This window comes from Betaproteobacteria bacterium (assembly GCA_016194905.1).
GTDB lineage: Bacteria > Pseudomonadota > Gammaproteobacteria > Burkholderiales > JACQAP01 > JACQAP01.
Window position 1 is genome coordinate 1 of record JACQAP010000020.1, and the last position, 57,671, is coordinate 57,671.

The 57,671-nt window shown below is 60.7% G+C and carries 51 protein-coding genes and 1 pseudogene (1 of these 52 running past the window's edge); 31 read left to right on the forward strand and 21 right to left on the reverse strand.

Annotated elements, in window-relative coordinates:
- The 6 genes and pseudogenes from HY067_13460 to HY067_13485 form a co-directional block, all read right to left on the reverse strand.
- The coding region (locus HY067_13460; protein ID MBI3528962.1) for a PAS domain S-box protein at window positions 1-1,254 on the reverse strand (1,254 nt) is incomplete at its 3' end.
- 81 nt (window positions 1,255-1,335) lie between these two features.
- A pseudogene (locus HY067_13465) lies at window positions 1,336-1,716 on the reverse strand (response regulator).
- 40 nt (window positions 1,717-1,756) lie between these two features.
- Window positions 1,757-1,930, reverse strand: a complete 174-nt coding sequence (locus HY067_13470) for a hypothetical protein (GenBank protein MBI3528963.1) — start codon at window positions 1,928-1,930, stop codon at window positions 1,757-1,759.
- A 271-nt stretch (window positions 1,931-2,201) separates the two neighbouring features.
- Complete coding sequence (locus HY067_13475; protein MBI3528964.1) at window positions 2,202-2,525, reverse strand: hypothetical protein; 324 nt, start codon at window positions 2,523-2,525, stop codon at window positions 2,202-2,204.
- Window positions 2,526-2,692: 167 nt separating this feature from the next.
- Window positions 2,693-2,923, reverse strand: coding sequence for an alpha-hydroxy-acid oxidizing protein (locus HY067_13480; protein MBI3528965.1), 231 nt, complete (start codon window positions 2,921-2,923; stop codon window positions 2,693-2,695).
- A gap of 26 nt (window positions 2,924-2,949) precedes the next feature.
- Window positions 2,950-4,245, reverse strand: coding sequence for an NAD(P)-binding domain-containing protein (locus tag HY067_13485; protein MBI3528966.1), 1,296 nt, complete (start codon window positions 4,243-4,245; stop codon window positions 2,950-2,952).
- 333 nt (window positions 4,246-4,578) lie between these two features.
- Between HY067_13485 and HY067_13490 the strand changes: the two genes are divergently transcribed.
- The 5 genes from HY067_13490 to ccmI all read left to right on the forward strand — a co-directional run bounded on the left by HY067_13490 (window position 4,579) and on the right by ccmI (window position 13,093).
- Window positions 4,579-5,358, forward strand: coding sequence for a hypothetical protein (locus HY067_13490; protein ID MBI3528967.1), 780 nt, complete (start codon window positions 4,579-4,581; stop codon window positions 5,356-5,358).
- Window positions 5,359-7,311 (forward strand): cytochrome C, encoded by a 1,953-nt coding sequence (locus tag HY067_13495; protein MBI3528968.1) that lies wholly within the window; start codon window positions 5,359-5,361, stop codon window positions 7,309-7,311.
- Window positions 7,312-7,617: 306 nt separating this feature from the next.
- Window positions 7,618-9,009 (forward strand): hypothetical protein, encoded by a 1,392-nt coding sequence (locus tag HY067_13500; GenBank protein ID MBI3528969.1) that lies wholly within the window; start codon window positions 7,618-7,620, stop codon window positions 9,007-9,009.
- A 138-nt stretch (window positions 9,010-9,147) separates the two neighbouring features.
- Window positions 9,148-11,748 (forward strand): hypothetical protein, encoded by a 2,601-nt coding sequence (locus HY067_13505; protein MBI3528970.1) that lies wholly within the window; start codon window positions 9,148-9,150, stop codon window positions 11,746-11,748.
- Between the two features lie 94 nt (window positions 11,749-11,842).
- Window positions 11,843-13,093 carry a c-type cytochrome biogenesis protein CcmI gene (gene ccmI, locus HY067_13510; protein MBI3528971.1) on the forward strand — a complete coding sequence of 417 codons (1,251 nt, stop codon included), beginning with the start codon at window positions 11,843-11,845 and terminating at the stop codon, window positions 13,091-13,093.
- A gap of 32 nt (window positions 13,094-13,125) precedes the next feature.
- On the opposite strand, the gene HY067_13515 is transcribed toward ccmI, so the two are convergent.
- Together HY067_13515 and HY067_13520 are read right to left on the reverse strand one after the other, a co-directional pair.
- Window positions 13,126-14,265, reverse strand: coding sequence for an alpha-hydroxy-acid oxidizing protein (locus HY067_13515; GenBank protein ID MBI3528972.1), 1,140 nt, complete (start codon window positions 14,263-14,265; stop codon window positions 13,126-13,128).
- Between the two features lie 123 nt (window positions 14,266-14,388).
- The gene (locus HY067_13520) at window positions 14,389-15,855 is read right to left on the reverse strand and encodes an arylsulfatase (GenBank protein MBI3528973.1); all 1,467 of its coding nucleotides are present in this window, start codon (window positions 15,853-15,855) and stop codon (window positions 14,389-14,391) included.
- Window positions 15,856-15,965: 110 nt separating this feature from the next.
- Between HY067_13520 and HY067_13525 the strand changes: the two genes are divergently transcribed.
- Genes HY067_13525 through HY067_13545 form a run of 5 tightly spaced genes read left to right on the forward strand, consistent with a single transcriptional unit; the run spans window position 15,966 to window position 23,855 of the window.
- Window positions 15,966-17,531 carry a hypothetical protein gene (locus tag HY067_13525; protein ID MBI3528974.1) on the forward strand — a complete coding sequence of 522 codons (1,566 nt, stop codon included), beginning with the start codon at window positions 15,966-15,968 and terminating at the stop codon, window positions 17,529-17,531.
- Window positions 17,531-18,529: a MoxR family ATPase gene (locus HY067_13530; protein ID MBI3528975.1), complete on the forward strand. Its 999-nt coding sequence runs from the start codon at window positions 17,531-17,533 to the stop codon at window positions 18,527-18,529. Before HY067_13525 ends, HY067_13530 begins: the two co-directional genes overlap by 1 nt.
- 54 nt (window positions 18,530-18,583) lie before the next feature.
- On the forward strand, window positions 18,584-19,471 hold the full coding sequence (locus HY067_13535; GenBank protein MBI3528976.1) for a DUF58 domain-containing protein: 888 nt from the start codon (window positions 18,584-18,586) through the stop codon (window positions 19,469-19,471).
- Window positions 19,468-21,261 carry a BatA domain-containing protein gene (locus HY067_13540; GenBank protein MBI3528977.1) on the forward strand — a complete coding sequence of 598 codons (1,794 nt, stop codon included), beginning with the start codon at window positions 19,468-19,470 and terminating at the stop codon, window positions 21,259-21,261. The genes HY067_13535 and HY067_13540 overlap by 4 nt, the downstream gene beginning before the upstream one ends.
- Window positions 21,258-23,855 carry a VWA domain-containing protein gene (locus HY067_13545; protein MBI3528978.1) on the forward strand — a complete coding sequence of 866 codons (2,598 nt, stop codon included), beginning with the start codon at window positions 21,258-21,260 and terminating at the stop codon, window positions 23,853-23,855. The genes HY067_13540 and HY067_13545 overlap by 4 nt, the downstream gene beginning before the upstream one ends.
- An 8-nt stretch (window positions 23,856-23,863) precedes the next feature.
- On the opposite strand, the gene HY067_13550 is transcribed toward HY067_13545, so the two are convergent.
- Window positions 23,864-24,286 (reverse strand): ATP-binding protein, encoded by a 423-nt coding sequence (locus HY067_13550; GenBank protein MBI3528979.1) that lies wholly within the window; start codon window positions 24,284-24,286, stop codon window positions 23,864-23,866.
- Window positions 24,287-24,505: 219 nt separating this feature from the next.
- On the opposite strand from HY067_13550, the gene HY067_13555 reads away from it, so the two are divergent.
- Window positions 24,506-24,913, forward strand: a complete 408-nt coding sequence (locus HY067_13555) for a FecR domain-containing protein (GenBank protein ID MBI3528980.1) — start codon at window positions 24,506-24,508, stop codon at window positions 24,911-24,913.
- A gap of 2 nt (window positions 24,914-24,915) precedes the next feature.
- Window positions 24,916-25,608 (forward strand): OmpA family protein, encoded by a 693-nt coding sequence (locus HY067_13560; protein ID MBI3528981.1) that lies wholly within the window; start codon window positions 24,916-24,918, stop codon window positions 25,606-25,608.
- 41 nt (window positions 25,609-25,649) lie between these two features.
- Here HY067_13560 and HY067_13565 read toward each other — a convergent pair whose 3' ends face one another.
- The 5 genes from HY067_13565 to HY067_13585 form a co-directional block, all read right to left on the reverse strand.
- The gene (locus HY067_13565; protein MBI3528982.1) at window positions 25,650-27,806 is read right to left on the reverse strand and encodes a CHASE2 domain-containing protein; all 2,157 of its coding nucleotides are present in this window, start codon (window positions 27,804-27,806) and stop codon (window positions 25,650-25,652) included.
- A complete protein-coding gene (locus HY067_13570) occupies window positions 27,803-28,759 on the reverse strand; it encodes an MBL fold metallo-hydrolase (protein ID MBI3528983.1) in 957 nt (318 codons plus the stop codon). The genes HY067_13565 and HY067_13570 overlap by 4 nt, the downstream gene beginning before the upstream one ends.
- A 9-nt stretch (window positions 28,760-28,768) precedes the next feature.
- Entirely contained in the window at window positions 28,769-29,140 is a 372-nt protein-coding gene (locus HY067_13575; GenBank protein MBI3528984.1) for an STAS domain-containing protein, read from the reverse strand.
- A gap of 202 nt (window positions 29,141-29,342) precedes the next feature.
- The gene (locus tag HY067_13580; GenBank protein MBI3528985.1) at window positions 29,343-30,566 is read right to left on the reverse strand and encodes a DUF1501 domain-containing protein; all 1,224 of its coding nucleotides are present in this window, start codon (window positions 30,564-30,566) and stop codon (window positions 29,343-29,345) included.
- A gap of 162 nt (window positions 30,567-30,728) precedes the next feature.
- Window positions 30,729-32,531, reverse strand: a complete 1,803-nt coding sequence (locus HY067_13585; protein MBI3528986.1) for a DUF1800 domain-containing protein — start codon at window positions 32,529-32,531, stop codon at window positions 30,729-30,731.
- A 236-nt stretch (window positions 32,532-32,767) separates the two neighbouring features.
- Between HY067_13585 and HY067_13590 the strand changes: the two genes are divergently transcribed.
- The 5 genes from HY067_13590 to HY067_13610 all read left to right on the forward strand — a co-directional run bounded on the left by HY067_13590 (window position 32,768) and on the right by HY067_13610 (window position 37,573).
- Window positions 32,768-33,520, forward strand: coding sequence for a high-affinity nickel-transport family protein (locus HY067_13590; GenBank protein MBI3528987.1), 753 nt, complete (start codon window positions 32,768-32,770; stop codon window positions 33,518-33,520).
- 115 nt (window positions 33,521-33,635) lie between these two features.
- Window positions 33,636-34,220 carry a hypothetical protein gene (locus HY067_13595; GenBank protein MBI3528988.1) on the forward strand — a complete coding sequence of 195 codons (585 nt, stop codon included), beginning with the start codon at window positions 33,636-33,638 and terminating at the stop codon, window positions 34,218-34,220.
- 98 nt (window positions 34,221-34,318) lie between these two features.
- Window positions 34,319-35,302: an MBL fold metallo-hydrolase gene (locus HY067_13600; GenBank protein MBI3528989.1), complete on the forward strand. Its 984-nt coding sequence runs from the start codon at window positions 34,319-34,321 to the stop codon at window positions 35,300-35,302.
- Window positions 35,303-35,389: 87 nt separating this feature from the next.
- Window positions 35,390-36,565, forward strand: coding sequence for a hypothetical protein (locus HY067_13605; GenBank protein MBI3528990.1), 1,176 nt, complete (start codon window positions 35,390-35,392; stop codon window positions 36,563-36,565).
- A gap of 15 nt (window positions 36,566-36,580) precedes the next feature.
- Window positions 36,581-37,573 carry a hypothetical protein gene (locus tag HY067_13610; protein ID MBI3528991.1) on the forward strand — a complete coding sequence of 331 codons (993 nt, stop codon included), beginning with the start codon at window positions 36,581-36,583 and terminating at the stop codon, window positions 37,571-37,573.
- A 97-nt stretch (window positions 37,574-37,670) separates the two neighbouring features.
- Here HY067_13610 and HY067_13615 read toward each other — a convergent pair whose 3' ends face one another.
- Entirely contained in the window at window positions 37,671-38,624 is a 954-nt protein-coding gene (locus HY067_13615; protein ID MBI3528992.1) for a hypothetical protein, read from the reverse strand.
- A 127-nt stretch (window positions 38,625-38,751) separates the two neighbouring features.
- Here HY067_13615 and HY067_13620 point away from each other — a divergent pair, with 127 nt between their 5' ends.
- Window positions 38,752-38,925 carry a hypothetical protein gene (locus tag HY067_13620; protein MBI3528993.1) on the forward strand — a complete coding sequence of 58 codons (174 nt, stop codon included), beginning with the start codon at window positions 38,752-38,754 and terminating at the stop codon, window positions 38,923-38,925.
- Between the two features lie 60 nt (window positions 38,926-38,985).
- On the opposite strand, the gene HY067_13625 is transcribed toward HY067_13620, so the two are convergent.
- Entirely contained in the window at window positions 38,986-40,164 is a 1,179-nt protein-coding gene (locus tag HY067_13625; protein ID MBI3528994.1) for a mandelate racemase/muconate lactonizing enzyme family protein, read from the reverse strand.
- Between the two features lie 214 nt (window positions 40,165-40,378).
- Window positions 40,379-40,780, reverse strand: a complete 402-nt coding sequence (locus HY067_13630; protein ID MBI3528995.1) for a hypothetical protein — start codon at window positions 40,778-40,780, stop codon at window positions 40,379-40,381.
- Between the two features lie 154 nt (window positions 40,781-40,934).
- Here HY067_13630 and HY067_13635 point away from each other — a divergent pair, with 154 nt between their 5' ends.
- On the forward strand, window positions 40,935-41,780 hold the full coding sequence (locus HY067_13635; protein ID MBI3528996.1) for a TIM barrel protein: 846 nt from the start codon (window positions 40,935-40,937) through the stop codon (window positions 41,778-41,780).
- Between the two features lie 171 nt (window positions 41,781-41,951).
- On the opposite strand, the gene HY067_13640 is transcribed toward HY067_13635, so the two are convergent.
- Entirely contained in the window at window positions 41,952-42,101 is a 150-nt protein-coding gene (locus HY067_13640) for a hypothetical protein (protein MBI3528997.1), read from the reverse strand.
- A 118-nt stretch (window positions 42,102-42,219) separates the two neighbouring features.
- Between HY067_13640 and HY067_13645 the strand changes: the two genes are divergently transcribed.
- The 4 genes from HY067_13645 to parC all read left to right on the forward strand — a co-directional run bounded on the left by HY067_13645 (window position 42,220) and on the right by parC (window position 49,160).
- A complete protein-coding gene (locus HY067_13645) occupies window positions 42,220-43,170 on the forward strand; it encodes a LysR family transcriptional regulator (protein MBI3528998.1) in 951 nt (316 codons plus the stop codon).
- A 187-nt stretch (window positions 43,171-43,357) separates the two neighbouring features.
- Window positions 43,358-45,346, forward strand: coding sequence for a type IIA DNA topoisomerase subunit B (locus tag HY067_13650; protein MBI3528999.1), 1,989 nt, complete (start codon window positions 43,358-43,360; stop codon window positions 45,344-45,346).
- Between the two features lie 223 nt (window positions 45,347-45,569).
- Window positions 45,570-46,673: a GGDEF domain-containing protein gene (locus HY067_13655; protein MBI3529000.1), complete on the forward strand. Its 1,104-nt coding sequence runs from the start codon at window positions 45,570-45,572 to the stop codon at window positions 46,671-46,673.
- Window positions 46,674-46,745: 72 nt separating this feature from the next.
- Window positions 46,746-49,160 carry a DNA topoisomerase IV subunit A gene (gene parC, locus HY067_13660; protein ID MBI3529001.1) on the forward strand — a complete coding sequence of 805 codons (2,415 nt, stop codon included), beginning with the start codon at window positions 46,746-46,748 and terminating at the stop codon, window positions 49,158-49,160.
- A gap of 1 nt (window position 49,161) precedes the next feature.
- On the opposite strand, the gene HY067_13665 is transcribed toward parC, so the two are convergent.
- Window positions 49,162-50,136 carry an MOSC domain-containing protein gene (locus HY067_13665; GenBank protein MBI3529002.1) on the reverse strand — a complete coding sequence of 325 codons (975 nt, stop codon included), beginning with the start codon at window positions 50,134-50,136 and terminating at the stop codon, window positions 49,162-49,164.
- Window positions 50,137-50,314: 178 nt separating this feature from the next.
- Between HY067_13665 and cysK the strand changes: the two genes are divergently transcribed.
- The gene (gene cysK / locus HY067_13670; GenBank protein ID MBI3529003.1) at window positions 50,315-51,235 is read left to right on the forward strand and encodes a cysteine synthase A; all 921 of its coding nucleotides are present in this window, start codon (window positions 50,315-50,317) and stop codon (window positions 51,233-51,235) included.
- Window positions 51,236-51,465: 230 nt separating this feature from the next.
- Here the strand turns inward: cysK and HY067_13675 are convergent, their stop codons facing one another.
- Together HY067_13675 and HY067_13680 are read right to left on the reverse strand one after the other, a co-directional pair.
- Window positions 51,466-52,965 (reverse strand): ABC transporter permease subunit, encoded by a 1,500-nt coding sequence (locus HY067_13675; protein MBI3529004.1) that lies wholly within the window; start codon window positions 52,963-52,965, stop codon window positions 51,466-51,468.
- 5 nt (window positions 52,966-52,970) lie between these two features.
- Complete coding sequence (locus tag HY067_13680) at window positions 52,971-53,720, reverse strand: ATP-binding cassette domain-containing protein (protein ID MBI3529005.1); 750 nt, start codon at window positions 53,718-53,720, stop codon at window positions 52,971-52,973.
- A gap of 221 nt (window positions 53,721-53,941) precedes the next feature.
- Between HY067_13680 and HY067_13685 the strand changes: the two genes are divergently transcribed.
- The 7 genes from HY067_13685 to HY067_13715 form a co-directional block, all read left to right on the forward strand.
- Window positions 53,942-54,373: an NfeD family protein gene (locus HY067_13685; GenBank protein MBI3529006.1), complete on the forward strand. Its 432-nt coding sequence runs from the start codon at window positions 53,942-53,944 to the stop codon at window positions 54,371-54,373.
- A gap of 80 nt (window positions 54,374-54,453) precedes the next feature.
- The gene (locus HY067_13690) at window positions 54,454-55,413 is read left to right on the forward strand and encodes a paraslipin (GenBank protein MBI3529007.1); all 960 of its coding nucleotides are present in this window, start codon (window positions 54,454-54,456) and stop codon (window positions 55,411-55,413) included.
- A gap of 152 nt (window positions 55,414-55,565) precedes the next feature.
- Window positions 55,566-55,793: a DUF1902 domain-containing protein gene (locus HY067_13695; GenBank protein ID MBI3529008.1), complete on the forward strand. Its 228-nt coding sequence runs from the start codon at window positions 55,566-55,568 to the stop codon at window positions 55,791-55,793.
- Window positions 55,794-55,878: 85 nt separating this feature from the next.
- The gene (locus HY067_13700; GenBank protein MBI3529009.1) at window positions 55,879-56,148 is read left to right on the forward strand and encodes a DUF2442 domain-containing protein; all 270 of its coding nucleotides are present in this window, start codon (window positions 55,879-55,881) and stop codon (window positions 56,146-56,148) included.
- 139 nt (window positions 56,149-56,287) lie between these two features.
- Window positions 56,288-56,986, forward strand: a complete 699-nt coding sequence (locus HY067_13705; GenBank protein MBI3529010.1) for an OmpA family protein — start codon at window positions 56,288-56,290, stop codon at window positions 56,984-56,986.
- 152 nt (window positions 56,987-57,138) lie between these two features.
- On the forward strand, window positions 57,139-57,312 hold the full coding sequence (locus tag HY067_13710; GenBank protein ID MBI3529011.1) for a hypothetical protein: 174 nt from the start codon (window positions 57,139-57,141) through the stop codon (window positions 57,310-57,312).
- Window positions 57,313-57,357: 45 nt separating this feature from the next.
- On the forward strand, window positions 57,358-57,671 hold the 5' portion of the coding sequence (locus HY067_13715; protein MBI3529012.1) for a hypothetical protein. 904 nt of this gene lie beyond the right edge of the window; 314 of the gene's 1,218 nt are visible here — the first part of the coding sequence; its start codon is at window positions 57,358-57,360; the stop codon falls past the right edge of the window.

Consider the following 57,671-nt stretch of genomic DNA (forward strand, 5'->3'; position numbering starts at 1 on the left):
CAGTGGCAGACCCGCTTTCGCGACCGGTACGAGCTTTCCGCTCGCATGGTCCAGCACGCTGATCCAGCCGACGGTGAATCCGCCCTGGTCGACGGCGATGCGACAGGCTTCCTGAAACAACTCCTCGCGGTCGCGAATGCGCACGATCGCCGAGTTGATATCGCTCAATACGGCATGGATCCGGCCCAGCCGCGCGATCTTCTGCTCCTGGCTGCGGCGCGTCGTAATGTCGTGGAAAATCACCTGGACCAAACCCGTATCAAGCATCTTGAGGCTGACCTCGGCAGGAAAGGCGCTCTCGTCCTTGCGCTTGATCATGCGTTCGAACCGCAGGACCTGCCCCGAACGGACCTGTTCCATGCGCTTGGTATGGATTTCCCGATCCTCTTCCAGATAGGTCACTTTGCCGTTCATGCCGATCAACTCGTTCTCGGTGTAGCCGAGAAGCTCGCAGCCCCGGGAATTCACCAGAATGAAGTTTCCTCCCGCGTCGCTGATGAATATGCCGTCCGCCGCCTGCTCGATGAGTTGGCGGTACTTGGCTTCGCTTTCCCGCAACGCCTGTCCTGCGTGCTTGCGTTCGGTGATGTCACGGGTGATGCCTAACAGCTCTTGAACTCTGCCCGCGGCAGTACGTAACGGGACAGCGCGAGTTTCCAACCAGCGACGCGCTCCTTTGAGACCGATCACCTCGAATTCGAGCGCGCCGCTCTCGCCCTGCATTACCCGTTTGTGCAGGTCGCCAAAAGCGGCCCGGTGTTCGGGCACAATGAACTCCAGCAGGGATTGTTGCTGTGCCTCCGCCAGCGAACTCGCTTGCAGCATGGCCAGTCCTGCCTGGTTCATTTCCAGTAGCTTCCCGTCGCCGGCGACGACCTTCACGCATTCCGGCTCGGTCTCGATGATCGCCCGCAAGCGTGTTTCGCTTTTCCGCAGCGCCTCCTCGTCCCGCTTGCGTTCGGTGATGTTGTAGGCCACCACGATCCTGGCGGGCCTGCCTTCCAACACAAGATCGTGAGACGCGATTTCTACGTCGATCAGCTCGCCGCTCTTTGCTTGGTGTTTCCAGAATTCCGGCTTGTTGACCATTGGGAGCGGTTTTGCAACGTGATCGACGAGCCGGGGGAGGTCTTTCTCGGGGCGAATGTCCTTGATGGTCATTGCGAGAAACTCTTCGCGGTTGAATCCGTAGCGTGCTATCGCAGTGTCGTTCACCGCCAGGAAACGCAGCGTCTCGATGTCGTACACCCACATCGGATGCGGATTGCTTTGGAACAGCGCGCGGTATCGCTTCTCGCTCTCACGCAACTGGTTTGCGAGCGCCTGGCGCGCATGTCGCTCCTCGGCCTCTTTTATCGCCCTTTCCACCGCGGCAGGAAGACGGAGCAAGTTGTTCTTGAGGACGTAATCCGTCGCGCCGTTTTTCAGCGCGCGAACGGCATACTCCTCACCGATGGTGCCGGACACGAAGACGAACGGGATGTGGGGGTAGGACTGGCTGGCAATCCTGAGCGCTTCCATGCCGTCAAATCTCGGCATGGAAAAATCGGACAAGATCACGTTCGGCTGGAATTCCTCGAGCTCTCGCCGATATTCGACGGCAGTTTCTACCCGGCGTGCGTCACAGCGGATGCCGGCGCGCTTGAGTTCTCTCAACATGAGCTCGGCGTCGGTTGCGACGTCCTCGACCATCAGTATCCTGAACTGCTGGCTCATAAGTATTCTTCCCTACAACGCGCCGAATCTGTCAAACAGCCTACACCTGATCAGTCAATGCCGGGGCGACATTCCTGACAACGCTCACGCGGTCGCCGACCGCGTAATGCGCAATTTCGGTAATCGCATGCACCCGCGCGAAGGTGACGCCTTCCTTGACATCAATGAGGGAAGGATCCAGCCATATACCGTGCGTTTCCCCGAGCAGCGTCATGGTCGGAGAATGCCCGCGGGAGGAGCTAGAGAAGTTACCGTTGGTGAAGGAAAAACAGGGACGGGAAGATCGCATCCTGTACGCGCAGGGCGGACTGCAGAAGCAGAAAGGGGTGAGCAATGCGTACGTGTTGGATCGGGGAACTATTCGTGACGTCGTCGCCTGGTGGCGGGAAAGCTCTTCGACTCAGGATTATCCTAAACCGAGCATTGGCGCGGCTTCCCAAGGGTTATTCGACTACCGCCGGCCACCAATTTCTGACCCGAGGCAATCAGTAGTCGTCTTTTTCTTCTATGTCGCCGAGGTCCTCTTCGTCGTCGTAGAAGTCGTCTTCCTCTTCCTGCCAGTCTCCCGAATCGATCACCTCTTTCACGATATCGACGACTCGACTGCGCACATCCAGTTCAGCCTGGCCGCTGATGCCTTTCGTTTCGAAATAAACATCCTCGTCATCGTCGATGGTCACCGTCGCGTCCGGCCATTCTTCCTGCAATGCCTGAAGCAGCTGGCTCTTGAACTGTTCATATTCTTCCTCGGAGACGACTCCGAGCAGATCGTGGTTCGCGAAATAGGCGATCGAAAGTAAGGAGGCCATGTCGTTGTGCGCCGACCAAATTGCAGATGGCGGAAGAATACCCAAATCCTGACTTATTTTCCGCATTTCCGCGGCTGTCGTAAACCACTCGAGGGCTTGAAATTAGTTGACAGCACTTCGCGTGCCAGTTATTGCGAACTGGACGCAAGAGAGTAACTGCAAAGGCATCAACCTTGCAGAATCCTGCGGTCGATCTCCGCGAGCGTCGGCCGTCCAAGCAGGGTCAGCGTAATGTCGATCTCGTCTCGCAGAATTTCGAGGGTACGTTCCACCCCCGGCTGGCCTCCCGATGCAAGGCCGTAAAGCCAGGCCCGGCCGATCATGCAGGCTTTCGCACCGAGCGCGCGGGCGCGCACGACGTCGGTACCACGGCGGATGCCGCCTTGGTACCGATGCATGCGGTGGGTCGCCGCGCAAACCACTTTCAGGCTTCGCCGTGGCGCGTCTCCACCATCACGCCGATGTCGCGGAGAAATTGCGTCGGCATCAAACCGCCTGCACAAACGATAACGGCCTCGTTGCGCAAGGTGAACGAATTCTTTCCGTGCTTGAGTACGACCTGGTCGGGCTTGATTTCGACAACCTCGGATTCCAACAGAACGCGCACCCGACCATTCGATTCTGCCTCCTGCAGGCGGTCGCGACTACCCGGCTTGATGCGGTTGAATGCCCGGCCCCGATACGACAGGGATACGGTCGCGCCCGATTGTTGGGCAACTGATACCGCGGCTTCGATGGCGCTGTCTCCGCCGCCGACCACCAGCACATGCTGGCCGCGGTACTGCGCAGCGTCAATCAGGCGATAGACCACTTTCGGCTGTTCCTCACCCGGAACATCGAGCCGTCGCGGCGTGCCGCGCCGCCCGATGGCAAGCAGGATATTACGGGCGAGATAAGACCGCGAACTGGTCCTGACGAAGAAACCTCGATCCGCGCGTTCGACGGCTAGGACGCGTTCTCGGAAACTCACCTTCAAGCCGGCTTTTACTGTAATGCCTTTCCACAGGTCCAACAGCGACTCCTTGCTGACCTCTCCAAGTTTGATGCGACCGGCAGTCGGAACCTGCATTGGAGCAGTCATCGCGATTTTGTTGCGTGGATAATGATATACGGTGCCGCCGAGTGAAGATTCTTGCTCGAGTGTGACGAAACGCAGCTGCTTCTCTTTCGCGGCCAGCGATGCGGACAGGCCTGCGGGGCCTGCGCCTACGATCACCACATGGAGCATGTCCGGATCCGCCTGTCGCTCCGAAATTCTGCGAATCGCCTGTTTGCCTTGTTCGACCGCCTTGTGGATCAAACCCATTCCACCCAGTTCACCGGCGATGAATATGCCCGGAACATTAGTTTCGAAGTAAGGGTCCACCTGCGGGATGTCGACGCCCCTGCGTTCGGTGCCGAATACAAGATTGATCGCGCCTGTCGGACAGGCCTTCAGACATGCCCCGTGTCCGATGCACGCGGAACCATTCACCAGTTGCGGAGAGCCATCGATCATCCCGATTGCTTTCTCCGGACAGGCAGATGCGCAAGCTCCGGAACCAATGCAGCGACCCGGATCGAAGACCGGATGCAGAGATGTCGGCTCGTCGAGTCCCGCCGTGACGGACACCACGTGGCGATGCAAGTCCTGCGTCTCTCTGCGCCTTCTTCGTTTGACGTAGATTGCGAAGACAGCGATCAGCGGAAGCACATAGACGATTGCCGTTTCGAGATTCATTGCGATTCGTTTGAAGTCGATCCCTGTTGATGTTGTTCGAAATCGTCTGCTGCTGACGACAGTCCCCTCGAAGCGAGTTCGATAGTAGTTCCCTAGGATTTCTCCATCTAACAATTTGCGCCAACGATGTCGTGCGACAACGACAAGGGTGAGCGCGAATTCAATTCGTGTGACTGCAAGTCCATGCGAGGCCAACAGTAATGCCGCCGGTGGCATGCATATTGCAAAACTATGCAGGCAAGTCCCCGATCAAGTTCCTTCACTTTCGACAACTCCATGACCCAGGTCGTTTCAGTTCGCTCTGCAGTTCAATCAAAACCCGTGCCACGACGCATGCCGTTCCTGCTCGCGCTGCTCGTAATTGCGGCCGTTGCACTGTTCGGATGGCATGCCATGAGCCAGCCCGGTTACTCAAGTGGATCACGTACCGGATACAACATCGGCCTTGCCGGGGCCGTCTTGATGCTGATCCTGTTCCTCTACCCCCTGCGCAAGCACGTCCGCTGGTTGAATGCTGCGGGACCGCTGCGCGAGTGGTTGAACCTGCACATGCTACTCGGCATTTGCGGCCCGCTTCTCATCCTGTTTCATTCCCGCTTTCACATCGATTCGACGAATGCCGCGGTCGCGATGACAAGCATGCTGGTCGTGGCCGGGAGCGGCATCGCGGGCCGGTTCATTTACACGCGCATTCATCACGAACTGCGCGGCCGGAAGCTTGCGGCGATCGAACTGCGCGCGGCACTGGCGGAATCGCTGGCTCGCATAGAAGGGGGCAAGACGTTGCCGGCGTCGGCCAGGCGCATATTGGAATCTTACGAGGCTTATGCCGAACGCGTTCCCGGCAGCCTAATCGCCCGGGCGCTCAAGTTTCTGTTTATTGGCTGGCGAAGGCTGTGGACCACCAGGCGGATTCGCCATCAGTTAAGCGGATACCCAGGAGGGCGACGCATCACAATTCAACTAGAGAATTATCTTCAGGGCTTGCAACGCGTCGCGCAGTTCTCGATCTACGAACGACTGTTCTCGCTCTGGCATCTGCTTCACATTCCGCTGGTAGCCTTGCTCGTACTGAGCGCTGTCTTTCACGTGCTCGCTGTTCACATGTACTGAATGACGCGCAGCCTGCTGCGGGGTCTCGGAGCCCTGCTACTGGTCGCCATCGCCCTGAATCCGCGATCGGCCCGCCCGGATACGGTCGAGACGCTGGTGATGCCCGGAAAGGTGATAGAGGGGCACGCCGACATCGAGGGGCAGTGCCGTAAATGCCACCAGCCATTCAAGAAGGAAGGGCAGAACGCGCTGTGTCTGGACTGCCACAAGGCGGTGGCGCAGGACGTCGCGTCGAAATCCGGCTATCACGGCAGAATTTCCGAAAAACCTTGCAGGGAATGTCATGCCGAGCACCTGGGCAGACCGGCGAAGATCGTGAAGCTGGACGAAGGGCGATTTGATCATCGGCAGACCGACTTCCTGTTGCTGGGCAAACATACTGCGGTGAAGTGCGTTTCCTGTCACCCCTCGGCACGCAAGTTCCGGGAAGCCGAACACGAGTGCGTATCCTGTCATCGCAAGGATGACGTTCACCACGGCACGGTTGGCGCGGGCTGCGAGCGTTGTCACACCGAAACGGATTGGAAGAAGGCGAAGTTCGACCATGACAAGACGCATTTCCCACTGAGGGGCAGGCACGCCCAGCCCAAGTGCACGGCGTGCCACCGAACCCAGAACTTCAGGGAGACGCCGAACGAATGCGTCGGCTGCCATCGCCGGGACGACGTCCACAAGGGAAAGCTGGGCGCCAATTGTGCCGAATGCCACAACGATCGCGGATGGAAAAAGACCGCCTTCGACCACGAAAAGACGCACTTCCCGCTGTCAGGCAAACACGGTGCGGTCAAGTGTGCGGACTGCCATCGCGATCAGAGTTTCAAAGAGACGCCCCGCGAATGCGTGGCGTGCCACAGGAAGGACGATATCCACAAGGGCTCATTGGGAGCGGATTGCGACAGGTGCCATAACGATCGGGACTGGAAGAATACTGCGTTCGATCACGGGAAAACGAAGTTCCCGTTGCTAGGCGCGCACGGCACGACCCGCTGCCTGGCCTGCCATAGGAGCCAGGCCTTCCAAGACGGTCCGCCGTCGCAGTGCGTAGCCTGCCATCGCAAGAATGATGTCCACAAAGGCCGGTTCGGGGAGAGGTGCGAAACCTGCCATGGCGAAACGGCCTGGAAGACGCTGAAATTCGATCATGATCGAGACACGAATTTCCGCCTGCGTGAGTCGCATTCAAGAGTCAAGTGTGATAGCTGTCATTCTGGAATGCTGTACGCCGACAAGGCTCCCAAGGACTGCAACGGCTGCCATGCAAAAAGTGATGTGCATCGCGGAAGCCTCGGTACGCAATGCGAGTCCTGTCACAACGAATCGAAATGGAAGACCTCGTCGTTCGCTCATGATCGCGACACGCGATATCCCCTCCGCGGCCGTCACGCTTCGATTACATGCAAAGCCTGTCACCTGGACGGTACATTTCGGCAGAAGCTTGCCATGCAGTGCATCGCCTGCCACCGCAAGGATGACCGCCATGCCGGCCAGGAAGGAAGCGAATGCGAGCGTTGCCATGCCGAGACGTCGTGGAAGACGACGAACTTCGACCATGGCCGTGCGAATTTTCCGCTGACCGGCAGGCATTTGTCGGTTAAATGCGAGGCCTGCCACGCCAGTCCGAAGTTCAAGGATGCGCGCAGGGAATGCTTGGCATGCCATGCCAGGCAGGATGTACACAAGCGCAGGCTGGGTGCGGATTGTGCCTCTTGCCACAATGCGCGCGATTGGCGCATCTGGGATTTCGATCACGACAAGCGGACTCACTTCGTTCTCGATGGCGCTCATCGCAAACTGGATTGCGTGACATGCCATGTACACCCCGGCGACACGATACCTGCCGTGGGCGTGCGTTGTGTGGATTGCCACGAGCGTGACGACGTTCACCGTGAGGCCTTCGGCAACCGCTGCGAGCGCTGCCATGCGACCTCGAGCTTCAAAGAGATCCGGCATTAAGTGGCCGGAGAACGGTCGCTCCTCCAGATTGTGTTCGGGACGATGATCGGGGTGAACGAAGCTGTTCGACGAGAACCGGACCCTGAATATTTTCATTTCTGCTTGTCTCCCTCCGGCGACGCATATCAAAGCATTTCGTGCGGATCACGACGGTGTACGAAGCAAGAAAAAGAAAAATATTAGATATGACAGCGGGTTGAGAGAAGAGTTGGGTGTTTGGCACAACCATTGCGGTGTTGATCCACACGGACATCCCACCTTTCGCAGGTGCGCTGAAAAAATTTGAATATTGAGAATCAACCTCATGTGAATCGGACTGCCGTCGAACTCTGTGCGCACTCCGTTGCCGGACCGCTGGCCGCCAGAATGCGGGCCGTCAGCATCGCGTTTCTGTGTGTCTTGGGGATGATGCTGTTCATTACCATCACTGGGGCGATTGCGGCGCAGAAGACACCTAAGAAGGAAGTGCGCTTCGACCATATCAAGACCGGCTTCAATCTGACCGGCGCCCACTTGCGGGCTCGCTGCGACTCCTGCCACGTCAACGGAGTCTTCCGAGGTACACCGACCCAGTGTGCCGTCTGCCATGCGGCCGGGAACCGGTTTTCGGCGAAAGCCAAACCGCAGAATCACATTCCCACCAACGCGGGTTGCGACACGTGCCACAACACGACGGCATGGATTCCCTCGCAGTTCCGACACCAGGGTGTAGCGGCCGGCACCTGTCGCACGTGCCACAACGGGACAATGGCAAACGGACAGACACCAAGCCACATCCAGACGACTGCGTCATGCGACACCTGCCACACCACAATTTCATGGCGAGCGACGGCATTCAACCATCAGGGAGTGGCGCCCGGCACTTGTTCGACTTGTCACAACGGCGGCAGGGCGACCGGCAAGCCGGGCAACCATCTTGCGACTACCGCGTCCTGCGATACGTGCCACCGCACTACGGGATGGGTGCCCGCGAATTTCAGTCACGCAAGTGTGGCGGCAGGAACCTGTGCGACCTGCCACAACGGTTCGACCGCAACGGGTAAACCGGCGAAACATATTCCGACCACTGCATCGTGCGATACCTGCCATCGAACCACGGCGTGGACACCGGCGACGTTCAGTCACGCCGGCATTTCGCCCGGCACCTGCGCGACGTGCCACAACGGCACCTCGGCAACCGGCAAACCGGCTACCCATATCGTGACCACCGCATCCTGCGACACGTGTCACCGGACGACGGCCTGGACACCCGCCACTTTCAGCCACAGCGGCGTTGCAGCCGGGACCTGCGCAACCTGTCACAACGGGACGTCAGCCACGGGCAAACCGGCAAATCATGTTCTCACCACGCAATCCTGCGATGCGTGTCACAAGACGACGGCCTGGACACCCGCGACATTCAGCCATACCGGCATCGCCGCCGGCACTTGCAGCACTTGCCACAACGGTACCACCGCAAAAGGAATATCCGCCAATCACATACCGGTGGCACAAACCTTCGCCGGCGGAGTGTCTTGCGATCTTTGCCACCGGTCGACGACGACGTTTGCGTCGGCCACGATGAGCCACACAGGCGTCGTTCCCGGTTCGTGCGCGACCTGCCACAACGGCGTCCTCGCCAAGGGAAAGCCCAGGGATCATCCATCCACCACCAAGGCCTGCGACGCCTGCCACAGCACGAGGACCTTCAGCAAGTAGCCGTATTGAGCCGGGCCGCATTGCGACGGCGATTCCGGAGATTGCAGACCAGACTTGGCCGCCGGAAAACGCGGACGGGTTTCCTGCGATCCGGAATATGTGCGCAGGCCAGCAGAAGAACAACACCAATTGCGAACTATGAATTCTCCCGTTCACAGCGTTTCTGCTTTTCGAACGGCACTGTTTCGGATTCCAGCCGTTTTTCTGGCAGTACTGCTTGCGCTTTATTCTCTGGCGACGCGAGCCGAATACCTCGACGACGTGGATGTCGACGCCAGTGGAAAGAATGTACTCATCCGGGTCCGCTTCAACACCAGTTTCCAGTACCTGCGTCACGTTCCGGAGACGCAGGGCGATGTCCTGCAGATCTTCCTGCGACAGCAATCCGGCGACGTGCCTCCGCCGGTGGCCGAGGAAACGAAATCGGTTGCCGCCACCGACCTGACGCCGAAAGTCATTGTGACCTACCCGCTGCAAAATGGCGCGCCCACCAAACGGCTTCTGGTGAAGTTCGACAAAACCGTCCAGTTCCGGGTGCGGCAGGGTGTCGATCCCCACAGTATCGAAATTGTGATGCAGCCGGTCGTTGTCACCAAACCCAGGAAGTCCACCGCGCCGCCGAAATATGCGATCTTTCTCGATACCCATGCGTCAGCCGACGAGGCGAAGGGCGCTCCGTTGCCGCCCGAACTCTCCCGCTATGAAACGATTCTCTCGAAATCCGAGATTGCAGACGTGGAGCTCTACGACCGCAATGTCGGTTACTTCGACACCGCGGAAGCCGCCGACGTGATCCGGGAGCGGATACTCCCGAAATTCCCCAACGCCAGGGTCGTGGATACGTCCACCGGGACGAAGGTCGTCGGGGCCGAGCCGCGACCTGCAGCAGCGCCGGTGCCGCGAGCGAAGCAACAACCTCCCGTGGCGACGGCACCGGCGCTGCCGATACCGAAAACCCCGAACGTGGAACCGACCCCGGCTCCCGTTTCCGGCGCTCCGGAGGCGGCAGCGGTGCCGGCGCTCGCAGTCCCGAAGTCTCCCGAGCCGGCGTCCGTGGCGGAAAAGGGGGCACAGGCTGTCGCGTCGGCGGCAGCGCCCGACGTTGAGCGCCGGGCTCGTGAAGCGATGGAAACGGCGCGCAACGCTTTCGCGGGGAACAAATGGGACGAAGCGATCAATGCGCTGAATCAGTTGCTGATCCTGCCGCCCAACAGTCTGTCGCAACAAGCTCAGGAAATGGTGGGTCTGGCCCGGGAACGCAGCGGCCAGTTAGGCAAGGCAAAGGCGGAGTACGAACTTTACCTCAAGCTCTATCCGGACGCCGAAGGCGCGAAACGGGTAAGGGAGAGGCTCGCATTGCTGGAACAGCGGTTCGCCAGCATGCCTGCCGGTGCGCGACTCGCGTCGGAACCGGTCGAATCGCGTGCGCCGGTCAAGACGGTTTTCGGCAGCTTCGCGCAGTACTACTACGACGGATCGACAAAATCCGAAACCGCATTCAATACTCCCACGACTGTCGACCAGGCGACGCTTTCCAGTCGCGATCTGTCGGCGATTGTGACGACGGCCGACGCAAACGCCCGATACCGGTCGGAGCGGTCCGATATCCGGCTCGTGTTCCGCGATACCGATACCAAGAGCCTGATCGACAAGAATCCCAGCAGGAACCGGCTGGATGCGGCCTATGTCGACTACCGCGGGCTGCAGGACCCGTATTCGTTGCGCCTTGGCAGACAGATTGGAACGAGCGGCGGAATTCTTGGGCGCTTCGACGGAGCAATTGCCGGATACAAATTTACGAAAAACTGGCGCATCAATATGGAAGTTGGCGCACCCGTCGATTACGGCCTGGATTCGAAACGCTATTTCTACGGATTGAGCCTGGACGCGGAAAACATCCTCGAAAACTGGAGCGGGAATGTTTACGGAATCAGGCAAATGGTCGATGGCATTCCCGATCGCGAAGCGGCAGGCGGCGAGATCCGCTATTTCAAGAATGGCAATTCCCTGTATTCGATGGTGGACTACGATACGTTGTTCAAGAAGGTGAACATCGCCACGATCCAGGGAAGCGTGCAGACCAGGGGGCAGACGACTTTTACGGTCCTGCTCGACCAACGCAAGGCGCCGCCGCTTTCGACGACGAACGCGGTGTTCGGCCAGCCTGTGTCTTCGGTCGAGGCGTTGCTCCGCACCAACACGGAGGACCAGTTGCACCAGAAGGCGCTTGCGATCACCGCAGATGTGAAGCAGGTCCTCGCGAGCGTTACCACGCCGGTGAGCGCCGCCTGGCAACTGGGCGCCGACTACCGTCTGACGAACGTGGGCCCGCTCCCGGCCTACAACGACATTCCGGCGACGCCAGGTACCGGCAACATCAATAGCTATACGTTGCAGGCGATCGGAAGCAACCTGTACTCCAGCCGGGACATCAACGTGTTCAGCGGCAGTTGGCTCAAGAGCCCGCTGTTCCATGGCGAGTACTTGTCCTACAGCAACCTCACCGGATTCGGCCCGAAGTGGGCGCTGGAGCCTTCGTTGCGCTGGTACACGCAGCGCGACAGTACCGAGACGAAAACCGACAGATATACCGCCGTTCTGCGGCTCACTTACGCCTGGAAGGAGAACATCTCCTTCGATGGCGAGTACGACGTGGAACGAAGCATCACGGAGAGTCCGATCCAACGGGAGAATGCGGTGCATCAGTTCTTTTATCTCGGCTATCGTTACTCGTTCTGAGGCTGCGCATGCAAATTCGACAATTCGGGACCCGACCTCCAAGCGTGGAAACGACAATCCCCGTTGCGGCCCGGCTTCGACAACAGGGGCGCCGATGACTGGTTTCCTGATCGCGGCATGCGCCATGCTGTGCGCGGCGCTTGGATTCCTGCTACCGCCATTGCTGAGGCGCCCGTGGCATGAACATGCCTCGGTGGAAAATGCAACCCATGATCTGGTCGAGCTCTATAGGCAGCAGGTGACAGAAGTCGAAGGCGATTTGTCTTCGGGATTGTTGGCCGCGGGGCACCATCAGGAAGCCAGACGGGAACTCGAACGCAGAATGCTGGAGGACTTGTCGCAAGGAGCGCCGATGCAGGCGACACAGTGGCGGATGGCGCTAAAAACGGCCCTGGGAATGCTGGTGCTATTGCCTCTTGCGGCGGCACTGCTTTACGGTCAACTCGGAAATCCCGGTGCGATGTCGGCGCCACCGGCCGGGTCGTCGGCCATGCAAGCCGGGCCGCATGCCACCTCTCCTGCGCAGATTGCGATGATGGTCGACCAACTGGCGCAGAAACTGGCCGACGATCCGGATAACCCGGACGGTTGGGCCATGTTGGCGCGGTCCTACGACGTACTGGGCCGATACCGAGACGCAGTTGCCGCGTTCAAGAGAGCAGAGGCGCTGCTGCCTGACGATGCTGCGTTGCTGGCCGACTACGCTGATACGGTGGCGATGACACAGCGGGGTCGTCTGAGGGGGAAACCGATGCAGCTGGTGCATCGCGCGCTCAAGGTAGATCCGGACAATCCCAAGGCATTGGCGCTTGCTGGAACCGATGCTTTCGACCGTCGCGACTACCGGGGCGCGGCAACATTCTGGGAAAAGGCGCTGAAGGCCGCGCCCGAGGGTACGGAGTTCACGGCGGGATTGCGCGCCAACCTCGAGGAAGCGAGATCTCTTGCCGGTGATCGGTCGCGTCCGGCAATGGCAACGCCTGAATCGACTCAAGCGGTCGCTGCGCAAATATCGGGGCGCGTCACTCTGTCGACTTGGCTGAGAGAGAAGGCTCCGCCTGACGGCACGTTGTTCGTATTCGCCCGCGCGGAAAGCGGACCGCGCATGCCCCTGGCGATACTGCAGGCGAACGTGAAGGCCTTGCCGATGGAATTCATCCTGGACGACAAGTCCTCGATGTCGCCCACGCTGAAACTTTCCAACTTCGACCGGGTCATCGTCTCGGCGCGCATCTCCAGGTCGGGTGACGCGTTGCCGAGGTCAGGCGACCTGATCGGAAGCAGCGGTCCGGTTCCAGTGGGAACGCGAAACCTGCAAATAGAAATCGGCGAAACCGTCAAATAAGTGGGTCCGTAGACGATACGGCGCCGGCATCGTTACGGTTTTTCGATGAGGACGCGCTGGTCGATCTCCGCGAGCGTCGGCCGTCCAAGCAGGGTCAGCGTAATGTCGATCTCGTCTCGCAGAATTTCGAGGGCACGTTCCACCCCCGGCTGACCTCCCGATGCAAGGCCGTAAAGCCAGGCCCGGCCGATCATGCAGGCTTTCGCACCGAGCGCACGTGCGCGCACGACGTCGGCACCACGGCGGATGCCGCCGTCGAGGACCACTTCCAGTTTGTCGCCCACGGCCTCCGCGATTTCGGGCAGGGCTTGAACGGCGGACATCGCGCCTTCGAGCTGTCGTCCACCATGGTTCGAAACGATTACGCCGTCGGCACCGTGGCCCGCCGCAAGCTTTGCATCCTCAGCGGTCAGGATGCCCTTCAACAGTACCGGCCCGCCCCAGACCGATTTGAACCACTCGACGTCGCGCCAGCTCACACTCAGATCGTACTGTCCGGCGATGAATTGGGTGATGGTGATCGCATCGGCGGATGCCACCTTGGTACCGACGAAGTTCTTGAAAGTGATGCGTGGCCCGAGCGCTACGTCGAACAGCCAGGAATAGTGACGGGCGAAATCCAGAATTGTGGCGGCGGAGAAGCGGGGCGGCACGGTGAAGCCGTTACGCATGTCACGTTCGCGTGGACCTTGCACTTTCGTATCCACAGTGAGCACCAGCGCCGTGCAGCGTGAAGCCCGTGCCCTCTCAATGAAATCCTTGGTCAACTCCCGGTCGCGCAATACATAGAGCTGGAACCATTTTGGCGGCGCCGTCTCGCTGGTGATTTCCTCGATGGTGCAGGTGGACATCGTGGAAAGGCAATACGGCACGCCGTACTTTTCCGCAGCGCGGGCAGCCGCCAGTTCTCCGCGGCGAGACAGCAAGCCCGCCAAACCGGTCGGAGCGAGGATGAGCGGCGACGCGCATCGCTGCCCGAACAGCGTAATCGACTGGTCGCGCGTGGAGACATCGGTCAATGTGCGGGTGCGAAATCGCCATTTCTGGAAATCCTCTCGATTGGCCCGGAGCGTGGTTTCGTCCTGGGCACCGCCGTCGATGAATTCGAAAATGGCGCGTGGCAGCCGGCGCTTGGCCGCCGCGCGAAGGTCGTCGATATTGATGGCTTGCATGGATACGGTTATTTTTATTGAAGAGGGCGTGAAATAGTTCCAGTTGTTTATTTTACGGGATGTCAACAGCCGTGATTTCAGTGGCGGACCGGAATGCTGCGCCGGCATGAATCTCGTTCTGCCTCAGGGACGAACGGGATTGTCTCCCCAGTAGATCGGCGTCGGATATTTTCGCGGCTTGTGCAGGTCTTCGAGGTAAAGCGACGGCGCCATTTCCCAGGCATATTCGTTGAAGCGAATCAGCATCTCCTGCACGCGCTGGGGTTCGCGTTCGGCATGATTGTCTTCTTCCGAAGGATCGTCCTGGACATTGTAAAGCTCGTAGCGTACCGGCAAACGCGAATAGACGATCAGCTTCCAGTCGTCCATCATCAGGGCGCCGCGAAAATCCTCCATGCTTAACAACAAATCCTTGCGCGGACTGAGCTTGGCGCCCGTCATCGTCGCCCATTGGTCGATTCCATCGAGGGGTTTGGGTTGCTCGAGCCTGGCGCCGGCAATGCCAAGCAGTGTCGGGTACATGTCGGTGACGTGAATGCGCTCCGTAACGACGCCGGCTGGGATTTTCCCCGGCCATGAAGCGATCGCGACAACGCGAAGCGACCCTTCATACAGGCTTCCCTTGCCATCGCGATAAGGGCCGTTATCGGAAACTTCCCGTTGCACGTCACCGTCGCCGGTGGGATATTTGTTCGGCACCGCCCCGCCGTTGTCGCTGTGAAAGACGATCAGCGTGTCGGCCGTCATGGCCTTTTTCTCGAGTGCGGCCATGACCATGCCGATTGCATCGTCCAGCGCCGTCACCATGGCCGCGTAGATCCGGCGCTGCTCGTCGCGCACTTCCCTATACAGATCCAGATATTCCTTCGTTGCCTGCAAGGGCGCTTGAGGCGCATGGAAGGACAGATACAGGAACAGTGGCTTGGCGGTATCGTGCTTCTCGATGATCTGCGCGGCTTCTTTGCCGATCAGCGCGGTGCAGTAACCCTCTTCCCTGACGGACCGCTCGTTTCGATGCCAGTCGGGTTCGTAGGCCTGGTTGGTCTTGCGGAAACAGTCGATGTCGCCATTGAAGCTGCCGTAAAAGCTGTCAAAGCCGCGTTGCGTCGGCCAGTAGTCTTTCTTGTAGTGACCCAGTTGCCACTTGCCAAGCAAGGCAGTGCGATAGCCTGCCTCTTTCAACGCTTCCGGCAGCAGGCGCTCGCCGGTTGGCAGTCCGTACTGGCTCCATGGAAGAATCGACAGGGTTTGTAAACCATAGCGCATCGGGTAACGCCCGGTGAGCAATGCCGCGCGCGCCGACGTGGAATACGGCTGTGTGTAGAACCTCTCCAGGCGCACGCCCCTTTGCGCGAGTCGGTCCAGATTGGGCGTCCTGATCGCGCCGCCGTGAAATCCCACATCCTTCCAGCCAAGGTCGTCGGCCAGGATGTAAACGATATTGGGATGCTCCGCGGCGCCAGCGCATGCCACGGAGCATCCCAGGGCTACCGTGCAGACTAGGGCCACGGTGCAGACCAAGGCCACGGTGCAGACCAAGGCCACGGTGCAGTCCAGTAACCACGCCGCGAGTCGCAAGGCGACTCCCATAAAAATCCTCCGTCGGATCAGCCGGATGTTACATGAGAATGCAACGCCGACGACCTGCCGGTGTGCCTTTTCGCATGGGCATTCGGTGCTGCGATACAATCGGCCGAGTCATGAAAGAGCGTCATATCATTATCGGCGTGCTCCGCGAACTGGGCCGCCGTCTGTGGATAAACAGGGCGATTCGGGACGCCGCATTTGTTACCTGCGTCATTCTGTTTTGCCTCGTCTGCTTCCAGTTGATCGAGCCGGCCCTCATCGCGGGCGTACCGTCCACCGGAACCGCAACTCGCATCGCCCTGCTTGCGGCATTCGCCGCCGTTACCGTCGAGGTTGTAAGGCACAGCGCGCGCGGGGTTTCCACGCGACAGGCTGCTGCGGAAGCCGATGCGCGCGCGCAACTGAAGGACGAACTGAAATCGGCGCACTGGTTCCTGTCAGAACTGGAGTCCTCGCCTTTCGCGGAATTGCAGGTGCAGCGCGCGGCGGCTACCGCTGCGCGGCTTGATCTGGCCATACTCGCGCCACGCACGCTGCCCATCAATGCCTTCGCGGCCGGCGGGCTGGGGCTGCTCCTGGCTGCGCTGATGTGGATGACACCGCAATTGTCGCGCTCATGGGATTCCAGTCACGAAGCCAGCGTCGCGGAGCATAGCGAGTCCGCCGATCTGCGGTCGTTGCTGAAAGACGCCCCGCATGACGCGGAGATCGAAAAACTCGATCTCGCTCTGCGTAAGCTGCAGCAGACCGATGCTTCTGCCGAGCAAAAGAGGCGGGCCCTCGCCGACGCGCGCGATGCGATCGATCAAGCGAATATGGAGGCGTCGGCCGTGCGCGAAGGATTGGCGAGGCTGGCCGAGTCGCTGAAAGCCAATCCGAAGTTCGAAGCGGCGGCACACGCGCTGAACCAGGGGTCCGTCGACGAAGCGATGGAGCTTTTACGCAAGCTCAAAGCCGGCTCCGCAGCCGCCAGCGCGCGTGAAAACCGGGCGATCGAGCCGGCAGACAAAGGCAGCGCGCCGGAAAGCAACATCGGTCAGGCGCTGGAAAGTGCCGGACGGGATTTGGCCAGTAGGAACGCCGCGGTCAATCAGGACGCGATCAACCGCGTGATCAATGCTCTTGAGCAGGCGAATGAACGCATGGAAGTGCAGAACCGGGTAAACAGCGTCAAGCGGCGCATGGAAAACAACCTGATTGCCACGACCCAGCGCGGCACGCTGACCGCGAGTCAGTTCGATAACTACTCCAATGCTGCGAATCCGACTCCCTCGCCCGAGACCGGCAATTCCAACATGCGGGGCGGCACGCTGTTCCGCCAGGCCGCCGTTGCGCGCGAAGAGAACGATAACGCGCGCGAAGGCAGCCAGACCGGCGATGCTTCGGGTGATTCCGCTGCGCTCCCGCTGGAAGGGGCGGCCATCAAGCGGCTCGATGCGCAGTTGAAACTCGAGACCTTTCTGCAGCAAGACGAAGTGGGCGAAGAACCGAATGGCAAAGGCGACCAAGGGTGGTTCTATTCCGCCAGCCGGGAACAGAAATCGACCTTGCAGATCGAGAATGTGCGTTCGCGTGCCAGCTATGACCGTGAAGATGCGATAACCCATGATCGGGTGCCGGTGCGGCAGAAAAACATCGTCAAAAACTATTTCCTGAACCTGCACGAAAGCGAGAAGTAATGAACACCGTGGCCGTAGACCGGCAGATCCAGGCCTTCCGCGAACAATTCCAACTGGTCCGCGATGAAATATCACGTGTGATCGTCGGCAACGAAGAGATCATTTCCGGGGTGATGACCTGCCTGCTCGCGCGAGGCCACGTGTTGCTGGAAGGCATTCCCGGGGTAGGCAAGACCAAGCTCGTACAGACCATGGCGGACGTTCTGCACCTGAAGTTCTCGCGCATCCAGTTCACCCCCGATTTGATGCCCGGCGACATCATCGGCACGAACATCGTCCGGGAGGATGAGGCCGGGCGAAAATCGTTCGAATTCCAGCGCGGACCGATCTTCGCCAACATCGTGCTGGCCGACGAAATCAACCGGGCCACGCCCAAGACGCAGTCGGCACTGCTGGAAGCGATGCAGGAAAACAGCGTTTCCGCGGCAGGGCGCACGCACGCACTCGATCAGCCTTTTTTCGTCCTCGCCACGCAGAACCCGATCGAGATGGAAGGCACCTATCCTCTGCCCGAAGCGCAGATGGATCGTTTCTTTTTCAAGTTGAAGCTCGATTTTCCGGATGTCGAGCAATTGCACCTGATCATCGACCGGACCACGCGCCAGAAGGAGCCTTCGGTGCAACGGGTCCTGCAGCAAGGCCAGATTCTGGACATGCGCGAAACCGCGCGCGCGATACCGGTCGCGCGACCGGTGCAGGAATATGCAATCAAGGTCACGCTGGCAACCCATCCGGAGTCGAACCAGGCGCACGAGATGACGAAAAAGTACGTGCGTTTCGGTTCCAGTCCGCGTGGCACGCAGGCACTGATCCTGGGAGCCAAGGTGCACGCGCTGATGAACGATCGGGTTTACGTCTCCTGCGAAGACGTTCGTGCCGTGGCCTTGCCGGCGTTACGGCATCGGGTGCTGCTCAACTTCGAAGCGGAGGCGCAACGCATGGATTCCGACGCCATTCTTGCGCGGATCCTGGATTGGGTTCCGGAGCCCACGGAATAACGAACCCCGCGCCACGCGACGGCAGGCGGTGCGCGGCCCATCGAGGTTACTCTCTTGGTTCAGGAAAGCGTGCTGTTCAGCGAAGAATTTCTTCGCCAGCTTGAGCATCTGACGATGCTGACGCGGCGTCCTGTCGCCGGCCATCTGCGCGGCCATCATCGTTCGCGCCGTACCGGGTCGGGCATGATCTTCACCGACTACCGGCCCTATTCCCCGGGCGACGACACCCGCAATCTCGACTGGGGTACCTATCTCAGACTCGATCGCCTGATCCTGCGGCTGTTCGAGGAAGAAGCCGATCTTCCAGTCTATGTTTTCGTCGACGCCAGTCGCTCGATGGATTTCGGCGATCCATCTAAGTTCGATTTCGCGCGCAGGTTTGCCGCTGCGATCGCCTATATCGGCCTCATCAATCACGATCGTGTCAGCCTGGTGGCGTTTTCCGACGGTGTGATCGAGGAAATGCCGGCGCGCCGCGGCAAGAACCAAATCTGGAGATCGCTGCATTTCCTCGAACGCCTCGAAGCCTCCGGGGGCACCAGCCTGCAAACCGCATTTCGTCGTTTTTTTGGCGCGCGCCGCACTCGCGGCCTGGCTGTCGTGATCTCCGACTTTCTGGATCGCGACGGTTTCGAGCGCAGCTTCCAGGTAATTCGCGAATACCGTCATGATGTTTTCGCCATTCATGTCACCAGTCCCGAAGAGGTCGAGCCGGCGCTCGCCGATGAAGTGCTTCTGGTCGACTCCGAACTGGGCCATTCCGCGCGGACGCGAGTTACCGCCGATCTGATCAAAGCCTATCGCGAAACTTTCGTGCGCTATTGCGCGGAAATCGAAGGCTTCTGCCGTGGCCATGGCTGGGGATATCTGCGCACCTCGACGCAGGCGCCACTCGAGGAATTGATGCTCAAGGCGCTGCGCGACGAAGGTCTGTTGCGATGAATGCGTTGGCCTTGCCGCTTTATCAGTCCATGCTCGCTCTTATCGCCGCGATCGGCATCGTCGCAGCGCTGTACTGGCTCAAACCGCCGCCGCGCAGGGTGGTGGTCCCGTCCAGCCTGGTCTGGGACAGGGTACTGCGCGAAAGTCATCCGGGTTCGGACCGGTTGCGCTGGTGGTTATCCCTGCTGCTTGCGGCGCTGATTGCAGCCGTCGTGGTCAGCGCAATCGTGCCGCTGTCTCCAGCCGGCGCGAGTGGCGCCGCCACCAAACTCATACTGGTGCTGGACGATTCGCCGACCATGGCAACGCGAACCACCGACGGCACCACGCGTTGGGATCATGCCTTGGCCAAAGCACGCGCCTTGATGGAAGCGCGTGCCGCCGGAACCCAGATCTGGCTGGCCGATACGATGCGCCGCGTCGCTACGCCTGCATTCGAAAATCGCGATGATGCGCTGGCGCAACTGGCGCGATTGCGGGTTTCTTATGGCCCTGTGCCGACGGTGCCGCTGCCGGAACTACCAGCCGGCATCGAGACAGTCGTGATCACCGATGGGGTATCGATTGGCGCTGCGCCGGCGCAGGCGAGACTGGAGTCCGTTTTCGAATCGGTGGAAAACGCCGGCATCACGGCCTTCGAAGTGCGCGCGCTACCCGCCGATCCTCGCCGATACCTGGCCTACGTCGAATTGGTCAACGCCAGTGGCGTCGAAAAGCGGATCGAACTGGCGATCGTCGGTGTCGGTGACAAGCGCATCTCCAGGGTAGTCCAGGTTGCGTCCGGCAGCGCGCGCAACGAGATGATCGACATCTCGGATTTCGACAGCGGACCGGTGCGGGCATCGATTGTAATGCCCGGCGACGGGCTGGCTATCGACGACGTCGCGTATTCGATCTTGCCGGTTCGTCGCGTGGTGCGCGTGGCGCTGGTGACCAGCGGCAATCCTTATCTCGAAAAATCCCTGCAGGCCCAGCCGCGGGTGGATCTGACCGTCGTCACGCCCGGGCGTTACGTGGACGATCGTGGTTTCGATGCCGTGGTGTTCGACCGCCATGCGCCAAAGGTCCGTCCCCATGTGCCCGCGCTGCTGTTTCGTCCGTCTCGCGCCGACTGGTTGCCGTCGCCGCAGAAAGAGATCGCCAATGTATCCGCCACCGCATGGAATGCAGCGCACCCGCTGCTGGAAAACATTTCGCTGCTCGATCTGAACGTTGACCGTGCGACTGTCGTCGGATTGAAAGGTCCGCCTCAGGAATCCGCATCCGTACTGGCGAGCGCGCCTGGCAACGTGCCGCTGATCATTGCTCATGAGGATGGGGTGCGCTGGACATTGTTTTCCTTTGCACTGGAGGAGTCGAATTTCGCGCTGCACGCCGGCTTTCCGATATTTCTGAACAACGCGCTTGACTGGATGCTTGGCGAGCGGGCGGTCATCGCCCGCGGGCTCGGCTCGATCGAAGTTCCCGTGTCCGGCGCGCGCGCGCTTGCCGCAGACGGGAAAGAGCTGCCGATGCAGCCCATTCCCGGAGGCAGCCTGTTCGAAGTCGACACGCCTGGATTGTTCACCGTCGTATCCGCGCATCAACGCCTGCGCGTCGCGGCGAATCTATTCGACCGCCGCATTACTGACGTAAACAAGTCCCGGCTCGCCCAGATCAAGCCGGACGCGGATACACCAATCCGCACGAACCCATCGTTTGCATTCGATTCATGGTTTGCCCTTTTGCTCATCGCGGCACTGCTGCTGATGTTCGAGTGGTGGAGCTGGAATCGGCGGATGACGGTATGACGCTGCCGCTTGCCATGCAAACTGCCTGGCCAGTTGTACTTCTGGCAGCGGTACCGTTGCTGTTCTGGTTGGCCGGCCGGAGTCGAACCCGGCTCGGGCGAAGACACCTGCTGATCGCGACGAGTCTGCGCAGCCTGGCGATCATATCGCTCGCCCTGGCCTTGATGAGGCCTCAATGGAACGCGGGACCGGGCGACGTATCGGTTGTCTATGCGCTGGATGTTTCCCGTAGCGTGTCTTCGTCCTTTGTCGATGCGGCAATCGAATGGATCGAACAGGCCGACCGGGAAGGGGTGCCGGCGCACGCGCGCTATCTGGCGTTCGCCGATCACGCCGTCTCGGTGCGGAAGCCCGGCGATATACGCGGGCTCGCGGTCACCGAAGGCCGTCCGCGCGACGCGTCAGCCGACCCGGCCGTTATCGATCGGACGGCGACCAATCTCGAACAGGCACTGGATGCCGCGCTGTTGGGCCTGGATCGCGATCGCGCGAAACGCATCGTGTTGCTGACCGATGGCAACCAGACCGCCGGTGATGTCTGGCGCGTGCTGCCGCGGCTGGCGCAGGCCAAGGTTCGCGTCTATCCGATTCCGGCGAAAGCGCGTGACGACAACGATGCCTGGGTCGCAGGCGTCGAAGTGCCGGCGGATGTCCATGCGGGCGAGCCAGTCACCGTGACCGTGCGCGTCTTTTCCGCCGTCGAAACGTCTGCCCAGGTGTTGCTAAAGGACGCAGCAAGCGTGCTGGGCACGCGCAAGTTGCGGCTGAGTGCCGGTTTGAATCGCGTCGCCTTCGAAGTGAAGCTGGCGCGTGCCGGAGCGGTGACGTTGTCGGCTGAAGTGGTTGCCAAAGGCGATCGCGTTTTCGAAAACAACCGCATGCAGCAATCGGTCTGGGTGAAAGGGCGGCCGCGCATCCTCTACGTCGAGGGCGGGCAGGCCGACAGCGCACGCTATCTTGCCGACGCATTGGCCGGCCAGGGAATCGAAACGCGCGTGACCGCGCCCGCCGCGCTACCCGGATCCGTCTCGGAATTGGCTGCCTACGACGCGTTGATCCTCAGCGACACGCCGGCGAAGGCACTGACGGCCGACAGGATGCAGGCCATCGAATCCTATGTACGCGACCTCGGTGGCGGCCTGCTGTTTGCAAGCGGCGAGAATGTCCATGGCGAGCAGGGTTACAGCGATACGGCCGTGGAGAAAGTGCTGCCGGTGCAGTTCCGCGCGCAGGAAAAGCGCAAGGATCTCGCGCTGGTGATCGCACTCGATCGCTCGTATTCCATGAAGGGACGCAAGATGGAGATGGCGAAGGAAGCCACCCGCGCCGCGCTCGACTTGCTCGAGGAGCAGCACCGTTTCGGGGTGGTGGCTTTCGACTCGCAAACCTACATCGCGGTGCCGATGCAGTACGTGCGTTCCCGGCGCAAGGCGGAAGACCAGATCAGCCGGATCCAGGCCAGCGGCCAGACCAACATCTATCCGGCGCTCGGGATCGTTTATCGCCTGTTGCAGAAAACCGATTCCAACGCCAAGCATGTGATCCTGCTCTCCGACGGCGATACGCACCCGGCGGATTTCGAAACCCTGGTCAAACGCATGGCCGGCGAAAAGATAGTCGTGTCGACGGTGGCGGTCGGCGCGGATGCGAACCGGGTTCTGATGAGTGACATCGCCAAATGGGGCAAGGGCAGGGCTTACGTAGCAGAGAACGCAGAGTCGATTCCGCAGATATTCATCGAAGAGACCGAGCGCGCGGTGCGATCCAATCTGCTGGAAGAATCTTTCCGGCCCGTGGTCAAACATCGCAGTGCCGCGTTCCGCGGTCTGGAGGTGGACAGGCTGCCGGAACTCAGGGGATTCGTCAGCAGCAAGGCGCGTGATCATGCGGAGGTTTTGCTCGCCTCGCCATCCGGCGCACCGCTGCTGGTGCGCTGGCAATATGGCTTGGGCAAGACCGTCGCGTTCACCTCGGACGTAAAGAATCGCTGGGCGACGAATTGGCTGGCCTGGCCGGGTTACGGCAAATTCTGGGCGCAGCAGGTGCGCGACGTCATGCGGCGTGATTCCGGCGAAGCATTGGATTTTCAGGTTGCACGCGAAGGCGGCGAGGCGGTGATCAGGCTATCGGTGCTCACGCCGGATGGAAACTATCGCAACGGATTGGTTCCGCAGGTGAAGGTAACGCGGCCGGACGGAAGCACAGCCATCATCGGGCTCGAGCAGACCGGGGCCGGCACCTACCGGGTGCGCATGCCCTTCAAAGGGACGATGCAGGCTGAGCGCTTCGAGCTCGTCGATTCGCCGGGCCTGCCGAAGCAGGCGTCGCTGCGAGCCGGAGCGCGCATGCTGAATCTGGATTATGCGGACGAATATCGGGCCTTCCCGCCCGATATCGAATTGCTGAGCGCGCTCGCACGTGCAACCGGGGGCAAGGTCGCTCCGTCGATAGCCGAAGTTTTTGCGCAGCAGGGCGATGAAAGCAGGACCACGAAGACACTGTGGCCGTGGTTTGCGGCACTGGCGCTGATTTTCTACCTGCTCGACATCGCTGTGAGGCGGTCGCCGCTGGCGTGGCGCTGGCTGGAATCCTGACGCGTGGCCTAGTCGCGGGTTGCGGTAAGCCTGAGGCAGATGCGATTGCGGCCTTCGACGTAACTGTAATCGGCCTTGTCGGTCAGGCCGATGGTGATGAATATGCCCAAGCCGCCGATCCGGCGTTCCTTGATCGTCGAGTCGATGTCGGTGCGACGCCCTGCGGCGAGCGGATCGAATTGCGGCGCGGAGTCTTCGTAGATCAGTCGCAAGTTCCCTTGCGCTTCTTCGAAGGTGATGAAAACCGGTGCGTCGCTGTCGCCGCGATGGCCGTGATTCACCGTATTGGTGAACAATTCCTCGACAATTAACGTCAGTTTGTGGCGATCCTCGCGGCCGAGTTCGGCCACGGCACCGAATTCGTCAATCAGCGCCTTGACTTGATCGAAGGCCCGCAGACGCGCGGGGAATACGCGATTCAGGCGATGCATGGTTTTCTCAAATTGCACAGGCATTTGTCCCTTGGTGCAAGGGGTGGGCCCACTGCTATCATATCGACGTGCATGGTTCTTGCAGCATGAATCCGTGACCGGCGAAGTTTGCCGACAATACGATTGAGAACCGAAGGGGGCAAAATGACCAAAGTCAAAGTATCGACATTCCAAAGAGATATCCTTGTTTTTGGCTTGTTGCTGATAGCGGGTGCATGGATGTGCACCCACGCGTTTGCCGGCGAGGCCGGACGCATCAAGGTATCCAAGGGCGACGTACAGATCGAGCGTAACGGCAAAGTGATGGCTGCACCGGTCGGAGCCGTCATCGAGGCGGAGGATACGGTAAAGACCGGAGCCGACGGCTCGGTCGGCATTACCTTCCAAGACAACAGCCTGTTGTCGGCGGGTCCGAACAGCGAACTGGTGATCGAGCGCTTCGTATTCGATAGCACGACCCACCAGGGCGAGTTCGATACCAGGCTGAAAAAGGGAACGCTGGCCGTCGTCTCCGGCAAGATCGTCAAGCAATCCCCGGAAGCCATGCGAATCAAGACTCCCGCTGCAATCATGGGTGTGCGCGGTACTGAATTCATCGTGAAAGTGGACGAGCCCGCCGCCAACTGATAATGCGCGTTGCTCTCGCGTCGGCCATCATCATGATGATGATGGCCGGTTGTGCGCAGTTCGGTTCCCAGCCTCACGCTGATTCCCAACCGGTTCGCTGGACGAATTCCCAGCAGCCGATCGAACCTGAAGCATTGCGCCCGTCGGACAGGCCGGCACGCAATGATCTGATCGTCCTGCTGCCCAAGCCGAACGGTACCATCGGCGGTGTCATCGTCAGAACCGAGGGCGGCGGGGAACTGCTTCTGAACAAGGCTTATGCCGGTGCGCATATCGAGGGTCCCGGCATGATGCAGCCTGTGACATATGATGCCGATCGGGCAAAGCGCGAATTTTCTTCTGTCATTGCAGCCCTTCCCGGACGCCCTGCGACGTTCCTGCTTTACTTCCTCGAAGGCAAGGACGAATTGACGCCCGATTCCGAACGCGAGGTCGAGCGTGTCTTTGCCGAAATCGCCGCGAGACCATATCCGGAAGTTTCGGTCATCGGACATACCGACGCGGTGGGCAACACGCAATTCAACGACCAGCTTTCGCAACAGCGGGCGCAACGCGTGCATGACGATCTCGCCAAGCGCGGGATTTCCGCCGATCGCATCGAAGTCTCCGGTCGTGGCAAGCGCGAACCGCTGGTTCCGACTTCCGAAGGCGTTTCCGAGCCCAAGAACCGGCGTGTCGAAATCAACGTGCGCTGATCTTTGCGCACGGGGGGTAGTCCGGCTCCACAATCGGTTTTTCACCCGTCACCACCGTTCCAGCGCAGGACAAGGATCGTAAGGTCGTCCGAGCGCTCGGTGGCCAGCACGAATGCGCGAACATCGTCCCTGATCGCATTGACCAGTTGCAGCGCATCGGTTGCGCCGGCGGACGATTTCAGAACCGAAAACAAACGCCGTCGTCCGTAGAGCTCGTCGTCGGCGTTCATTGCTTCCGTAACGCCATCCGTGAAAAGGCACAGTGCTTCGCCCAGCAGTAAACGGTAGCGCTCCGGACGATATGCGTATCCTTCGATGACACACAGGGGCGGGCCCGCATCGCCTTCGAGCCTGGTCGGTATTTTCTGGCCCGGACGCAAACAGAAAGGGGAATCGTGCCCGGCGTTACACCAGTTCAACTCGCCGTTTTTCAAGTCCAGGATACCCGCGAACACGGTCACGAACAGCATTTCGGGATTATCGCGGGCGATCTCTGCGTTGGCCGCGCGCATCACTTCGCCGATGTCGGCAGCTTGTTCCATCCGTAATGCCGCGCTTTTGTATAAAGCCTTGCTTACCGCCATGAAGATGCTGGCAGGCAGGCCCTTGCCCGCCACGTCGCCGACCATGAAGAACAACCGGTCGCCGTCAAGTTTGAAGAAATCATAGAGATCCCCGCCGACCGATTTCGCGGGCTCGATCAGGGCCTGCAGGGTAAAGCGCGGGTCGCCGTAGAAATTGGCGGAAGGGGGCGGCAGCATGCCCATCTGGATGCGCTGTGCCGCCTCCAGTTCGCCTGCGGCGCGTGCCGCCGCCTCGCGTTCCGCATCCAGTGCCTGGCGCAACGCGCGACGCTGTCGATCCGCCTCGGTGAGTGTGCCGGTCAGCATCACGCCGAACAACAGGGTGCAGGCAGCCGCCGGCCAGGCAACGTCGACCAGCAACTGCTGCCAGTAATACAGTGCAAATCCGGCGGCAAGCAGGCCGGCTATCAATACCGCATAAATCGATGCCGCTGTCCTCGACCCCACGGCTGGAACGGCGAGAATCAGAATCAACCCCGACGCCAGCAGTACCGCGCGCTCCAGATGCATGAGAAATTCCGGCCGCAGCAACAGGCTGTCTTCGAAGACGCCTTCCAGGATCTGTGCGTGGACTTCGATGCCGGGCAGGCGCTGTCCGATGGGCGTCGTCTGGTAGTCGAGCAGTCCCAGACCGGTTGCGCCGATAAGCGCGATCTTGCCGCGCATCTGCTCGGCATCGACGCGCCCGTGCAGTACGTCGGTTGCCGAAACGAAGCGATCTTCGTCGTGCGGGCCGAAATGTACCCATACCGTACCGTCCGAGTTGGTCGGAATGAAGACGTCACCGATGCCGATACCCTTTGCCCGATCCGGTTCGCCGACCACGACGAAGGCGGGAGTCTGGGTCGCGATACGCAACACTTCCATGGACAAGGCTGGCGTCAGCACACCGTCAACCGAGACGACCAGCGGAACCCGCCGCACGACGCCACCACTCGGATCGACGCTCAGAAGACCATGCCCCGGCGCTGCCGCATCCAGCTGCTCCAGGCTGCGCAATGTGCCTGCGAAATGCCGTAGATGCGGGGTCGGATCGGTTCCGCGTATGCGGAACGGGGCGGTCCGGTTGCCGGCAGAGGCCGATCCTTTCTGTTCGACGCCCGCGATCCCAAGCGCCACCGGATGCCGGCGCAGGGTATTGGCCAGGACCGAGTCATTGCTCGGCAACTGCGCCAAACGCCGGGCGAGCTTGGCATCCAGCTTTTCGACGAGCCCGGCGATGCTCGCCGGCGACATGCGGTCGAGTTCCGGCATCAGCACGTCTACGCCGATCGCAGCAGGCTCGTTTTCCGCGATCGCTTCGATGAGTTCCGCCATTGTCGTGCGCGGCCACGGCCACTGCCCGAGTTCCTGCAGGCTTTTCTCGTCGATGGCGACGATGACGGCAGGAGCCGATGCACGCTTTCGCGGCGCCACTTTCTGGTAGCCGTCGAACAGCGCCATGCGTAATTCGGAGATGGCGGGCAGCGAAGGAAACAGCGAAAGCGCCAGCAATAGCACCAGTATTGCCGCACCCAGCGGCCGGCCGTGACCGCCGACCAGCACCAAAAGCAAGGCGCGCGGGACGCGTTTGTCCGACGCCTTCGCGTCCGGCTTTTGCGTGACTTCGGTCAAACCTCGATTTCCATGCCGTCGAAGGCGGCGCTGACGATCAGAGGCCGGTCGCCGCGTGTAAGCTGCTCGAAACGAATGGTTTCGTTGAGCACCGACTGGATGCGCTCGTCATCGAACGCAGGCTCGTGATGGAACATGCACAGATGCCTGACGTTCGCCAGCTGCGCCAGCTCGACGCCGACCATGTTGCTCGAATGCCCCCAGTCTTCCTTGACCGATACCGCATCGAGCAGCGAATACATCGCGTCGAAAATGACCAGATCGGCATTGCGGAAGAACTCGATGAAAGATTCGGTATCGGCCGGGTCCTCGAGTTTGTGCTCGGAATCGGTCGAATAGACGATGGCCTTGCCGTCGCGTTCGAAGCGGTAACCGTAGGAGTCGCCGGTGTGTCGCTGGAGCTTGGGTGTGACCTGGTACCCGGCGATGTCGGCGGCCCGGCCGGCTTCCAGCTTTACGAACTCGATATCGGCAGATAGCCGGGAGAAGTCGACTGGAAAACAGGGAGCGGACTGCTGCAGCCGGAATGCTTTCTCGATCACATCGTGACAACCGAAAATGCGAATGCGCGTACCGGGAACGTAAGCGGGAGCGAAGAAGGGAAAGCCCATGATGTGGTCCCAGTGCACATGGGACATGATCACGTTGACTGAAATCGGCCCGGATTTCTGCGCCGACATGATGTGACCGCCGAACGCGCGTGCGCCGCTGCCCATGTCGCACACGAGGTATTCCGCGCGTCCGGTTTCGATCTCCACGCACGGCGATTGCCCGCCGTAAGTCTGCGAGATCGAGAAGTCGAGATCGTTATCGATGAAAGACCGCAGTTTGTCCGTCGAATTCACGCCCTTGGCGATCGCCATGGAAAGCGCCGTCTCGACCTTGCGGCGGATGTCGGCCGATGTTAGCGCGACGGGGATGGAACCGCGGGTTCCCCAGAAACGTACCAGCATCTTGTGCCTCTAGGCCTGGTAGGCCTTGAGAGCTGAAGGTGAAAATCGGGCCAGCGCCTCGCGCACCGTGGCGAAAGTCTCGAATACCAGCGTGAACCGGCTGATCTCGAAAATTTCCTTCACCACCGGCTGCATGGCCGCGACCACGATCGTGCCACCTTGCGCCTTCGCCTGCTTTTCCGCCAGCATGAAGCAGCGAAGTCCCGCGCTGCTGATGTAGTCGACTCCGGCCAGATCGAGCACAATGCGCTCGCCGTCGTTCTTGCAGCGATCGACGAAGGGACCGAGGCTGTTGCGGAAGTCTTCGCTGTTGGCGTGGTCTATTCTGCCCTCGGGCGAAAGCACGAGGATGTCGTCGTAGGTTTTGTTTCTGATATCCATTTTCTTGTTCCGGACGCGAAGGTAAGCCGGCGGGGAGGCGGCAACCAAAGCCAAGTCGCATGCAAATGCAAGTCGCACGCCGGCCGTTGGCGGAACTGCGCATGGACGCACGCGCTTCTCCCTGAAAGCGCGTCGCGGCACAACCGGTGCGAGCGCCTATATTAAACCTGAAAACGGATCGTGCCGGCGCCGCGACGTAAACTCAGGAAAAAACAGGGAAGGATTCGAATTTGCCGGACAGCAACTGCTCGGTATCGCGGCAGCCGAGCCAACCGTCGATTACGCTGGCATAGACGCGGCGAAAATCCGTGGTGAAGACCAGATTGTCCCCTTCGTCCAGCTCGGTCAGGCTGGGCGGTTGCCCATAGTGACCGCCTTTGACCGGTTTGCCGATCACGTACATGTAGTTCGCCGTTCCGTGATCGGTTCCGAGACTGGTGTTTTCCGGCACACGGCGGCCGAACTCCGAAAACACGAGCACCGTCACGTCGTCGGCGCGGCCGATGCGTTCCATGTCCTTCATGAATCCTTCGACCGCATCGGAAACATAGGTGAGAAGCCGCTGGTGCAGGTCGGATTGCTGCACGTGAGTATCGAAGGCGTTGTGGCGGTAAGAAGTGTAGTACAGCCGCGTCGGCATACCCGCCGCAATCAGCGAAGCGATTTTCGGCAGTTGCACCGGGACGATGCCGTAGTCGACGGGCGTTTTGTAGCCGGACCAGGCGTCGCGCACCAGTTGCGAAGCCTCGCGCGCGCTCTTCGCCACCTCCAGCAAGTAGTGCTTCGACGCACTGGCGTCAGCGTCCATGTCGGGCGCGCGATCGAGCAGCGGCCGCGTCTGGTAAAGCCCTTTGCGCCCGAACTTCTCCGGGTCGTCGAACACCACGGGCACATGATCGCGGGCGCGTACCGCCAGCGATTGCACTTCGTCGATGTTGACGATGAAATTGGGCGTCGAAGGCGTATCGATCGCATCGGCAACCCTGCCCACCCAGCCGTACTCTTCACCGCTGTTCGGCGCGCCGGTGTGCCAATAGGCCATCGACGTGAAATGCGAGAAGGAAGGTTGCGCGTAGCCGCAGCCGTGCACAATCGCCATCCTCCCGTCCTTGTACAAGCGCTCGAATCCCGCCATTCCGCCATTGAAGCCGTAGCGCTCGTCTATCTTGCGCAATTTTTCGAGGCGGATGCCGATCTTCGGCCGATGCCGGTAATAGGCGTCGTCCGCGTACGGCACGAGCGTGTTCAGTCCGTCGTTGCCGCCTGACATCTCGAGCACCACCAGGATGCGATTCGATGCCGCCGGATCCGCAGCCATCACGCGTGAAAACACCAGCGGCATCGCACTCGCGCCGATGCCTGCGAGGCCGGCGCGCAGGATTTCGCGCCGCGTCCAGGGCTTGAGAAGCAGAGAAGTCGTTTTCATGGGGCTTTTCTCCCTCTCCGCCTCAGGGGGAGAGGGCATCGTTGACTCGGCGAATGGGGTTGGGGTGGGGCGGGAAGCGATGCCTGGGCGCGCTGCCTGCAAACGGGTGATTTCATCACTAACGTGTCCGCGCGCCGGGGAGAGGTGGTGGGGGCATGCGTTTCATCCCAGTTGATACTCCGGCAGTGACAGGATCAGGTGCAGCGTGGTGCGCAGCGGTTCTTCGAGGAAGCTGGCCGCAGCCGTGAGATCGTCTGTACCGAGCTCGCTTTCCAGGAATTTTGCGATGCGCTCGTGGCTGGCCGCGTCCAGCGGAACCGACACGAAACGCGCCAGCAGGTAATCGACGGCCTCGCGTGCGCTCTTGCAGCCCGCGCCGAGTACCATCGCGGACAGGTCCAGTTGCGCCGTTGCACGGGGAATCGGTTTGACTTTCTGCAGGGCCATCTGCCAGCCGCGAAAGCTGGCAAGCCGCGTATTGAAATCCTCGTCGCGATCCGCCTGCATCGACATCGACGTCACTTCCTTGGCTTCCGGCTTGGTCGCCGTGGTCACATCCATTCCCAGAGCCAGTTTTTCGTTGACCGCCCCGATTTTGTAGTCCGTCAGCGGATAACGATCCGGCGGCAGGAAATTGATATCGGGAAATAGCGTGTCGTAGACGAAGTTGCCGCGCGCAAGCAGCAGGCCCGGCGTGATCCAACTCTTGCCGTTTGCCCAGCCGGCGACGGTCGGTGGATAGAGCAGTTTCTGGCCGAGTGCTTCAGTGAGGTCGTTGAAATCGGGTACACCCGGGACTTCGGTGAGCCCCATCTTCTTGTAGGCCGATATCACCAGTTCGACCGGCGACTTGATGTGCGTTGCCATCGAGGGCGGGCTGTAGAAATCCCTCGACATGAATATCGTCTCGAGCAACGGCGCGATTTCGTAGTTCGACTCCCGCAATCTGGCACCGAGTTCTCCGCGCAGTGCGGGAGAAAGATCCTGGCGTACGAAGTAACGATAGAGCCTGCCGGACACATATTCGCTGGCGACTGGCTGCGACAGGATCACGTCGATGATATCGACACCGTCGAAAGCGCCCTGTTTCCCGAGCACCGACTTGGTGGTTTCGTCATGCTTCTCTGGGGTGACGACGAAATCAAGGTCGACGAAGTTCCAGCCGGTGAATGCGCGCGCCGCTTCGCGGATATCCGTTTCACTGTAGTTGCCGACCCCCATCGAGAACATTTCCATGATCTCGCGCGCGAAATTTTCGTTCGGGGCGCCCTTCACATTCACGCCGGCATCGAGGAAGGCGAGCATTGCCGGGTCCTGCGCGACGCCGATCAGCAGGTCGCGGAAATTGCCGGTTCCCTGCGCCCGAAACAGCTCGTTCTGCTTGAGCATCTTGCGATAGTCGCGGACTTTTTCCTCGCTGGTGGCAAAATGGCCGTGCCAGAACAGCGCCATTTTTTCCTCTAGCGGACGATTCGTCGCCAACATGCGGTTGGCCCACCAGTAAGCGACGCGATTTGTCTCCAGCCTGCTCGCCCGCAACCAGTAGAAGAACTTGTTGGCCACCGGCTGCAACCGGCGATTGCCGGCGGGCTTGACCTTGATCCCCATCGATTCGCCGGTGTCCCTGGCCAGGTCGGTGGCCGCCGGGCGCGATGCGGGAAAGGGTTCCAAGCCCGCATCGTGGATGCCGGAATGATCGAACGCAGGCAGATCATTGGCGACGCCCTTGTGATAAACCAGCCGCCGCACCGCGGCTTCGGGTGTCATCGCCGCGAACTGCGCGATTTCCTCCGGCGTCCCGCCAAAGCCGGCGCGTTCCAGCAGATGCGCTGCGCGCTCCGCATTCCAGTCCTCCTGGCCGATGGGCGTGAGGTCGCCGGTCCAGCCTGTCGCCGCGATGCAGGCAAGCGGGGCGAGTAGCAGGGCAAGCAAGGCGAAGCCGCCTACCGATTGGCGTGTGGTCATGACCGGGTCCCTGGTGAATTCACGGCATTTCTGAGGGTGGCCGTTATTTTCGAGTAGTCCATTAAATCGGTCCTGCGCAAAACCCGCAATTGCGTTTCATGATTTTCATGATGGCGCTTGACGCGGCACAGGCGCAAGAGTAGTTTCGTCGCGCCTCAAAACCAATACAATTGTCAGCCGGTTTTCTTGCCTTGGGTACCACCCTTTCGCTGCTTGCGGTCGGATTCTTCCTCGGAATGCGCCATGCTACCGACGCCGACCACGTGATTGCCATCTCCACGATCGTCAGCCGGCAGCGATCAATGCGCAGCGCCGCCATGATCGGTGCGCTCTGGGGCGTCGGGCACACGCTGACCGTGGCGCTGGTCGGCGGCGCGATCATCTTGTTCACCATCACAATTCCGCCGCGGGCAGGGCTGGCGATGGAATTCGCCGTCGGGGTGATGCTGGTGCTGCTCGGCTTCCTGAACCTGACCGGACTCAACCAGTGGATACGCGATAATGTCGCGCCAGGATCGTCCGTTCACGGGCATACCCATGCCCACGGCGATTACGCACACAGTCATGTTCACGGACACGGGCCGGCTGCGCATGGACACAACGAGGAGCAGACGCCCCAGGCTTGGCTCGATCGCAAACTCGGCGGCCTCGGCTTGTACCAGATGGCGCGTCCGCTGGTTGTCGGCATCGTGCACGGTCTTGCCGGATCGGCTGCCGTCGCGCTTCTGGTGCTGACTGCGATCGAGGATCCGTGGTGGGGAATGTTGTACCTGTTCGTTTTCGGTGTGGGCACCGTTGCCGGCATGATGCTTATCACGGTGGCCATTGCAGCGCCTTTTGCCTACTCCATGGGACGCTTTCCGCGCTTCAACGCTTATCTCCGTATAGCATCCGGACTGCTTTCCCTCGGCTTCGGTTTGTTCCTGATCTACTACATTGGCTACGTGGATGGCCTCTTCGGGGAAAATCCGCAATGGTCACCGAAGTAAGAGATCTCCTGGTGCATATTTCAAACTGAAACTTAAGAATGAGTGCTTGAAAATTAAGACGCAGTTACTGCGGCGCAGCATTGACGCTAATCCATTCACGGACTAAATTTTCAAAATGCAAACAGAAGTAAGCGGGTCGCAGCGTACGGCCCGGGTCGCTGCACTTAAAGGTTTTGGTGTCGGCGCGCTGGTGGTGGGGCTCATCGCGCTAATGGCGGTGGCGGCATTTCGCGAAACGGCCAAACCAAAGCCGCAGCAAGTCGCAGCCAGCGCCGAAGTCAATCATGTCGAGCGTCCCGCGGTAACGGCTGAGGAAGAAGCCTACGCGCGCGCGTTGTGGCCGATTCATGCGCAAGTAAAGCAGGACGCAGTGAAAATGACCTTCGCGGGGCTGGCGTACAAGATGGGCGATATCAAGCGTGCGGCAGTGAAAGAACGAGTCGCGCCGCTTACACCGATGTTCGACTCCGCAGTGGTGGCTCTGAGCAAATTGCAACCGCCGGCGTCGATGCGGGCATTGCATGGCGAATACAGCGAGGCCATCAAACTTTATCGCGATGCATCGGTGACCATGATCAAGGTCGCGGTGGACGGGCGCGACGGACACCTGCTCGAAGCGCAAGCAATGTCGGAGAAGGCATCGGGCCTGACGCTCAAGGTGGGCGATACGCTGTGGCCCGGAGAATACAAACCGAATTGATCGGGATGCATCCGGGACGATGACGCAGATGCGGCCCGGAACGGAAGTATGGAAGAAGTTGTAAACAAGCAGTCCAATCGTCAAGGAGGGGTTAGAAGATGAAGAACAGTCTAAAAACAGCAATGGTCGCGGCGGGTTTGGCCGCGTCGGCATTAGCAGCTCCTGTCGCTCAGGCGGCCGACGTATGTTCCGTGTGGCTGGTGGAAAACAGCCGGTTCATGGGCGTTCCGTTCGGCGCATTCATGCCGGACCGTGCGTTTGTACCGGGCAGCACCAGCAAGAGCAATAACATCAATACGGTGGATCTGCCGGTCAACGTCGGTGTGATCAAGTGTGGCAACGAATTGATCCTATACGACAACGGCTGGAACCAGACCGACTACCACAAGATGACGGGTACGGACCACTGGTCGCCTCTGTCCAAGCAGATTGCCCAGCTCGGCTTCGACGCCAAGGATGTCAAGAAAGTCATCGTTGGCCATGGTCACTGGGATCATGCAGGCAGCCTGGACGAGTTCCCGAACGCGGTGCTGTATATCCAAAGGGAAGAGCTGAAGGGAATCGAGTGGGCGTTGAACTATCCGCACCCCCGCATCAGCGCGGTAAACGACTCGCCCGGCGGTTGCGCCCGTACCCCGGCCTGCGGTTATCCGTCCAAGACCATGGACTCGATCTATGGCAAGGTGCTCAAGGGTAAGGCAGTGATCGTGGACGGCGAGATGGAAGTGCTGCCCGGCGTGAAAATCCACCCGGCCTTCCGCGCCCACACGGCGGGTTCGCAGTTGCTGGAAGTTCCCACCTCGATCGGCAAGCTGGTGTTCGGCAGCGACGCCTACTCGTCGTGGGAAGGCATCCGCGACTGGCAAATCGCCAATCCGCAGCAGACCGACACCGTGCAGCAGTTCCTGGCCTACGAGCAGTGCTACAAGATCACGGGCGGTTATCAAAATTGCGTGTGCGCCCACGAACCGCTTTCCTACACCGACGGCTATCCGCTTACCAAGAATTCCTGGGTAGGCATGAACGGTGGCCGCCTGGCGGAAATCGCGCTGGCACCGGGAGAAAAGTCGCGCAAGAAGTAACTGGCTGACTGAAGGTAGTACACTTCGATGCGAGGAGCCGGAATCGGCTCCTCGCATTTTTATTCGCAGGTTCGTGATCGGCCAGCCGTGTTTTCTCGTATCGCATCCTCTCTGATATTGCTTGTTGCCGCGGGCTTCGCCTTGTCGGCAAGCGCCCACGACCCCAGCGCGTGGGGCGGATTGTTCCGTTCGCGGGATTTCGGCGCCAGTTGGTTCCCGGCCGATGCGGGGCTGTTCATCGGCGGCGCGCTGGGCGTCGCGATCCATCCGCAAGATCCCGCTCAACTTCTGTACGGGACCGACGCGCGCCTGCTGCGCTCGAAGAACGGCGGCCGCGATTGGGTGACCGAGGCGGCCGCGACGATGCCCGGCGCGGTGTTCGCGGTTGCTTTCGACGCGGACGGCAAAGGTGCGCTGGCCTCGAGCGGCACGCGAATTTTCTACGCCGACGATGATGCCGTCTGGCGGGATGCCCTCGCGCCGGGTGGCGCCGCGCCTGCGCGTATCTTCGTGCGCAGTTCCATGGCAAATCGTGTTTACCTGGCCGGCGCCCACGGACTGTTCCTGAGCGACGATCGCGGGCGCGCATGGTCGCGCGCGGGGGATGGCGTGCTGCCTGAGACTGCCGTCAGCACGATCGTGATGACGCCGGGTCCGCCAGAGAACGTTTATGCGGTGATAGATGGCAAGGTCTGGGTGAGCGGCGATGGTGCGCGCAACTGGCAGACGTGCGCTGCCGGTTTGCCCGCCGGACATGTGGACACGCTTGCCGCGGATATACAGAAGGCGGGACGTCTGTGGACTGTGGCAGCCGCCCAGGTATTTGTGAGCGACGATGCGGGCGCGACGTGGACGGCATACGGCCGGCCGCTGCCGGAACCCGGTACCTCGGTGCGCGGGCTCGCTGTATCCGAAGACAAAAAAATGCTGGTGCTCAGTACCCACCGCGGTGTATTGCGCAGCACCGATGGCGGCCAGAACTGGACCCAGGTTGAAAGCACGCTGCCGGTACACCTGGAATCGGGACTGCTGTTGCGCGACCCGTACGATGCGGCGACGCTTTACGCCGGCTTCTCGTTGACCCCTTATGGCGAGATGTGGCGGCGTGCCGAGCAGGGTGGTTCGCTGCTCGCGCAACTCGATCCGGTCAGCCTGGCGGGCGGCCTGGCCTTTCTCGTGATGCTGCTCGTGATCGGCATTCTGGGTACCCGCTGGCTGTTGCGCCGCTATCGTGACGCCGACGTCACACCTCGCTTCCGTTGAAGGGAAAAAAGTTCGATGAATTCCACAGGTTCTTCCAGGCGCAATCTCATATTGATTGTCGGTGCACTCGTCGTCGTGATCGCCGCGGCGCTGTTCTGGCGCATGCGACACGGACCCGGATCAGGCGGTGACTTCGTCGAGTATCCGATGACGGTCGCGAGCGACATTCCGACCGCGGTTGCCGTGGGCCCCGATGACACGGTGTGGTTCACCATCGGTTTTGCAGATGCCGTCGGCATGATCCGGGATGGAAAACTCCAGCGTCTGCCGAAGAGCAAGAAAAACGTGGAGCCAGTCGGCCTCGCCGTGGATGCGGACGGCGCCGCGTGGTACACCGATCCGACCGAGGTCCTGATCTCGCGCATTTTGCCGAGCGGAGAGATCAAGTCCTTCCCGCTGGGGACGCCGATCGCGCGCCTGGGCCGGCTTGCAGTGGCGCCGGACGGAGCGGTGTGGTTCGCTGAAAGCACGGCCTATGGAATCACCCGGCTTAAGGACGGGGTGCTGACGCGCAACGTGCCGAAATCGGTGCGCGGCGGCCCCTATGGTGTCGCGGTGGACGCGAAAGGCATTGTCTGGGGCACACTACAGAGCGGCAACCAGTTGATCAAAATTTCTCCCGGCCAGGAGATTGCCGAATATGAAATACCGACGCCTGGCAGTTCGCCGAGCGATATCGCTGTCGACGGTTCCGGCAATGCCTGGTTCGTCGAATTTCGCGGCAACAAGATCGGAAAATTCGGCGACGGAAAATTTTCCGAGTTCAACGTGGCGGGTGAATGGTCGGGACTATCCGGCATTGCCGTGGCGGCGGATGGAACGGTATGGTTCGGGATGCTGCGCAGTCACGCCATCGGCCGCTTGCGCGATGGCCAGTTCAGGGTATTCGAGTTGCCGCGCAAGGATGCGCGTCCTTACACGGTCGCAATCGACAAGACAGGAAACGTCTGGTATGCCGATATCAGCGGCTATGTCGGGATGTTGAAAGCGAGCGCGGCGAGAAGATAGGGCCGAGGTTCGAGGTGCGAGGTTCGAGAAAAGGCAAAAAGAAAAAGGGTCGGAGGATCTTCACTCGGCCCTCGGACCTCGTACCTGCTCAGCTCGCTTACGTCAGTGAGCTGAGCGTCCGCCATGCGCCGAAAGAAAGAATCGCACCGACGACGACGATCAACAGCGACGTGCCGACCTGAAGCCGCATCGCCCAGGGACCGGCGAGCCAGTCGAGAACCTTCTGTCCGACTTTCGCGGCGACCACGCCGACGACCACCAGCGTGGCTGCGAAGCCGACGCTGAATACCACGACCGTTCCCAGTCCCAGCATGACTTTGCCCTGGGCGAGCGCATTGAGCAGGATGGCGAGCGCCGCCGGATCGGGCAGCAATCCACCGGCCACACCCAGGCCGATCAACACCCACAGGCCCGGGCGGTTCGTCGTCGCGAGTTTCAGATCGTGCGTGTGCTTGAAGCCCCAGCCGTGGCTGTGATAGCCCGCTTCTTCGTCACGTTTTTGATGATCGCCGTGGGCTTGATGGTCGCCGTGGGTTTGATCATGGCCATGGCTGTGATCATCGCCGCGGCCGTGATCGTGTGAGTGATTGTGCCCAGCACCGTGTGCATGGCCATGGCCGTGCTGATGATGGCCATGTCCAGGATCGTGATCGCGCGTGTGCGGACGAAAGCCCATCTCGGCATGGTCGTGGACATGGTCGGGCGCATGCGGCATCGGCGGCACGCCTTGCAGTTGCATGATCAATTCCCTTTGCGTCCACAGCGTCCACAGACCGATGACGATCACCAGCAGACCGGTGATCAGCGCCAGCCATGCCTCGATTCGTTGCGGCACCATGCCCGGCATGCCGATCGACGCGAGTATGCCCACCAGCACGATGCCGCTGGTGTGAGACAGCGTCACGAATATTCCCAGGATCACCGCGTCGACGGGCCTGCCTCGCGCGCCGACGATATAAGCAGCGGCGATGGTCTTGCCATGACCCGGCGTCGCGGCGTGAACGGCGCCGATCCAGAAAGCGGAGGCGAGGTAGATCAGGGCATCGGTCATGGGAGATGAAGCGCGAGGTCGATTCGTTATTTTGAGGGCCGGGGCGAGAATAGGTGTCGTCCCCCACCCTGTCAAGGCGCCGCGCGCGCAGAGCCATCCAGGCTGGATGTTGTGGGAAGGCAGGGGCGTGCCGCAGGATGCGGTGCAGGCTCACATGTGGAGCAATATCGCGGCTTCTCAGCTTGCCGGCGAAGAAGGCGAGCGGGTCGCCAAGGTGCGCGATTTCATCGCCTCGAAACTTGCGCCGGATCAGCTCGCGAAAGCGCAGGAACCCGCGCGCAACTGGCAGCCGAAGAAGTAACCCGTCCTCTGCAGTCAGAGTTGTCTTGGTTGATACCGGCTTTCACGCAGTTACAACTGCTTACTTCACGCGATATTTCTTCAGGACTTTCGGATCGAGGTCGATTCCCAAACCCGGCCGTTCAGACAATGTGATGTCGCCTTTCCTGTCCACCAGCAACGGTTCCTTGGCCAATTCATTCATGAGCGCGTGAGCGGGATACACGGTCTCCGCCATGGAGCCGTTGCGCACCGCGCCGAGCAGATGGACTGCGGCCGCCACCGCCACCGCGGAGCCGTGGATGTGCGGGGCGATGGGCAGGTTCGCCGCCTGTGCCATATGCGCAATCTTTAGCGTTTCCGTCAGGCCTCCGGCCCAGGCTGCGTCAGGCTGCACGAAATGCACGGCGCGCGCCTTGATGTAGTCGTTGAAATCGACAATGCCGTAGCTGCAGGTTTCATATCCCGCGACCGCGATAGCAACCTTGGATGCAACCTCGGCGCTGCCGGCGATGTCGTCCGGTGACACCGGCTCTTCGTACCAGTAAATGTTGTGGCGTTCCATCGCCCGGCCCATCCTCACTGCGGTGGGCACGTCCCAGGCGCAGTTGGCGTCGACCATCAGCTTGATGTCCGGCCCGATCGCGTCTCGCACCGCGGCAACGCGCTTCAGGTCTTCTTCCAGCGTGACTTCGCATCGACCGGCATTGTCCATCACGCGTAACGGCGACAGTTCGATGGCGGGGTTGCGCCCGACTTTCATTTTCACTGCGCGAAAACCGTGCTTGACGTAAGCCTCCATTTCCCGCGACAACTCCTTGATGCCTTTACCTTCCGAATAGAAGCCGCCGGTTGCGTAAGCGGGCACGCGCTTTCTATAACCGCCGAGCAACTGCCATAACGGCATGCCGGCCATCTTGCCGCGCAAGTCCCAGAGCGCGATGTCGATGCCGCTGATGGCGGCAATGACGATGCCGCCGCGTGCATGCTTGTATGCGCGGCGATGCATCCTCTCCCACAGGTATTCGTTGTCGCGCGGATCCTGCCCGATCAGATAGTTGCGTAATTCATGCTCGATGACTTGCGCGGTCGATGCCATCGGTCCACCGAAGTGCGCGGCCTCGCCCAAACCGACAAGGCCCTGATCCGTTTCGACTTCGACGAGAAGTGCGGGCTTTGTCGCCATGGTGTAGTTGGCGTCGTAAACCGGTTTGGGCAGTTTGACGTCGACGGCAATGGTGCGGATGTCGGTGATACGCATGAGTTGAGATTCCTCTTCTGATTTTTTTTGTTCGGCAATCTATTTCGGGCAACACGATTGCTGAAAAATTGAGCAGCACTAACGAGAGGATAAGCAGCAATACGCATTTGCGCAAAATGCCGCGCGCAATCCACAAGGTTATCCACAGAATTTGTGGATATCGCTGCGCGCGAAAAAAACTCTCGAGCAATCGAATCGTCGCCGATGAGCGACACTATTTCTTGCGACAGAAGTGCACTGATTGAAATCCGAGCCAGCTCCACGTCGTGGCTCGCTGAGGATCTTCGTTTTCGATTCGCCACGACTGCGGTCCGAAAAAAGGTCCGAGGATCAGGTGTTCGCCGGGGCTGCAGTTCTTGGCGCCTTCGTGCTCGTGCTTCTGCGCGGCATCGAGAGCCTTCTCTCGGCGCGACTCCCACGCCTTGCGATAAGCTTCCGTCGCGTCCTCGACGGCGTTCTCGCCGATGCCGTTGCCGACGACGAGCTCATGGAAAAATTTTGCAGACGGAGGACATGCGAGCGCGTCTTCGATCGGAGAAGTTATTGTTTTCTTTTTCTTGCCGTGCTTCTTGGTCTTGCCGTCCGCGCCCGTCTTCTTGACGCTCTTTTTTCCCACGACGATTCTCCAATTGGCGCAACGAAGGAGTGGATGCTAACTTGCTTTTCGTGAGCCGAGTGTATACATGGATTCGATTGCAATCGCCAGCGCGCGCTTACACATCGATACAACTTTATCCAGCCTGAAGATATGCCAGGGAGATTTCGACTACATGCCTCAATTTGCCGCCAACCTGCATTACCTGTTCAGTGAACTGCCTTTTCTCGATCGATTCGAAGCCGCCGCCGCCGCGGGCTTCAAAGCCGTCGAGTTCCAGGTGCCTTACGACTATCCGACTGCCGAGTTGTCGGCGCGATTGCGTTCCAATGCGCTGAAAATGGTGTTGTTCGACGCGCCGATGGGCGTGTGGGATCGCGGAGACCGCGGACTCGCCGCAGTGCCCGGGCGGGAAAAGGAATTTCGCGATGGCCTGGCCAAGGTGATCGAGTACGGCAACGCGCTGGGTTGCGATACCGTGCATCTGATGGCCGGTGTGGTCGGTCCGGGAGAAGACTACAAAACCGCCGAGCGCACTTATATTTCGAATCTTGGCCTGGCAGCGGCGGTGCTCGGCGAACACGGCATTACCGGTGTCATCGAGCCCATCAACAAGAAAATGGGCATCGTGCAGAACGGCCCGAGCTATACGACCCAGGGCATGCACGGTTACTTCCTGAACCATACCGATCAGGCCAGGCGCATTCTCGACGAGGTCGGCAGCCCGAATCTGCTCCTGCACCTGGACTTCTATCACATGCAAATGCTGGAAGGGCATCTCGCGGAGACCATCCGGGAAAACATCGCGCTGCTCCGGCATGTGCAGATAGCCGGGGTTCCGGGCCGCCATGAACCGACGGCTGGAGAAATCAATTATCCATATCTGTTCGACCTGCTGGACGAACTTGACTATCAGGGCTGGGTCGGATGCGAGTACCGGCCTCAGGGCGATACCTGGGCCGGCCTCTCCTGGGCCACGAAATACGGGATCCTGAATTCACGGTCTGTTGCATCGAAGTAAGCACTGACCGTTTGCGGCTGCAGTGACAAAAAAAGAGGGGCGCTTGCGCGCCCCTCGGAAACCACGTAATTCAAGAGGAGGAGAGAGTTACGTGGGGGAGGACCGTTTTCCTCGCCGCCCGAAACTTTCCCGGAGTTTTGAGCGGGTACCTAAGCCCCTAATCCGAATAGGTTAGGGCAGGTACGGGAAGGTGCTGGCGTCCTTCGCGGACAGGTCCAGCAGGCGCCCTTCGATTCCTTCTTGCGCCTTGGACTCTGATGCCGTAGGCGCGGGACCGTCGAATTCATACAGGCGGAGCAGGGCTTCGAATAGCGATCTCATGGTTATCTCCAAATAAAGGCATAAGCGACGGTTTGCACTTTAGTCTTATGCTCTGTGAACAACTAGACATCAAAATTGAATAGGATTTATGCAAATAAAGTGATAACTTGTCTGCCCTATGGACAGGCTCTATCAGATGCGGTTATTTGTCCGGGTCGTCGAAACCGGCAGCTTCTCGGCCGTCGCTCGCGAACTGGGCACAATCCAGCCCACCATCAGCAAGCAACTCACTGCTTTGGAAGACAATTTGGGTGTGCGGTTGCTCAATCGCACGACCCGTCAGCTGAGTACGACCGAGGCCGGCCGCAAGTATTACGACCGTTGCCGCCACATCCTTGATGAAATCACCGATCTCGAAGGTAGCCTGACCGAGCTGCAAAACAGTCCAACCGGCCTGTTACGGGTCAATGCACCGGTCGCGTTCGGGCAGCTCTATATGTTGCCGCTGGTATTTCGCTTTCGGCGGCTTTACCCCGGGCTCTCGGTCGACCTGACGCTAAACGACCGCTACGTGGACTTGGTGCAGGAAGGCATCGACGTTGCCATCCGGTTCGGCGAACTGGCCGATTCCCAGGTCGTCGCCAGGAATATCGGCAGGGTCATGCGCGTTTGCGTAGCCAGTCCGGCCTACCTGCGCGCCAGGGGCATTCCCAAGTCCCCGGACGACCTCACTTCTCACAATTGCATTACCTATAACTACCTGTTCACGAACGAATGGCAGTTCGGAGGTCCTAAAGGTCTGACGACGCTGCGCGTGGCCGGCGATTTCCGCGCCAACAGTGCGCTGACCATTCGCTCGGCTGCGCTCGAAGGTATCGGCATCGCCAACATGCCCGGCGTGTTCGTGCAGCAGGACCTCGACAACGGCAGCCTCGTGAGAGTGCTGGCCGACTATGCGCCGCCGCCGGTTGAAATCCATGCGCTCTATCCTTCCGCACGCTTTCTCGCGGGCAAGGTCAGATTGTTTCTCGACTTCGTGCGCGACGAATTCCTTCAAATCCCGTCGTTGCAGGTTCCGGTCGACAAACCGAAGCGAGTGCCGCGCATACGCGCGAAAGTGGCGGGTTGATCGGCGCGCGGCTTAGAATACACGCCGTGCTGTGCGCCGCACCTGCGTATCGATCCGGGTTGGCGGACGCATTGTAAAAGGGTACTCCGACGTGCTGCGCACGTAGGGTATCCGCGTTCGCATCCGTTGAAACAAAACAATTTTCTTGTCCGACCGTGCTGTCGCACGGCCTGTCCTGAAGGAATTCATGGCAAAAAAACCCAACGCCTACACCGCAGAGGACATCGAGATCCTCGAGGATCTGTCGCCGATTCTGCATCGCCCCGGGATGTATACCGACCCGGTAAACCCGAACCACGCGCTAGTCGAAATCATCGACAACGCCGCGGACGAAGGCCTGGCGGGATTCGCGAAGAATGTTGCAGTGGCGCTCTACGAAGACGGTTCGGCGGAAGTCAGCGACGACGGGCGCGGCATTCCGGTGGACATCCATCCGAAGAAGAAAGTGCCGGCCGTGCAAGTCATCTTCACCACGCTGCATTCCGGCGGCAAGTTCCGCAAGACCGACAAGGACGCCGCGTATCGGATCGCCGGCGGTCTGCACGGCGTCGGCGTGTGCGTGCCCAATGCGCTCTCGACGCGGCTCGAAGTCGAAGTCAAACGCGACGGCGAGAAAAATCGCATCGTGTTCGCTGACAACGGCAAGGTAAAAGAGCCGCTGAAGAAAATCGGCGCAGTGGGTCCGCGCGATACCGGCACGCGCGTGCGCTTCTGGCCGGATCCGAAATATTTCGACGCGTCCAAGATCGTCGCCGCTGACATTGCCGCGCTGCTGCGTGCCAAGGCCATGCTGCTGCCCGGCGTGAAATTCTCTCTGGGGATCGAGAAGAACAAGAAATTCGAAATCCAGACCTGGCATTTTCCGGAAGGCATCAAGGGCTACTTCGCATCTGCAATGGAAGACCAGGAGCCGGTCGCCGAACCTTTTCTGGGTGAGCGCTACGTCGCCGCGCAATCCGAATCCGACAATTTCGCCGAGGGTGAAGGCGCGATGTGGGCCATCGCCTGGACGCCGGACGGCGAACTGGTCACCGAGTCCTACGTCAACATGATTCCCACCCGCGTCGGCGGTACGCATGTCGCCGGCCTGCGCGAAGGCGTCTACAACGCGATCAAGAACTTCATCGACCTGCACGCGATGGGCCAGCGCGGATTGAAAGTCGTCCCCGAGGATGTATGGTCGCGCACTTCATATGTGCTCGCGGTGAAAATGCTCGACCCGCAGTTCAAGGGGCAGGTGAAGAACGAACTGATCTCGCGCGACGCGGTCAAGCTCACCGCGCAGATGGTGCGCGATCCCTTCGAGCTCTGGCTCAACCAGCACGTCGACGAAGGCAAGCGCATCGCCGAGCTCGTCATCAGCCAGGCCAATGCACGCACGCGCGCCGCGCAGAAAGTCGAGCGGCGCAAGCAGTCCGGCGTGGCCGTGCTGCCGGGCAAGCTGACCGACTGCGCGTCGGAAGATCCGGATCGCAACGAATTGTTCATCGTCGAAGGCGATTCCGCCGGAGGCTCGGCGAAGCAGGCGCGCGACAAGGAATTTCAGGCGGTGCTGCCGCTCAAGGGCAAGCCCAAGAACACCTGGCAGGACAGCGCCGATACGCTGTATGCCAACAAGGAAATCGAAGCGATCGCCCTGGCGATCGGCGTGGACCACCACAAGGTTGGCGACAACGCGGACCTCTCCGGCCTGCGCTACCGCAAGGTCATCATCCTCGCCGATGCGGATGTCGACGGCGCGCACATCCAGGTATTGCTGCTGACGCTGTTCTTCCGGCATTTTCCGAAGCTGATCGACCGCGGCAACGTTTACGTCGCACAGCCCCCCCTGTTCCGCATCGACGTGCCGTCGCAGGGCAAAGGCAAGCCCGCGCGAAAACTCTATGCGCTCGACAAGCAGGAACTCGACGGCATCGAGGAAAAACTCGAGGACGAAGGCTTCAAGCCGAATTCGTGGACTGTCAGCCGCTTCAAGGGCCTCGGCGAAATGAATCCCGAGCAGCTCTGGGAAACCACGCTCAATCCCGATACGCGCCGCATGCTGCCGGTCTCGCTTGACGACGGCGCCAACATCTCGGTGGACATCTTCAACATGATGATGGCGCGCGAAAACGCGTCCCAGCGCCGCGAATGGATGGAAACCTACGGTAATCTGGTGGAAGCCGATATATCGTGAAACGATATATCTCCGGGTACCTCTCAAGGGGTATGGAAAAGTATGCCGCGTTCTGAGAGAAAGACAGACCTGATTTTCAACGATTACACCCTGGGCTCCCACCCCGCCTTTTCGGCGAAGAGGGCTGGGATGGCGCTGGATTTACATGTCAGACCGGCTCGATTTTCTGGAGGATGTTGCGGCAGCGGCGCGCCCCGGCGGTGGGACGAACTGCGTCTGACCGATGCTGGGTCGCCTCTTCATTCCGAGTCGAGATCCGCAGCAGGCCCATCGCATTCGCCGGTTTTTGATGGGCGTGGGCGCTTCGGTCCTCGTCATTGCACTCCTGTTCGTTTCTCATCTTCTCGACGTACTGACCTTGCGTGCGTTTGTAAACGCCGCGCTGCTGATCCTTGCCTGCGTGTTCGTGTTTTATGCCGCTTTTCGCAGCGGCATGAATCTGCGCTTCCGCGATCCGAGCCTGACCGTTTTGCAGATCCTGTGTTCCTCGCTGGTGATCCTGTATGTGCTGTACGAGTCGGAAAGCGGACACGGGGTTCTGACGCTCATTTACATGGTGTCCTTTCTGTTCGGCGTCTTTCGCCTCGACACGCGCCAACTCCTGTCACTTACGGTCTTTGTCGCCTTGTCCTATGCGCTCATCATCGTCCTGCAATGGCATCCAGGGGCAGACCTGGACGAGTTCAAGCGCAAGCTGCTGAATTGGATTGTGCTGACCGCCGTTCTGACGTTTTTCTCCATCATGGGCGGCTACCTCAGCCGGTTGCGAAAGCAGCTTGCCGAGAGCAAGGTTCGGCTGGAAGAAGCGTTGCGGCGCATCGAACATCTGGCCGCCAGAGATGAACTCACCGGCGTATTCAACCGCAGGAGCCTGGTCGACGTGATGACCCAGCAGAAAAGCCGCGCCGACCGGTACGGCACGACATTCTCGGTATTGATTGCGGACATCGACTTCTTCAAGCGCGTCAACGATACGCACGGCCACCAGGCCGGCGACGCCGTGCTGAAAAAATTTGCGGAGGCGGCCGCCGCTTGCCTGCGCAGCACCGATGTCTTCGGCCGCTACGGGGGCGAGGAGTTTCTGGCGGTCCTGGATCAAACGTCGCTTGCCGGCGTCCCGGTCGTGGCCGAGCGGCTCTGTGCGGCGGCGCGCCAACTCAATCTGGACGAAGTGGCTCGCGGATTCCGGGTCAGCGTTTCCGCCGGCGGTGCGGAGTACATAAGGCCGGAGGATTGGAAGGCGACAGTCGCACGCGCAGATCAAGCCCTCTATCGCGCCAAAGAAGGAGGGCGCGACCGTTTCGAATTGAATATTGCACAGTCGTAATAGGGTGATTGGCGACTGGTAACCACTGCATAGTCCCCTCTCAGCACACAGCACTCAGCACTTAGGAATCGAATGGCGGACCAACGCGATTTATTCGGCAACGGCGGTACCGCCGTCGCCGAGAAGAAAAAGAAAACCAGGGAAGCGCCACCCTCGGCGAGCGGTGGCGACGGCGGTGGGCTGCCGCCGCATTTCGCGCCGCTGTCGGGCGAACTCGGCGATTCTCTGCCGCTGGGCAAGTACGCCTCCACGCAATACCTGCAGTACGCGATCGCCACGGTGAAGGATCGCGCGTTGCCGCGCGTCGGCGATGGGCAGAAGCCGGTGCAGGGCCGCATTCTCTATTCGATGTGGACCAGCAATACCCGCTCCGGCACCAAGCGCACGAAATCCGCGGCGGTGGTCGGCGATGTGTTGGGGAAACTGCATCCACACGGCGACCAGTCGGTGTACGACGCGCTGGTGCGCCTGGCGCAGAACTTCACCATGCGCTATCCGTTGATCGACGGCGAAGGCAACTTCGGTTCGCGCGACGGCGACGAAGCGGCGGCCTATCGCTACACGGAAGCGCGGCTGACGAAGTTCGCGGAAGTGCTGCTGTCGGAAATCGATCAGGGCACGGTGGATTTCATCCCGAACTACGACGGCACGCGCGAAGAGCCGAAGATATTGCCGGCTCGCCTGCCGGTGGTGTTGCTCAACGGCGCATCCGGCATCGCGGTCGGCATGGCCACCGAAATTCCCAGCCACAATTTGAATGAAGTCGCCGCCGCGGCGATCGCGATGATCCGCGACCCTGAGATCAACGTCAGCGGTCTGATGAAGCACATCAAGGGGCCGGATTTCCCGGGCGGTGCGCAGATCATCACGCCGCGCGCGGAACTCAAGGAGGCGTATACGACCGGCCGCGGTGCGGTGCGGGTGCGCGCGCGCTGGAGCATCGAGCGCCTGGCGCGCGGTCAGTGGCAGATGGTGGTGTACGAACTGCCGCCCGGCACCTCGGCGAAGAAGGTGCTGGAAGAAATCGACGCGATCACCAATCCGCAGAACAAGCCGGGCAAGAAGTCGCTCACACCGGAGCAGACGCGCGAGAAGCAGTTGATGCTGTCGATGCTCGACAAGGCACGCGACGAATCAGATCGCACGCACCCGGTCCGGCTGGTGTTCGAACCGAAGACGTCGAAAGTCGACGAAACGGAATTCATCAATCTGCTGCTGGCGAAGACGAGCCTCGAAACCAACGTCCCGATCAACCTGGTGATGGTCGGGCTGGATGGCCGGCCGACCGGAAAGAATCTTCGCGACGTCATCTCGGAGTGGATTCGATTCCGTTTCGAAACGGTGACCCGGCGTACTAAACACCGCCTCGCACAGGTGCTCGACCGCATCCACCTGCTCGAAGGCCGCATGATCGTGCTGCTGAACGTGGACAAGGTCATCAGGATCATCCGCAACGCGGACGATCCGAAGGTTGAGCTGATCAAGGCGTTCAAGTTGTCCGAGCGGCAAGCCGACGACATTCTCGACATCCGCCTGCGGCAACTGGCCAAGCTCGAGCACATCAAGATCGAGCAGGAGCTCAAGGATCTGCAGAAGGAACAGAAAGGCCTCGAGAAAATCCTCAAGGACCCGAAGGCGCTGGCCCAACTGGTGATCTCGGAGATCGAGGAAGATGTCAAGACCTTCGGCGACAAGCGCCGCACCCGCATCGAGGAATCGGAAAAGGCCGTGATCGAAACGCCGATCATCGACGAGCCGGTTACGGTGATCTTCTCGAAGAAGGGCTGGGTGCGCGCGCGCCAGGGTTGGGAAGTCGATCCCGCGTCGCTGTCGTTCAAGGAAGGCGACAGCCTGATGTCGCTGATCAAATGCCGTACCGTGGATCCGGCGATCTTCCTGGATTCCAAGGGCAGGGCCTACACCGTCGAGGCGGCGCAACTGCCGCCGGCGCGCGGCGACGGCGTACCGGCATCTTCGCTGGTGGAAGTGCAGGACGGCGCGCACATCCTCTATTGCCTCAGCGGCAAACCGGAAACGAAAGCGCTGGTGGCTTCGACGGCGGGCTACGGCTTCCTGTCGACCGTCGGCGACATGATCTCCAACCGCAAGGCCGGCCGCGAATTCATGACCGTGGACGAAGGCCACACGCCGCTCCCGCCTTTCATTTACGAAGAGGCAAAGGGCAACTACGTGGCGGCATTGTCCGAGAACGGTCGTCTGCTGCTGTTCGCCATCGACGAACTGAAAGCGCTTGCCAAGGGCCGCGGCATGATCGTCATGGGACTGGACGATGGCGAGAAGCTGTTCGCCGTCGTGGTCTCCGACCGGCCGAAGCTGGTCGTCAAGGGTGTGATCCGCGGCGGCAGGGAAAAAGAGTTCACCCTGGAAAAGGACAAGCTCGCCCACCATGTTCTCAAGCGCGCGCGCATGGGACGGGTGGTGCCGGGCGTGGTGAAGTCGACTGCGCTGATCGTGCCCGCTTCCTGAGTCAGGGCCGCGGGCGGTGCTCGCTTGCGGGGACGCAAGCTTCTTTGCCGGCGCCGCAATCCGGGCAGCGCCAGTTGCCGGGCAGGTCATACGTGCCGGACCACGCTGCGTTCAGCGTACGCGGATCGAACAGGTAGTAGCAGGCACTGCAAATCAGTCCCTGCGCGGCCTTGCCGCTGGCATTTGCAACGTCGCCCGGCGTTTCCCGGCTTGCTCCGCCGTCCGATCCAATCTCGACCGCGTCGCCTTCGCGCAGCAATCCCGGCGCGGCGATCCGCAGATACACACCGAGATCCTTGTGGCCGAATTCGGCGCGCAGCTTGCCGGGCACATCGCGGTCGCGCACCCCGGTTTGTGGATTGACGTTGGTGGCCGCGCAGCGCCCGTTGCGCTGCTCGACGCGGGCGAGCACGCTGCCGAGCTTCACAGCCCTGCCTATCCATTCCAGCTCTTCGAAGGGCGCGGCGCCGTCGATGTAGATGTTGGCGCGGAAGCGCAGCGGGTCGAGCGCCTGTCCCCAGCGGTTTTCCAGCTCGCGCACGCTGGCGAGGTTGATCAGCGAAACATATTTTTCCGCCTTGTCCGTGAACTGATGGCCGTCCGCCTCGACCAGCCGCGGTGCCGCGGTCAGGCGCTTGGGCAGGAAATCGAGGAAGAACCGGCCGAGTGCAGCCCGGTCGGTCGGACTGCCCAGCGAGAACACCCGTTCATGCCCATCTGGAGTGCGGATACTGAGCTGTTCACCCTCCGCCGAATAACGGGTGCGCAGGCCGGCGGCCTGTTCGTGCAGCATCAGCATCACGAAGTTCGCCTTCGGCAGCCAGACCGGCGCCGCCGGATCGAAACCGGCTTCCGTGCGCAGCAGGGCGTACCTGCGGTCCAGCGGAAATCCGGCTCCGGCGGCAAGCTGCACGGAAGACAGTTGCTCGGGGCTGAGGCCCTTGACCGGGTAACGATAGAGACTCGCGACTTTCATGGTTCGGCTCTGTCCGGGTTGTTGTCGGGGGGCGCAAAGTTTGCGGAATGCACGTATCGTGCCGGTCCTGGCGCGGCAAGTCATCGAGGCGGAGTGCACGGTGCTTGCCGGCCAAATTGAAGGTGGCGCATGCTCCCCTTTTTCCTTCGCAACGCCACATTTTCACCGGAAGACGCCAATGAAAGCAGACAACATTCTAGCGACCATCGGAAACACCCCGCACATCCGCATCAACCGGCTGTTCGGTGCGGGACAGAACGTCTGGATCAAGTCCGAGCGCGCCAACCCCGGCGGCTCGATCAAGGACCGCATCGCGCTGGGGATGGTGGAAGACGCGGAGAAGAGCGGCAAGCTCAAGCCCGGCGCCACGATCATCGAGCCCACCTCGGGCAACACCGGCATCGGCCTCGCGATCGTCGGTGCAGTGAAGGGTTACCCTGTCATTTTCGTCATGCCCGACAGCATGTCGGTCGAGCGCCGCCGCCTGATGCTCGCCTATGGCGCCAGGTTCGAACTCACGCCGCGCGAGAAGGGCATGAACGGCTCGATCGCGCGCGCGCAGGAACTCGTCGCGCAGACACCGGGCGCCTGGATGCCGCAGCAGTTCGACAATCCCGCAAACATCGAAGCGCATGCGCGCACCACGGCGCAGGAGATTCTCATGGATTTTCCGCAGGGGCTCGATGTACTCATCACCGGCGTGGGCACGGGCGGGCACATCACCGGCTGTGCGCAGGTGCTGAAGAAGGCCTGGCCGAAACTGAAAGTGTTCGCCGTCGAGCCCACGGCCTCGCCCGTGATCTCGGGCGGCAAACATACGCCGCACCCCCTTCAGGGCATCGGCGCGGGCTTCATTCCGAAGAACCTCGACACCAGCTTGCTCGATGGCACGATCCTGGTCGAAGCGGAAGCCGCGAAGGAGATGGCACGCCGTTCGGCGCGCGAAGAGGGGATGCTGATCGGGCTATCTTCCGGCGCCACGCTGGCCGCCATCGCGCAGAAACTCCCGGAGTTGCCGAAAGGGGCGAGCGTGATCGGCTTCAACTACGACACCGGCGAACGCTATCTGTCGGTCGAGGGTTTCCTGCCTGCGCAGTAATTCCTGACATAAAAATCGCTAACCGCAAAGGCGCAAAGGCGCAAAGACGCAAAGGAAACGCAAAGGAAAACTGAAGATAGAGAAATTCAGGGTTTCTCGTAGAAATGGATACTGAATCGATTGACCGTACCACTTCAGCCAACCAACCTCGATAAATCTCTCCTCGCCTTCCTTTGCGTTTCCTTTGCGTCTTTGCGCCTTTGCGCCTTTGCGGTTCAGGGTTAGATAGCCTAAACAGAGGCGGAAGCCGCTTCGTCGCGAAGGCCGGCCGGCATCAGCCAGCGGTCGAGCAGTTCGAATGCGCCGTGCACCAGTAACGCCAATGCCGCTGCCGGCACTGCGCCGGCAAGCAAGGCCGCGTTGTCGTTGAGTGCGAGTCCCTGCGCGATGCGTTCCCCGAAGCCGCCGGCGCCGATGAAGGCCGCGATGGTCGCGGTGCCGACATTGATCACGGCGGACGTCTTCACGCCCGCGAGAATGGCGCGCGAGGCCAGCGGCAATTCGATCACCCGCAGCCGGTATCCCGGCGGCAGCCCGAGTGCGACCGCCGATTCGCGCAGGTCCGGCGCGATATCCGCCAGGCCGGCATAGGTGTTGCGCACGATCGGCAGCAGCGCATACAGGAACAGCGCTGCGAGCGCCGGCAGGGTGCCGATCTTCCCGAACAGCGGGATCAGGAAAGCGAACAGCGCCAGTGAAGGCACCGTCTGGATCACGCCGACCGTCGACAGTACCCATTGCCGCGCAGCCGGCACGCGGTAGGCCAGGATGCCAAGCGGAATGCCGATCGCGATGGCGACGAAGAGCGAAGCCGCCACCAGCATCCCATGCTCGAAGGCGAGCCGCCCGAAATCCGGCGCGAACAGGCGCGCAAGAAAACCGCCGCCTTGCGCGTGCGCCTGCCGGTCGCCGAGAAATCCTTTCGCCACGTCATTGAAGCTCCTGCCGTTCAATTCCGCCTCGGCGTTGAGCCCGATCATGCGGCGCTCGTCGAATGCGCCGCGCAGGGATGACAGGGCCGCCCAGATGCGCGGCAGCCGTTGCGGCAGGTCCGCCCGGTAGAGCAGCACGGCGTCGTAGATTGGGAAGAACAGCTTGTCGTCTTTCAAAACGCGCAGGCTGTAGCGGCCGATCTTTGCATCGGTGGTGTAGGCGTCGATGACCTCGACCTGCGCCGCGGCAATGGCCTCGTAGGCGAGGCCGTGGTCGAGGCCGCGCGGGGTCGCCTGAGGCAGGGCGTACGCCCTCTTCAGGCCCGGCCAGCCGTCGGCGCGGCCGATGAATTCCTGTGAAAAGCCCAACACGATGTCCGGGTGCGCGGCGAGGTCGGAGATGGAGCGCACGCCGAGCGCCTGCGCGCGATCTTCGCGCATCGCCAGCGCATAGGTGTTGTTGAAGCCGAGCGGCACGCCGACGCTCAAGCCCAGCGGCTGCAGCGCGCGGTTCAGTCCGTCGAGGTCGAGCGCTTGCGCACTCTTCAGGATTTCGCGCTCGATGGTGCCGGTGTATTCCGGGTAGACATCGATCTCGCCGTTCTTCAGCGCGGCGTAGACGATGCCGGTGTTGCCGAGCCCGGGCCGGTGCACGGATTGCGCTTCACCGGCGCGCTGCGCGGTCAGGGTGATGATCTCGCCGAGGATGTACGACTCCGTGAAGCGCTTCGAGCCCACAGTGAGCGTGTCTGCAGAAAATGCGCCGCTGCAGAGGGTCAATGCGATGGCGGCAAGCAGCGCTTTCAAGCTGGGCTCCCCAGGCGGTCGAGCGGGGAGCGCTGCGCCGAGATGAACTCGGTGACATACGGATCGGCCGGGCGCTTCAGCAGGTCGTCGAGCGTGCCGCGCTGGACGATCTCTCCCTCGCGAAACAGGATCAGTTCACCGGCAAAATGCGCCGCTTCGCCCATGTCGTGAGTGACCATTACCACGGTCTTGCCGAGCCGCGCGAAGATGGTCTTCAGCTCCTGCTGCAGGCCGCGTCGTGTGACCGGATCGAGTGCGCCGAGCGGCTCGTCGAGGAGCAGCAGCGCGGGGTCGAGCATCAGTGCGCGCATCAGCGCCACGCGCTGGCGCTGCCCGCCGGAGAGTTCCCGGGGATAGCGGGCGAGCAGAGTGGGCGACAAGGCAACCAGGTCGCAGAGTTCGTCGAGCCGCTTCCTGATTTCTGCTTCCGGGCGCTTGAGGTAGCGGCCGGCCAGTGCGACATTGGCCTCGACGCTCAGGTGCGGGAACAGTCCGCCCTCCTGAATCACGTAACCCATACGCAGGCGCAGGGCCTGGGCGTTGCCGGGCTGCAGCGCCTCGCCGTCGAAGACCACGTGGCCGCTGTCCGGCGCGATCAATCCGGCGATGAGCCTGAGCAGCGTCGATTTGCCGCAGCCACTGGGGCCGATCAGAACCGAAGTGCTGCCGTCCGCGAAGCCGAGCGAGAGCGGCGCAAGTGCGAAACGCGGGCTCAACGTCTTGGCGACATCTTCGAGGCGTATCATCGGGTCCGGTGGAGTGTATGCCCGGGCCCGGAGGCGGGCAAGGCACGCTAGGAATCGCTTGGGTGCGTGCTCGACCCCGGAATGAATGAAGGCGGCATAATATGGGCATCGGCATCCGATCTGAAGCTGTCGTGGTGATATCGTCAGTTGTGGTGGCGGAAGCCGCGCTAGTATTCGACTAACGGCGTCGGTCCGAAGTGCATTTCGAGGAGACAAACAATATGCAACCCGCACTGGCCTGGCTTCTGGTCGGCCTCATGCTCGTGGTGGTCGAACTGATGACCGGCACCTTCTATTTGCTGATCATCGGCATCGCCGCCGGGATCGGATCGCTGATCGCCTTCCTTGGTCAGCCCTTCTGGATGCAAACCCTGATTGCCGCGATCGCGGCGTTCGGCGGCGGCGTTCTCGTCCACCGCTACCACCGCGCGGCGAATGCCGGTTCACCGAAGGACAGCGCAAACGACATCGGCCAGACGGTGACGATCGAAAGCTGGGTAAGCGAACCCCAGCGGCTTGCGCGCGTGCGCTATCGCGGCTCGGTCTGGGATGCGGACGTCCTCGGCAACGATCGCGTCGAACCGGATGCACGGCTTTACGTCGTGGCGACGGAAGGCAGCCGTCTCAAGGTGTCTTCGGTCCGTCCCGCCTGACGGGAAATAAAAACACAAACAGGAGAATTCCCATGATTCCAAAACTCATCGTCGCCGTGGTCCTTTCGGCCATGATCTTCATGTATCCGCCGACGCAAGGCTATGCGGTGCCGTTCTTCATCATCGCCGTCGCGGTGGTGTTCGTCATCGAGGGCGTGCAGGTGGTGCCGCAGCAGAACGCCTGGGTGGTGGAGCGTCTCGGCAAGTTCAACACCATCCTCGAGCCGGGGCTCACATTCATCGTGCCGTTCATCGACCGCGTCGCCTACCGGCACTCGCTCAAGGAAGTGCCGCTCGACGTGCCCGAACAGGTCTGCATCACCAAGGACAACACCCAGCTCTCCGTGGACGGGATCATCTACTTCCAGGTGACCGATCCGCGGCTGGCGAGCTACGGCACGTCGAACTACGTGTTCGCCATCACCCAGCTCGCGCAAACCACGCTGCGCAGCGAAGTCGGCAAGATGGAACTGGACAAGACCTTCGAAAGCCGCGACGAAATGAACAAACAAGTGGTGTCCGTGCTCGATGAAGCCGGCCGCACCTGGGGCGTGAAAGTGCTGCGCTACGAGATCAAGAACCTGACGCCGCCGGAAGCGATCCTGCGTTCGATGCAGGCGCAGATCACCGCGGAGCGGGAAAAGCGCGCGCTGATCGCCAAGTCCGAAGGCCAGCGCCAGCAGGAGATCAACTTAGCCGACGGCGAGAAGCAAGCGAAGATCCTTTCCTCCGAAGGCGACAAGACCGCCGCGATCAACAAGGCGCAGGGCGAAGCCGGCGCCATCAAGATGATCGCCGAAGCGCAGGCGGAAGCGGTGCGCGTGGTCGGCGAGGCGATGGGCAGCGACGGCGGGCAGCGTGCGGCGAACCTGAAAGTCGCGGAGGCTTACGTCGGCGCATTCAGGGATCTGGCGAAGGCGGGCAACACGCTGATCATTCCTTCCAACTTATCCGATGCGGCGAGCTTTGTGGCGAGCGCGATGACGGTGCTGGATCGGGCAAAGGTGGGGGCGGATGCGCAGAAGGGAGCAAAGGCTTAGGGGCTAGGGACTAGGAACGGCAAAGGCTTGAGGGAATCAGTGCGTCAAGTTGTAGGCTCACTGACGAGAGAATAGACTTGTGCCACCGAGCTCATTGGATCGAGCCGATCCACCAATCGCTCCGCATAAATTTGGCCGAAGGAGATTGTGACATGGAATACGTGATCAACTTGCATATCGAACGCCTTCCCGAGGGCGTCTATCTCGCCACGAGCGATGAAGTGCAGGGGCTGGTTGCCCAGGGACGCACGATTCAGGAAACCCTGGAAATCGCGTGCGATGTCGCGAAGAAGTTGCTGGAGTCACAGGGGGACGGGGTTTCTCCAAAGCTGTCGCCGGCACGCGAAACCTTCGATTACCCGCTGGTCGTGGGAGTTTGATGGGACGACTTGGCGGATTTCGCTATCGCGAAGTCGTCAGGAGACTGAAGACGTTCGGATTCGAGTTTTATGATGGAAAGTTATCATGAGTTCCACCGCCGCTGAATTCGAGGTGCTCGCCTCGCGAGCATGGGTAGATCGCCGCACGGTTTTCGTTGAGTTGACGGACGGACGGCAGCTCGGTTTTCCCGCCGACCGCTTCGATCGCCTGAGCCAGGCGACCGACGAACAGTTGCAGAAAGTCACGTTGCGCCTCAACGGCTTTGCATTGCGCTGGGACGAGCTTGATGAGGACATAACGGTTCGCGGTGTTCTCGAAGGCAGGTTTCAGCGTGCCTTGCCAACGGCAGCGTGATCGGCATGACAGCAAAAGGAATCGGGCAAATCACGATTGTCGAAGCCAAAGGCCCCGATCCTCTTCCAATCCACGTCCCGCCCGAACTGGCAACGCATTAAGACATGCGTTTGCCGTACTTGCCATTGGCGGTAAAAGATTGAACGGCTTGATCGGCAACTCGATGGGGACGACTATGCACACTGCAGGCCGTTTTGGGCCACGTAATCGGGTGATGCGTGGCGGACTCGTTCTCGGCGTGATGGGGCTCGCGCTTCTCGGCGCGTGCGCGCAGCAGCCGCCCCGTAACATCGGACCCAACGTCACGGTGGTGGTCCTGCCCAAGCCGCCCGACGGTCACGTCGGCGCGGTCATGGTGCGGCCCCTCGACGGGGGCAAGCCGGTGCTTTTGAACAAGCCCTACGTCGAGGCCAGCCTTCGCGATACCAAAACGGTGCGGACGTCGCCCATCGACCCAAAAAAAGTGAATGAAGTGTTTGGCAAAACATTGGCGGCGCTGCCCGCGCAGCCCACGTCGTTCCTGGTTTATTTCGTGGAGGGGACGGACGAACTCAACCCCGACGCCAAGCGCGCAATCGACGGCGTAGTCGCCGAGATCGCTAGGCGGCCCTCGCCGGAGATCGCCGTCGTCGGCCATACCGATTTCGTCGGCACCGATCAATACAACGACACGCTCTCCCTGCAGCGCGCCCTCAGGGTACGGGACCTGCTGGTTCGGCGCGGCATCCCGGCAAAAATTATTCAGGCCGCCGCGCGCGGAAAGCGCGAACCTCTGATTCCAACTTCCGAAGCCAAGGCCGAACGTCGCAACCGGCGGGTGGAAATTATTGTGCGTTGATCAATTCATGCAAGAAACAAGACCTCTCGCCAGCTCGCCTGCTGACCCCTCGCCTGCTGTCCAGGAGGATGGAGACTTCATATTGTCGTCGCCTGTATACCAACGGTCAGCCATACCGTTCAATGAGGTATTGACAATCTATACGATGAACGATGATGTTCTATCTCGGCTCGCTGGTTCGATATAACCCGCGATACTTAGGTAATTCTTACTCTAGCAAATATGGTTGGCTCATTGAGCGCTTTGTAAAAGCGAGTCCGCTAACGTTTATTAGGCATCTCAGTAACCTGATCGAGAACGTGGATCGGGTGTTCTTTAGACGGTAGCTCAACCGTGGATTTGAACACCCTTCGTTCTGTTGGTGACACGCTATGACAGTCATCGCGGCCTTTTCCGTGGGCGAGCATCCCATAGTATTCGGCGATCTCTTGATTACCGGCCCAAGCGAAAGTGCCGACCGACCTGTTGGCGTGCCGGCCATGCGCGAAGCCCAGGACTTCTTCGAGGGATCAGGTTGGGCGATCAAAGGACTTTCTCAAAAGGTGACCTTAATATCCAACGAATGCGTGCTCGCCTGGGCGGGTAGCTGGTTGGGCGCTCGAAGTGCAATTTCTTCTCTAAGAGAGCTGGCCCAAACAACTCCACTCAGCTACGAGAATATTGGGGAATGTTTGAAAGGTAATGC

What these genes read in the sequence shown, in the direction of transcription:
- HY067_13665 (MBI3529002.1), bottom strand. Translation starts at nt 50,136, where the DNA reads ATGAAAGTCGCGAGTCTCTATCGTTACCCGGTCAAGGGCCTCAGCCCC.
- parC (MBI3529001.1), top strand. Translation starts at nt 46,746, where the DNA reads ATGGCGGACCAACGCGATTTATTCGGCAACGGCGGTACCGCCGTCGCC.
- HY067_13590 (MBI3528987.1), top strand. Translation starts at nt 32,768, where the DNA reads ATGCGCCATGCTACCGACGCCGACCACGTGATTGCCATCTCCACGATC.
- HY067_13695 (MBI3529008.1), top strand. Translation starts at nt 55,566, where the DNA reads ATGGAATACGTGATCAACTTGCATATCGAACGCCTTCCCGAGGGCGTC.
- HY067_13480 (MBI3528965.1), bottom strand. Translation starts at nt 2,923, where the DNA reads ATGCATCGGTACCAAGGCGGCATCCGCCGTGGTACCGACGTCGTGCGC.
- HY067_13550 (MBI3528979.1), bottom strand. Translation starts at nt 24,286, where the DNA reads ATGCATCGCCTGAATCGCGTATTCCCCGCGCGTCTGCGGGCCTTCGAT.
- HY067_13520 (MBI3528973.1), bottom strand. Translation starts at nt 15,855, where the DNA reads ATGGGAGTCGCCTTGCGACTCGCGGCGTGGTTACTGGACTGCACCGTG.
- HY067_13575 (MBI3528984.1), bottom strand. Translation starts at nt 29,140, where the DNA reads ATGGATATCAGAAACAAAACCTACGACGACATCCTCGTGCTTTCGCCC.
- cysK (MBI3529003.1), top strand. Translation starts at nt 50,315, where the DNA reads ATGAAAGCAGACAACATTCTAGCGACCATCGGAAACACCCCGCACATC.
- HY067_13600 (MBI3528989.1), top strand. Translation starts at nt 34,319, where the DNA reads ATGAAGAACAGTCTAAAAACAGCAATGGTCGCGGCGGGTTTGGCCGCG.
- HY067_13615 (MBI3528992.1), bottom strand. Translation starts at nt 38,624, where the DNA reads ATGACCGATGCCCTGATCTACCTCGCCTCCGCTTTCTGGATCGGCGCC.
- HY067_13570 (MBI3528983.1), bottom strand. Translation starts at nt 28,759, where the DNA reads ATGCTGGTACGTTTCTGGGGAACCCGCGGTTCCATCCCCGTCGCGCTA.
- HY067_13595 (MBI3528988.1), top strand. Translation starts at nt 33,636, where the DNA reads ATGCAAACAGAAGTAAGCGGGTCGCAGCGTACGGCCCGGGTCGCTGCA.
- HY067_13625 (MBI3528994.1), bottom strand. Translation starts at nt 40,164, where the DNA reads ATGCGTATCACCGACATCCGCACCATTGCCGTCGACGTCAAACTGCCC.
- HY067_13475 (MBI3528964.1), bottom strand. Translation starts at nt 2,525, where the DNA reads ATGGCCTCCTTACTTTCGATCGCCTATTTCGCGAACCACGATCTGCTC.
- HY067_13645 (MBI3528998.1), top strand. Translation starts at nt 42,220, where the DNA reads ATGGACAGGCTCTATCAGATGCGGTTATTTGTCCGGGTCGTCGAAACC.
- HY067_13495 (MBI3528968.1), top strand. Translation starts at nt 5,359, where the DNA reads ATGACGCGCAGCCTGCTGCGGGGTCTCGGAGCCCTGCTACTGGTCGCC.
- HY067_13515 (MBI3528972.1), bottom strand. Translation starts at nt 14,265, where the DNA reads ATGCAAGCCATCAATATCGACGACCTTCGCGCGGCGGCCAAGCGCCGG.
- HY067_13540 (MBI3528977.1), top strand. Translation starts at nt 19,468, where the DNA reads ATGAATGCGTTGGCCTTGCCGCTTTATCAGTCCATGCTCGCTCTTATC.
- HY067_13555 (MBI3528980.1), top strand. Translation starts at nt 24,506, where the DNA reads ATGTGCACCCACGCGTTTGCCGGCGAGGCCGGACGCATCAAGGTATCC.
- HY067_13490 (MBI3528967.1), top strand. Translation starts at nt 4,579, where the DNA reads ATGCCGTTCCTGCTCGCGCTGCTCGTAATTGCGGCCGTTGCACTGTTC.
- HY067_13560 (MBI3528981.1), top strand. Translation starts at nt 24,916, where the DNA reads ATGCGCGTTGCTCTCGCGTCGGCCATCATCATGATGATGATGGCCGGT.
- HY067_13470 (MBI3528963.1), bottom strand. Translation starts at nt 1,930, where the DNA reads ATGACGCTGCTCGGGGAAACGCACGGTATATGGCTGGATCCTTCCCTC.
- HY067_13635 (MBI3528996.1), top strand. Translation starts at nt 40,935, where the DNA reads ATGCCTCAATTTGCCGCCAACCTGCATTACCTGTTCAGTGAACTGCCT.
- HY067_13700 (MBI3529009.1), top strand. Translation starts at nt 55,879, where the DNA reads ATGAGTTCCACCGCCGCTGAATTCGAGGTGCTCGCCTCGCGAGCATGG.
- HY067_13650 (MBI3528999.1), top strand. Translation starts at nt 43,358, where the DNA reads ATGGCAAAAAAACCCAACGCCTACACCGCAGAGGACATCGAGATCCTC.
- HY067_13505 (MBI3528970.1), top strand. Translation starts at nt 9,148, where the DNA reads ATGAATTCTCCCGTTCACAGCGTTTCTGCTTTTCGAACGGCACTGTTT.
- HY067_13545 (MBI3528978.1), top strand. Translation starts at nt 21,258, where the DNA reads ATGACGCTGCCGCTTGCCATGCAAACTGCCTGGCCAGTTGTACTTCTG.
- HY067_13485 (MBI3528966.1), bottom strand. Translation starts at nt 4,245, where the DNA reads ATGAATCTCGAAACGGCAATCGTCTATGTGCTTCCGCTGATCGCTGTC.
- HY067_13685 (MBI3529006.1), top strand. Translation starts at nt 53,942, where the DNA reads ATGCAACCCGCACTGGCCTGGCTTCTGGTCGGCCTCATGCTCGTGGTG.
- HY067_13680 (MBI3529005.1), bottom strand. Translation starts at nt 53,720, where the DNA reads ATGATACGCCTCGAAGATGTCGCCAAGACGTTGAGCCCGCGTTTCGCA.
- HY067_13530 (MBI3528975.1), top strand. Translation starts at nt 17,531, where the DNA reads ATGAACACCGTGGCCGTAGACCGGCAGATCCAGGCCTTCCGCGAACAA.
- HY067_13610 (MBI3528991.1), top strand. Translation starts at nt 36,581, where the DNA reads ATGAATTCCACAGGTTCTTCCAGGCGCAATCTCATATTGATTGTCGGT.
- HY067_13690 (MBI3529007.1), top strand. Translation starts at nt 54,454, where the DNA reads ATGTATCCGCCGACGCAAGGCTATGCGGTGCCGTTCTTCATCATCGCC.
- HY067_13710 (MBI3529011.1), top strand. Translation starts at nt 57,139, where the DNA reads ATGATGTTCTATCTCGGCTCGCTGGTTCGATATAACCCGCGATACTTA.
- HY067_13655 (MBI3529000.1), top strand. Translation starts at nt 45,570, where the DNA reads ATGCTGGGTCGCCTCTTCATTCCGAGTCGAGATCCGCAGCAGGCCCAT.
- ccmI (MBI3528971.1), top strand. Translation starts at nt 11,843, where the DNA reads ATGACTGGTTTCCTGATCGCGGCATGCGCCATGCTGTGCGCGGCGCTT.
- HY067_13525 (MBI3528974.1), top strand. Translation starts at nt 15,966, where the DNA reads ATGAAAGAGCGTCATATCATTATCGGCGTGCTCCGCGAACTGGGCCGC.
- HY067_13640 (MBI3528997.1), bottom strand. Translation starts at nt 42,101, where the DNA reads ATGAGATCGCTATTCGAAGCCCTGCTCCGCCTGTATGAATTCGACGGT.
- HY067_13585 (MBI3528986.1), bottom strand. Translation starts at nt 32,531, where the DNA reads ATGACCACACGCCAATCGGTAGGCGGCTTCGCCTTGCTTGCCCTGCTA.
- HY067_13580 (MBI3528985.1), bottom strand. Translation starts at nt 30,566, where the DNA reads ATGAAAACGACTTCTCTGCTTCTCAAGCCCTGGACGCGGCGCGAAATC.